Below are 55,404 nucleotides of genomic sequence, written 5' to 3'. Positions count from 1 at the left end.
CCACCACCGATTTCCCGGCGTCGGAGCTGGTGCCGGCGACCAGCAGCGCTCCGGTCATCCGGCAAACGTCATGGCAGGGTGAGGATTTCGGCGCCGGTGTCGGTGACCAGCAGGGTGTGCTCGAACTGCGCGGTCCACTTGCGGTCGCGGGTGACCACGGTCCAGCCGTCGTCCCAGATCTCGTAGTCCAGGCCGCCAAGGTTGATCATCGGTTCGATGGTGAACGTCATTCCCGGTTGCATGACCGTGGACACCGACGGCTGGTCGTAGTGCAGGACGACCAGGCCGTTGTGGAACGTGGTGCCGATGCCGTGACCGGTGAAGTCACGAACGACGTTGTAGCCGAACCGGTTTGCGTACGACTCGATGACGCGGCCGACGACCGAGAGGGCACGTCCGGGCTTGACGGCGTTGATGGCGCGCATCGTCGCTTCCCGGGTGCGCTCCACCAGCAGCCGGTGTTCCTCGGAGACGTCGCCGGCCAGGAAGGTTGCGTTGGTGTCGCCGTGCACACCGTCGATGTAGGCGGTGACGTCGATGTTGACGATATCACCGTCCTCGATCACCGTCGAGTCGGGGATCCCGTGGCAGATGACCTCGTTGAGCGACGTGCAGCATGACTTCGGATAGCCCTTGTAGCCCAGCGTGGAGGGGTATGCGCCGTGGTCGACCATGTACTCGTGGGCGATGCGGTCCAGTTCGTCGGTGGTCACCCCGGGCGCGACGGCCTTGCCCGCCTCCACCAGCGCGGCGGCCGCGATCTGGCCGGCGACGCGCATCTTCTCGATCACCTCGGGTGTCTGCACCCACGGTTCGCTGCCCTCTTGGGCCGTGGACTTGCCGACGTATTCGGGGCGCGGGATACGGCCGGGCACCGGCAGAGTCGGGGACAACTCTCCGGGGGAAAGCGCGGTGCGAGCAGGCATGCGACCAGCTTAACCGTGGTCCAGCCAAGCGATTAGGGTCGCTGGCGGCGCAGCAGCGAGCGGCGTTGCCCCCGGATGTTGACCGAGCCGCACACCACCCGACCGGTCAGCACCACGTGCGGCCTGCCCTCACCAGGCGGGTCTTTGCGCCGGTCGCTGGCGCTGCCCACATAGACCTCGACGTCGTCGAGCGACGCGCTGGCCCCGTCGGGCAATCGAATCTCCACCGAGCCGAATCTCATGTCGAGTTCGATGACCACCACCGGGCCCGCGAACCGGGCCTTGGTGAGGTCGAGTTCCACCGAGCCCAGGCGGCGGACCAGGGCCAGGCGGGTGGGCACCGTCCATTCGCCGTGGCGCTTCAGCGAACCCGCCCAGCCGCGCAATTCCACCCGGTCGGCCGCGGAGGTGACGATGGCGCCCGGTCCCGGCAGGTCGCCGACCAGCCCGTCCAACTCGCCGCGGGTGCGCGCGTAGGACACCTGCGACGAGCGCTGCTCGAACTCGTCGATGTCGATCAACCCGAGCGCCACGGCGTTGTGCAGTCGCCGCATCGTGCCGTTGCGGTCGGCGTCGGAGACCCGCAAGGCCACCATGTCGCCGCCGGTATCGGTCATGTTCGCAATTTACCGCTGATGCGCCCCGGGAGGACTCGGCGCTAGCCAAGATGGCGCCGCCCCGCCGCGCCCGGCGCTAGCCAAGATGGCGCCGTCCCGCTGCGCCCGGCGCACGCGCCGCGCTTGCGACCGGCGCTAGGCCAGGAAGCTGGGCGGCAGCGCTTCGAACATGAACTTGGTCATCCGGACCGCCCACTCGGAGCTGCCGCCTCCCACGATCAGCGAGGCGAAGGCCAGGTCGCCGCGGTATCCGGCGAACCAGGAATGCGACCCGCCCGGGAACTCGGCCTCACCGGTCTTTCCGTAGATCTCGCCGCAGCCGGCGATCTCCTTGGCGGTCCCGTTGGTCACCACCAGACGCATCATCGGCCGCAGCGCATCGATCATCTTCGGGCTGATCGGCGTGGTGTCCCCCTGGACCGCCGTCTGCCGGCCCACGATCAGCTGGGGCACGGGTGTCTTGCCGGCGGCGACCGTGGCCGCCACCAGGGCCATGCCGAACGGGCTGGCCAGCACCTTGCCCTGGCCGAAACCGTCCTCCGTGCGTTCGGCCAGGTCCACAGTCGGGGGCACCGACCCCGTCACGGTGGTGACACCGTCCACCGTGTAGTCGAGGCCGATCCCGTATTGGGCGGCCGTCTGGGTCAGGCCGCGAGGCGGCATCCGGCTGCTCAACTCCGCGAAGGTGGTGTTGCACGAGCTGGCGAACGCGCGCGACAGCGACACCACGCCGAGGTCGAAGCCGCCGTAGTTGGGCACCGTGCGGTGCCCGATGTCGAGGTGGCCCGGGCAACCGAGCATCGAGTTGGGCGTGACCATGTCGCGGTCGACGGCCGCGCCGGCGGTGATCATCTTGAACGTCGACCCCGGCGGGAACAGGCCGTTGGTGGCGGGCAAACCGTCCGCGTCGGCCCCGCCGTTCTGCGCGATCGCGAGGATCTCCCCGGTCGACGGCTTGATCACCACGATCATCGCCTTGCCGCCCTTGTTGTCGACCGCGCGCTGGGCGGCGTTCTGCACGACCCGGTCCAGGGTGATCGACACCGACGGCGCCGGCGACCCTGCGACCTCGTGCAGCACCTCGACCTCGACGCCGTTCTGGTTGACGCTCACCACCCGCCAGCCCGCCTGGCCGTCGAGTTGGTCGACCACGGCCTTCTTCACCGCGGAGATGACCGCCGGCGCGAAATGCGGGTCGGTGGGCAGCATTTCGGGCTGAGGGGTGACCACGACGCCCGGCAGATGCCCGACCAGCGGGGACACCTTGTCGTTGTCGTCGGGGTGCAGCGTCACGCCCAGGTCCACCGGGTGCGGCGTCGAGCTGGCCTGCTCGGCGAGCAGCTGCGGGTCGTTGAGGGCCCCGTTGAAGGGGTGCAGCACGTCGACGATCGCGTGGGCCGTGCTGAACAGGGCCGGTCCGGCCTGGGTCGCGTCCAGCGTGTAGTGGTACAGGTACCCGGGCACCAGCACGTCGCTGCCGCCGAGATCGTTCACCGAGGCGCGGTGCGGCCGGTCGGCCCGCAGCGCGAACGTCTGGTGCTCGCCCAGCTTGGCGTGCAGCGCGGTGGTGGTCCACCGCACCGCCCAGTGACCCTCGTCGCGCGCCATCCGCAGCTGGCCGTCGTAGGTCCAGGTCCGGTTCTTGGGCAGGTGCCAAGTGAACCGGTAGCCGACGGTGCCGCTGTCCTCGGCGTACTTGGCGTTGAGGATCTGCGCGTCGAGGTGGGATGCCTGCAGGCCGGACCAGGCCGCGTTGAGCGCCTCGCGCGCCTCGTTGGGGCTGTCGCTGAGCTGCGCGGCGGTCGCGGTGTCGCCAACGGCCAGGGCGCGGAAGAACTTCTCCGCCGCCGGCCCCGGGCCGTCGGGCCGGGGCGTGCATCCGGACAGGACGATGACCGCGACCAGCAGCAAGCCTGAGGCGGATGAGGCCATTGTTGTTCTAGTTGCCATCGGTGCAAATGTTAAGAACTGCGGCATGAACTGCGGCGCCGACACACCGAGACCCGACCGTTATGTCAGAACGAGCTTGCCCGATGCCGAGTGCCCGGCCAGCCGGGCGGGCACCGCAGAATGCGCCCGCGGGCGCTAGTCGAGCAGCACCGTCGCGAAGGTGCCGATCTCGGTGAAGCCCACTCGGGCGTAGGCGGCGCGGGCCACCGTGTTGAAGTCGTTGACGTAGAGGCTGGCGGTGCGCCCGGTGCCGACGATCACCGCGGCGACCGTCGCGGTGCCGGCGGTGCCCAGGCCCAGCCCGCGCCACTCCGGGTGCACCCAGACCCCCTGGATCTGGCCCACGCCCGGGGACTGCGAGCCCACCTCGGCCTTGAAGACGACCTGGCCGTGCTCGAACCGCGCCCAGGCCCGCCCGGCCGTGATCAGGCTGGCCACCCGCCGCCGGTAGCCGCGGCCGCCGTCGCCGAGCCGCGGGTCGACGCCCACTTCGCCGATGAACATGTCGACGGCGGCCACCAGGTACGCGTCCAGTTCCTCGGGCCGCACCTGCCGCACACCGGGATCCAGCTCGCAGCTGGGGTGGTTCGACAACGCCAGCAGCGGCTGATGGTCGCGCACGTCACGGGCCGGGCCCCAGGCCGCCTCGAGCCGGTCCCACATCGGCATCACCAAATCGGCCCTGCCGACCAGCGACGAGCAGCGCCGCGTTCCGCGCATGGCCTCGTCGGCGAACGCGCTCAGGTCGGCCGGCGCGCCGCGCAGCGGGATCAGGTTGGCGCCGGCGAAGCACAGCGATTCCTCGGCACCCCGCAGCGTCCACAGTTCGCCGCCGATCGAGTTGGGGTCGATGCCATGGTCGGCCACCCGGGCCGCGACCATGCACGACGCGACGGGATCGTCGTCGAGCACCCGCCAGACCGCGGCCGCGTCGCGCACCACCGACACCCGTCGCTCACCGACAAGGCGGAACAAGGGCGGAGCCGACATCTGGCGAACTCTCTGTGGTGCGAACTCTTGGACCGGCGCTGGCGTGTATCAGCTTACGGTGACAACAGGTGAACCGCTGGATGTTGTTTCCGGTCCGTCATCACTGTTCATCTCTAGGCCCATTTCAGCGGCGAGCCGCTGAGCCTCTTCGATTAGCGTCTCGACAATCTGCGCTTCGGGCACGGTTTTGATCACCTGGCCACGAACGAAGATCTGGCCCTTGCCATTTCCCGACGCGACGCCGAGGTCGGCCTCGCGGGCCTCCCCCGGGCCGTTGACGACGCAGCCCATCACGGCGACGCGCAACGGCACGTCCAGACCGTCCAGGCCGGCGCTCACCGCGTTAGCCAACGTGTACACGTCGACCTGGGCGCGACCGCACGACGGACACGACACGATCTCCAGTCCGCGCGGGCGCAGGTTCAGCGACTCGAGGATCTGGATGCCGACCTTGACCTCCTCGACCGGCGGCGCCGACAGCGACACCCGGATGGTGTCGCCGATGCCGCGCGACAGCAGCGCGCCGAAGGCGACCGCGGACTTGATGGTGCCCTGGAAAGCGGGACCGGCCTCGGTGACCCCGAGATGCAGCGGGTAATCGCACTGCTCGGCCAGCTGCTCGTAGGCGGCGACCATCACCACCGGGTCGTTGTGCTTGACGCTGATCTTGATGTTGCCGAAGCCGTGCTCCTCGAACAGCGAGGCCTCCCACAGCGCTGACTCGACTAGCGCCTCGGGTGTGGCCTTGCCGTACTTCTCCATGAACCGCTTGTCCAGCGAGCCCGCGTTGACGCCGATGCGAATCGGGATGCCGGCCGCGCCGGCGGCCTTGGCGACCTCGCCCACCCGGCCGTCGAATTCCTTGATGTTGCCAGGGTTTACCCGCACCGCGGCGCATCCCGCGTCGATGGCGGCGAAGATGTACTTGGGCTGGAAGTGGATGTCGGCGATCACCGGGATCTGGCTGTGCCGGGCGATCTCGGCCAGCGCGTCCGCGTCCTCCTGACGCGGGCAGGCCACCCGGACGATGTCGCAGCCGGCCGCGGTCAGCTCGGCGATCTGCTGCAGCGTCGTGTTGACATCATGCGTCTTGGTGGTGCACATCGATTGCACCGAAATCGGATAGTCGCTGCCGACCCCGACGTCGCGGACCATCAGTTGGCGCGTGGTACGCCGGGGAGCAAGCGTGGGCGCCGGAGTCGGCGGCATGCCCAGGCCAATAGTCATTTGCGCCGCTCCTCCTCATCGCTTCGCTCTGCATCGTCGCCAGCGCGGGTCACTGTGTTGATTCCTTCGGTTTCGTCATTGGAAGAGCCTGATCGGGTTGACCAGATCGGCGGTCACGGTCAGCAGCATGTAGCCGACCACGAACACCAGCACGACGTACGTCGCGGGCATGAGTTTGAGGTAGTTCACCGGCGCGGCCGCGACCATGCCGCGGGCCGACCGGACCAGGTTGCGGATCTTCTCGAACACCGCGATGGCGATGTGGCCGCCGTCGAAGGGCAGCAGCGGCACCAGGTTGATCGCACCCAGGATGAGGTTCAGCTGGGCCAGGAAGAACCAGAACGCCACCCACAGCCCGTGGTCGACGGTGTCGCCGCCGATGATGCTGGCGCCGACGACGCTCATCGGCGTCTGCGGGTCGCGCTGCCCGCCGCCGATGGCGTGCACCAGCGCGCCGACCTTCGTCGGGATCGCGACGAGCGCCTTGCCCACCTCGCCGGTGAGGTCGCCGGCGAAGGCGACGGTGGCCGGGATCGCCGTGAACACCCCGTAGTGCGTGGGCGCGACCTTGACGGCGCCGACGCCGATGGCGCCGACCGTCGAGGGCTGCTGCTGGCCGCCCTGCCCGTTGGCCCCGGTGGTCAGGTAGCGCTGGGTGGTGGTGACGTCGACGTAGGTGGTGATCGTGCTGCCGTTGCGCTCGGCGACGATCGGGACGTTGCCGTGCGCCTTGCGGATGGCGGCGGCCATGTCCTCGAAGGTCGACACCGGGGTGTCGCCCACCTTGACGATGACGTCGCCCGGCCGGATTCCGGCGAGCGCCGCCGGCCCGGGCCCGGTGCAGTCCGCGATCTTGCCGGGCGCCACTTCCGGTGCCACACAAGCGGTTTCGCCGACAACCGCCTGCGTCGGCGGATGCAGGTTCGGCAGCCCCCAGACCAGCGCGATGCCGTAGAGCAGCACCAGACAGATGATGAAGTTCGCGGCGGGACCGGCGAACAGCACCGCGACCCGCTTCCAGACCTTCTGCTTGAACATGGCGCGGTCGGTCTCGTCGGGCGCCAGCTCCTCCACCGAGGTCATGCCGGCGATGTCGCAGAAGCCGCCCAGCGGAACCGCCTTGAGGCCGTACTCGGTTTCACCGCGCCGGGTCGACCACAGGGTGGGCCCGAAGCCGACGAAGTAGCGCCGCACCTTCATGCCGGTCGCGCGCGCAACCCACATGTGGCCGCACTCGTGCAGGGCCACCGAGATCAGGATGGCCAGTGCGAACAGCACAATGCCGATGACGAACATCATTTGGCTGCGAGGACCTTTCTCACACCACTCCGGAGGCTTTTGCTGACACCTTGGCGGGCTGGGCTTGCGCGACGGCACGCTGCGCGCGGGCACGTGCCCAGCGCTGCGCATCGAGTACCTCATCCACGTTAGCGGGTGAAACGGCCCATTGGTCGGCGGCGTGCAGCACGTCGGCGATGGTTTTGACAATCGCGGGGAACCCGACCCGGCCCGCGAGGAAGGCCTCCGCCGCCTCCTCGTTGGCCGCGTTGTAGACGGCGGTCAAACAGCCACCGGTCCGCCCGGCGTGCCGGGCCAGCTCGACGGCGGGAAAAACGTCGTCGTCCAGCGGCTCGAAGTCCCAGCTAGACGCCGTGCTGAAGTCACAGCTGGCGGCCGCGCCGGGGACACGCTGCGGCCAGCCCAGGGCCAGCGAGATCGGCAGCTTCATGTCCGGCGGGCTGGCCTGCGCAAGCGTCGAGCCGTCCACGAACGTGACCATCGAATGAACAATCGACTGAGGGTGCACGACCACCTCGATGCGGTCGTACGGGATGCCGAACAGCAGGTGGGTCTCGATCAGCTCCAGCCCCTTGTTCACCAGCGAGGCCGAGTTCAGCGTGTTCATCGGGCCCATCGACCACGTCGGATGGGCGCCCGCCTGCTCCGGGGTGACGTCCTCGAGCTGCGCGGCCGTCCAGCCGCGGAACGGGCCGCCGGACGCGGTCAGCACCAGCTTGGCGACTTCGTCGGGGCTCCCGCCGCGCAGGCACTGCGCCAGCGCGGAATGTTCGGAGTCCACCGGCACGATCTGCCCGGGCTCGGCGGCCCGCAGCACCAGCGGACCGCCGGCGATCAGCGATTCCTTGTTGGCCAGCGCCAGCCGGGCGCCCGATTCCAGCGCGGCCAGCGTGGGCCGCAGCCCCAATGCCCCCACCAGCGCGTTGAGCACGACGTCGGCCTCGGTCTCCTGCACCAGCCGGGTCGCCGCCTCGGGCCCGGAGAACGGGATGTCGCCGGCCCGCTGCGCCGCGGCCTCGTCGGCGACCGCGATGTTGGTCACACCGGTCTCGGCGCGCTGCCGCAACAGCGTGTCCAGGTTGGCGCCGCCCGCGGCCAGACCGACCACCTCGAAGCGGTCCGGATTGGCGGCGATGACGTCCAGCGCCTGGGTGCCGATGGACCCGGTGCTGCCCAGCACCAGCACGCGCAGGCGGTCCCGCGGTTGCCCATCGGTCGTCGGGTCGGTCACCCATTCATTGTGCCGCCCGGCGCCGACGCGGGCCATGCCCCGCAAGCCCGCTGGCGGGTATGCCAGAATTTGGGTTCGAAAAGCCAATCCGATCCGAAGGGGATTCGCCGTGGCCAGTACCGAGGTGGAGCGCTTCAACGGCGTCGACGACGTCGAGGTGCCGTCGGCAGCGTGGGGTTGGAGCAGGATCAACCACCGGACCTGGCACATCGCCGGCCTGATCGGCTTCGGATTCCTGCTGGCGATGCTGCGCGGCAACCACGTCGGCCACATCGAGAACTGGTTCCTGATCGGCTTCGCGGCGCTGATCCTCGTCGCCCTGATCCGCGACCTGTGGGGCCGCCGCCGCGGCTGGATCAGGTAGCGGCCACTACCTCGTTCGCCCCTAACGGTGGGCCCGGCGATGCCAGGCGCCGCCGATCACCACGACCGCCAGCGCGACCACGGCGATCACCCACGGCCACCCCCCGTGCTGATGCACCCAGCCGGCCACCGTGCCCTGCAGCCGGCCGGCCGCGCTGATCACCGCGTCCTGCGGGTTGCCGTTCGCGCCGAACAGGCGCACCTCGTAGCTGCCGTAATAGGCCACGTACAACCCGACCAGCACCAGCAACGCGCCGCCGATCCGGTTGACGAACGGCAGCGCGCGGCGCAACCGGTCCACCATCGCCGAGCTCGCCGTCGCCGCCGCGACCGCGAGCACCCCGACCACCAGGGTCAGTCCCGCGCTGTAGGCGAGGTAGATCGCCACCGCGGCGGCGATCGATCCCCCGCGCAGGCCGGCGGCGGTGACGGCCAGAAACGGCCCGACGGTGCACGACAGCGAGGCGATCGCGTAGCTGATGCCGTAGCCGTACATGGAGCCCAGCCGGGCGGTGGGAGCCCACCGCGGCCCCAGCGGCCGCGGGGTCAGGGCCGACAGCGCCCGGCCCGACAGGAGCCACACCCCGAGCCCGATCAGGACCACGCCGACGACCACGGTGGCGTACGGCAGGTACCGCTGCACGGTGGTGGCCGCCGAGACGGTCAGCGCGCCGAACACGCCGAACACCGTCAGGAAGCCCAGCGCCATCCCGCCGGTGGCCGCCAGCGCCCGCCCGGCGGCCGTCACACCCGACGAGGCCCCGGCACGCTGGCCGCGCACCACCAGCAGGAGGTAGGCGGGCAGCATGGCGAACCCGCACGGGTTCAGCGCGGCCACCAGCCCGGCGGCGAAGGCCAGCCCGACCAGACCCTGGTCCGCCAAGTCAGGACCTCAGGGCGGAGACCCGGTCCGAGAGCTCCTGCTGTGACATCGCCGAGGTCGGGTTGTTGACGAACGTCGAGCTGCCGTCCGCGCGGTAGAACACGTAGGCGGGCTGCCAGGGCACGTTGTAGCGGGCCCAGATGGACCCGTCGGCATCGTTGAGGTTGGTGAAGTTCAGGCCGTATTTCGAGACGAAGGTCTGTTCCGCGCCGACGTCGGAGTGCCCGGCGACCCCGACGAAGGTGACGCCGGGATTGGCCCGCGCCACCTGGCTGACGCCGGGGGCTTCGGCGTTGCAGAACGGGCAGAACGGCGCCCAGAACCACAGCACCGCGGGCTTGCCCTGCAAGCCGGCGCCGTTGAACGGCGCACCGCTCAGCGTCGTCCCGGTGAATTGCAGCCGGTCGTCGGCGGCCAGCGCGCGTGGCGCGCCGCCAAGCACGAATATCAGTGCAGCGGCCAAAACGGCCGCGGCAAACAACCTGAGCGGAGAGAACAGGCGAATCATGGCGCACCCCCGGTTTGCTGGCGTATGCCTGAAAGACGTACTGGCGGCCCGGCGGGTTCACTCCAGTTACGAGCTTCGGCGGCAGTTACCGAGCTTCGGCGGCCAGCTGTCCGCAGGCGGCGCTGATCTCGCGGCCGCGGGTGTCGCGCACCGTGCAGGACACCCCCTTGCCGCGGACCCGCCGGACGAACTCCCGCTCGACCGCCTTGGGGCTGGCGTCCCACTCACTTCCCGGGGTCGGGTTGAGCGGAATCAGGTTCACGTGCACCAGCGGCCCGAGCGCGCGATGCAGTCGCTGGCCCAAAAGGTCTGCGCGCCAAGGCTGGTCGTTGACGTCACGGATCAACGCGTACTCCACCGACACCCGCCGCCCGGTGACGTCGGCGTAATACCGTGCGGCGTCGAGGGCCTCGGTGATCTTCCACCGGTCGTTGACCGGCACCAGCGTGTCGCGCAGTTCGTCGTCGGGCGCGTGCAGCGACAGCGCCAGCGTGACGCCGAGCCGTTCGTCGGTGAGTTTGCGGATGGCCGGCGCCAGGCCCACCGTCGAAACCGTCACCGATCGGGCCGAGATGCCGAAACCGTGTGGCGGCGCGGCGATGATGCGCCGCACCGCGTCCACGACGCGCGCGTAATTGGCCAGCGGCTCCCCCATGCCCATGAACACCACGTTGGACAGCCGGTCCCCGAAGTCGTCGCGCAGGGCCGCGGCGCCGGCGCGCACCTGCTCGAGGATCTCGGCCGTCGACAGGTTGCGGGTCAGCCCGCCCTGGCCCGTCGCGCAGAACGGACAGGCCATGCCGCAGCCCGCCTGCGACGAGATGCACACGGTGTTGCGTTGCGGATAGCGCATCAGCACCGACTCGACGGTGACCCCATCGAGGGCCCGCCACAACGTCTTTCGGGTCTGGCCCGCATCGCAGGTCACCTCGGAGGCCGCCGCGAGCAGGATCGGGAACATCGTCTCGGCGATGGCGTCGCGCAAGCCCGCCGGAAGGTCGGTCATCTGCCGCGGATCGGCGATCAGCCGGCCGTAGTACTGATGCGCCAGCTGCTTGGCGCGAAAGGCCGGCAGGCCCAGCTCCGCGACGGCCGACGCGCGGCCGTCCTCATCGAGGTCGGCCAGGTGCCGCGGCGGCTTGCCGCGCCGCGGCTCGGAGAACACCAATTGTTGAACCATGACCTGTCCAGTATCGGTCACGTCCGGGCCTGCCTAGGGAACGAGTGTCAGCACCGTCCAGGCCGCGACCGCCGACGGCAGGACGCCATCGAGCCGATCCATCAGGCCGCCGTGGCCGGGCAGCAGCCGGCCCATGTCCTTGATGCCGAGGTCGCGCTTGACCTGCGACTCCACCAGATCGCCAAGCGTGGAGGTCAGCACCAAGACGACACCCAGCAACGCGCCGATCCACCATGGTTTGCCGGCCAGGAAGGTTGCCGTCAGCGTCGCCGCTGTGATTCCGAACACCAGGGAACCGGCGAATCCCTCCCAGGACTTCTTGGGGCTGATCGCCGGAACCATCGGGTGCTTGCCGATGAGCGCCCCCACGGCATATCCGCCGGTGTCGGAGGCGACGACGGTGATCATCAGGCAGAACACCCGCCCGGCGCCGTCGTGCGGGTAGACCAGCAGCACGCCGAAGGAGGCGAACAGCGGCACCCAGGCGGCCAGGAACACGGTGGCCGAGGCGTCCCGGAGATAGTTGGCCGACGGCGAGCCGGAGAACGGCTCGGGCCGTTTGCTGTTGTCCTGCATGAACAGCCGCCACACGTTGCAGACCACCACGGTGACGCCGAAGCCGGCCAGTGCGCCCGCGGCGTGGAACGGCCAGGTCAGCCAGACGGTGAGCTGGCCCCCGGCCAGCAGCGGGATGATGGGTATGACGTAGCCGGCTTCGCGCAACCGCCGAACCACTTCGTGGGTGGCCACCACGATGGCCAGGGCGACGATGGGAACCCAGAAGTGCGGCGCGAACACCAGCGTCACGACCAGGACGCCGCCGATACCGGCCCCCACCGCGATCGCGGCGCGCAGGTCGCGCCCGGCCCGCGATGTCTTCTTGGCCGTCGGGTGGATCGTCTCCTTGGCGGCGCGCGACGGATTGTCGGGCGGGTCGCCTGCGCCGGGTTCTGGGGTTGCCACTGGCCTGGTGGACTTAGCTGCTGAGGTCGCTAGACCTCCAGCAGTTCGCCTTCTTTGTGCTTGACCAGCTCTTCGATCTGTGTGGTGTATTGATGTGTGGTCTTGTCCAGGTCCTTTTCGGCCCGGCCGACGTCGTCCTCGCCTGCCTCGCCGTCCTTGCGGATGCGATGCAGCTCCTCCATCGCCTTGCGGCGGATGTTGCGCACCGAGACCTTGGCGTCCTCACCCTTGCTCTTGGCCTGCTTGACCAGCTCCCGGCGGCGTTCCTCGGTGAGCTGTGGCACGGCCACCCGGATCAGGGTGCCGTCGTTGGTGGGGTTGACGCCGAGGTCGGAGTTGCGGATCGCCGTCTCGATCGCGCCCACCTGGCTGGCCTCGTAGGGCTTGATGACGACGAGGCGCGCCTCGGGCACGTTGATGCTGGCCAGCTGCGTGATGGGCGTGGCCGTGCCGTAGTAGTCGATCACGATCCGCGAAAACATGCCCGGGTTGGCGCGCCCGGTCCGGATGGTCGACAAGTCGTCGCGGGCTACCGCCACGGCCTTCTCCATTTTCTCTTCCGCGTCGAAGAGAGCCTCGTCAATCATGTGCGCGTCTTCCCCTCAGGTGGTGACCAGAGTCCCGATCTTCTCACCAGCGACCGCCCGGGCGATATTGCCATTGGTCAGCAGGTTGAACACCAGGATCGGCATGCCATTGTCCATGCACAGGCTGAACGCGGTGGCATCGGCCACTCGTAGCCCGCGATCGATCACCTCACGGTGACTGATCGCGGCGATCAATTCGGCATCGGGATGCTGCCGCGGATCCGCGTCGAACACGCCGTCGACCGCCTTGGCCATCAAGACCACCTCGGCACCGATCTCCAGGGCGCGCTGCGCGGCGGTGGTGTCGGTGGAGAAGTAGGGCAGCCCCATGCCGGCCCCGAAGATCACCACGCGGCCCTTCTCCAGGTGACGTACGGCGCGCAACGGCAGATAGGGCTCGGCCACCTGGCCCATGGTGATCGCGGTCTGGACCCGGGTGACGATGCCTTCCTTCTCCAGAAAGTCTTGCAGCGCGAGGCTGTTCATGACGGTGCCCAGCATGCCCATGTAGTCCGAGCGGGTGCGTTCCATGCCGCGCTGCTGAAGCTGCGCGCCCCGGAAGAAGTTGCCCCCGCCGATCACCACGGCGACCTGCACACCGCCGCGGACCACCTCGGCGATCTGCCGAGCCACCCGCGCCACGACATCGGGATCCAGGCCGACCTGGCCGCCGCCGAACATCTCGCCGCCGAGCTTGAGCAACACTCGCGAATACCTGGCCCGGCTCGGTGGCTGGCCGGATACACCGTTGCCGGCGGTTGTCGGCTCCGGCCTCGGAGCCGCCGAGCCGGCGACTTGGGGCTCCCTGGACTCCGTCATCAGACTCCTCGCATGAGAGTGCCATCCCGGGCGATCTCCATCCCGGAACGGCATTTCACATCCTGCCTCATCGCAGCACAATGCGGCGTCGGCGGGGTGCATTATGCGCATTGTTGGCGCGCCGGACCAATTTTCGAGTCTCCCGGTACCGGAATAGGCCGGCTTTCTTCGGGCCCGCGTTTGAGCGACGGTTGCCATGGGAATCCGCATCAACGCGGCAGAAATATGCGGTCTTGAGCAATAAGGCCGCGCCGTATGACCGGATCGATCGCTCGCGATCGCCGTTGAGCGTGAATCGCTCGCAGTACGCCAACGAGGAGGAGTACTTCCATGGCTGAAGAAAACAAGTCAGGACCTGCCGAAGCTGTGAAGGGCGTCGTCGAGGACGTCAAAGGTAAGGCCAAGGAGGCCGTAGGCGCGGTGGCCGGTCGTGATGACCTCACCCGCGAGGGCCAGGCGCAACAGGACAAGGCCGACGCGCAGCGCGACGCGGCGAAGAAGGAAGCCGAAGCCGAGGCCGCGCGCGGCGGCGCCAAGGCGGCCGAGGAGCGCCAGAAAGGCAACCAGTAGCACGCTGTAGTCGTTGGGCCCGGTCCGTGGAAACGGGCCGGGCCCACCGCTTTTCTCAAGTTTCTCAGGGCCGAGTTGGCCGGCACGCGTAACGAGTCTGCTTAGTTTTGAGCAGGACGGGTATCCAGGCGTAGCACTGTAAGACATCTCCGCAGAGGTGCCTACGGACCGGGGGGGAAGCCGGGACGTCACGAGTTTGGAGATGTTGTTGCACGTGGTGGTGCTCACCGATGAGGACGATTTCGAATCGGCCCTACCGGATTTGGCGACGTTCGCGCAGCCGATGCGCCGCATCACCCTGGCGGCCGAGGCCGACGGGCATTTCGCCACAGCCGACATCGCGATCATCGACGCGCGTAGCAATATGGCGGTGGCCCAGGCCGTCAGCCATCGACTGACGACCGACAACCCCGGTACCGCGGTGGTGGCCCTGGTTGCCCCGGCCGATTGCGCCGCGGTCGATGTCGACTGCAATTTCGATGAGGTGATGCTGCCCGGCACCGGTGCCGAAGAATTGCAGGCACGGATGCGCCTTGCCATCGGACGCCGGCGCAGCGTGGTCGACGGCACGCTGAAATTCGGCGACCTCCTGCTGCATCCGGCCAGTTTCACCGCGACGCTGGACGGCAACGACCTGGGCCTGACCCTCACCGAGTTCAAATTGCTGAATTTCCTTGTGCAGCATCCCGGTCAGGCATTCACCCGGACCCGATTGATGCGGGAGGCGTGGGGCCACGACAGCACCGGCAAGGTCCGTACGGTCGACGTGCACATTCGGCGGCTGCGCGCCAAGCTGGGCACCCGCCACCAGTTCCTGGTGGACACCGTCCGGGGTGTCGGCTATCGGGCGGCGGTGCCGCCGCAACCGGAATGGGTCCTCGGCGCCTCGGCGCTGACCCCGCTCTGGAACTCGACCACCACGCCCGCACCGGATCGCCCGCACCCGGAGGTCTCAGACTCCTAACAGCTTTTGCCACAACGCTTTTGGCGAACCGCTAGCCGAAGAACGGGAATGCGCGCTTGCGTGCGAGCGCATCCATTCCTTCCTGGATGGCGCCTTGCACCTCGTGGTATTTGCGTTCGACGTATTGGTCGTCGTCGGCCCGCGCGGGATCGTTGTCGAGTTCCACGGCGGGCATGAACCGGGTTCTGATCTTGGCCGGCAGGGGCAGCTGCGGCAGCGCCGCCGGCGCGATCCCCCACGGTAACGAGACGGCGAGCGGAAACACCTTGAGCCGCAGGATGCGGTCCAGGCGTAGCGTTTTCGACAGCCGGTCGCCGCGGATCAACACCGGCATCGCGTCGGCGCCGCCGACTGTGGCGATCGGCACGATCGGCACGCCCGCACGAATCGCCATCTTGACGAAGCCGGTCCGCCCCGCCAGGTTGGCCTGATCGCGCTCCGTCCACGGGCGCAGTGAATCCACCTCCCCACCGGGCCACAGCGCCACGTCACGCCCCTCGGCCAGCGCGGTGGCAATCGCATCGGGGGCCGCCGGCAGCACCCCCATCGACCGGAAGTACCGCCCGAACAACGGAATTGCCATCAGCGCGTCGTGGGCGGTGCCGTGCAGGGCGCGCTCCTGGCCGAATCGCCGCCACCATTGCAGGCCGACGGTCCAGGCATCCCAGACGAACGGTGCCCCGGAGTGAATCCCCACCAGCAGCGCCGGTGGCGACTCCGGAATGTTCTCCCAGCCGTCGATCTCCATCCGAAACCAGTAGTCCACCAGCACATTCCACAGATACTTCTGTCGCTGCAGGGTGGTCTCGTCCTGGCCGGAGAGATCCCACCTCGCGGCCCGCTCGGCCACCCAGCCGCTCAGGCCGCCGCTGTGCTTGCTGCGTCGTTCTTCCATCGCCTCGCGGGCCTCTTCGGCGTGCCGCCGCGCTTGAGCGCGTACCGGCGCCGGTCTGTGATCCGGGGGGTTGCTCATGTCCTTTCGCATACCCGATTCGGGCGGCACGATTCGCCCAGACGCAAATTTCCCCGCGCCACCAGGTGGCGCGGGGAAATTTCACAACCGATTTAGGTGTGCGGCGCCGGTGCAGGCGGGGCACCCGGTGCCGGGCTGTTCGGCGCGGCGGGCGCCGAGCCGCCCTGGACGTTGGACGTCCACATCAGGACGTCCTGCGTCCCGTCGTTGTAGACGACACCGTTCGGTGGCGCACCGGTCACGTCGAAGTACAGCGTGCCGGTCGACTCATTGCCCTGTGCGATGGGTGCCGGGTTGAGCCCGTTCGGCGCACCGACCTTGTCGATCACCCGGTAGTTCTGGCCGTTGGGGCCGCGGGCGATGAAGTCGTTGACCATCGGGGTGACGAGCCCGCCGTCCGACCTGGCGGTGATGTCAGCCTGGTACAACGTCCCCTTCGGCGTGTAGCCCGGGATGGCGACGTTGCTGGGCTGCAGGTTGCTCACCGTGTAGTTGGTGATGAGCGGCCCGTCGATGAGTTGTTCGCTCGTGCCGAAGCCCTGAATGTTGGGCGCGGCAGACGCCGGCGTCGGCGCGAAAACGCTTGCCACCGCTATACCCCCGGCAGCCGCAGCTGTCGCAGCAATCTTGGTGACCTTCATGTTCGTTCCTTTCGTGTAGAACAATCGCCCCCCTGAAGGGCATGCGCATATTTTCAGCAAATATCCATCCGCCCATCGCTTTAAACGTTTGTGCCCGCGTTGGGCCTATACCGCCCGGTTAGCCACCGGAATGAGTTTGCATTCTTGGACAGCAACTTTCGCACCAGTGGATAACACCTGCACCAGTAATCACAGCAGGCCGTCGTGATTAGGCCGTCGTGATTAGGCGATGCGCTGGCGGGTAATCGGTGCGCTGAGGCCTTCGCCTGGCAATCCGTGTGTCAGTGTGGGCGAGCCGAGATAGCCGCAAAAGGGGGCAGTCACGTGCAACGCGGAAACTCCAAGCACGGTGCACGCGAGGACGACGCGCTCAAGGAAGAATTGGAAGGCACGGTTCGCGGTAACCGTTCCAGCCGCAGCGAGGAATGGCGTGACCCGGAGCCGCCGGCCGACGACGACCCAGATGTCCCGACGGCCGGCCCGGCACCGCGCAAATCGTAAAGCGGTGGCCGGTAAAAGCCGGCCATTTGCCCGGCTCGTCTGGATTATGAATCACCCGAACAATCTCTGAAGGAAATCGCATGGGCTTTGTGGCGCAACAACAATCCGTCCCCGGCGTGCAGGCGCAGATGGACCCGATTCCGGACTGTGGTGAAAACAGTTACCAGGGCTCGGGAAAACTGCTCGGCAAAAAGGCGATCATCACCGGCGGGGACAGCGGCATCGGGCGCGCGGTCGCGATCGCGTTCGCACGCGAGGGCGCCGACGTCCTGATCGCCTACCTCAACGAGGACGACGACGCGCGCGAGGTCGCCCGCTACATCACTAATGCCGGCCGCAAATGCGTACTCATGCCGGGCGATCTCTCCGACCCTGCGCACTGCCGCGCGGTCGTCGACCGGGCGGTGCAGGAATTGGGCGGAGTGGACATCCTGGTCAACAACTCCGCCTACCAGATGATGCACAAAAGCCTCGACGAGATCAGCGACGAGGAGTGGGAGTACACGTTCCGGCTGAACATCGGCGCGTATTTCTACCTGGCGAAGGCGGCCGTGCCGCACATGAGACCCGGCTCGTCGATCATCGGCAGCTCGTCGGTCAATTCCGATACACCCAATCCCACCCTGGCGCCTTATGCGGCGACGAAGGCGGCCATCGCCAATTTCTCGGCCAGCCTGGCTCAGCTGTTGGGCGACAAGGGAATTCGCGTCAACAGCGTGGCACCCGGGCCGATATGGACGCCGTTGATCCCGTCGACCATGCCGCCGGACAGCGTGGAATCCTTCGGCGACAACGTGCCGCTGGGACGCGCCGGGCAGCCCGCCGAACTCGCGCCGATCTACGTGCTGTTGGCCTCCGATGACGCGAGTTACATCTCCGGGGCGCGGGTGGCAGTGACCGGTGGACGACCGATCCTCTAGCGAAAGCCGTTATCCCGCAGCGGGTTCTGTCGCGCTGCTCACAAGCCCCTTCAGCGGCCGTCAGGTGCCCCGGACCCGGCGGTTGTGCTTCTTGATCGCGTCGACCAACTCCGGCTTGCTCATGGTGGACCGGCCGGCGATGTCGAGGCGGCGGGCCAGCTCGAGCAGGTGCTTTTTGCTGGCGTTGGCGTCGACGCACTCGGCCGACTCTCCGCTGGGCCGCAGGCCGCCGATTTCGGCCCGCTCGTCGGATGGGCCCTTCTCGTCCTTGGCCTCCCAGTGGTCGCCGACCTTTTCGAAACTGTGCTTGACGGCGGCGTACGCCACCCGGTGGGCGCGCTCCTCGCTGCCGTACTCGTCGGCGGCCGCATCATGGGTTTTCGCGAACGTGCGTTGGGCCTTGGCGCTGGAACGTTGCAGAGTGCTGGGCAATTCGCCCTTCTTGGCCGCGCCGCCTTTCGTCGTCTTCGGCATCGAACCTCCTCGTGTGCCGCAAGCGCTGTGGGTAACCGGTCGGTTACCCCGTTGCGGCGCGGACAATCACGGTCTGAACAATGTGCGCAATGCCCGGCGGAAATATGTCAATATCGTTGACATGATTCAGGCCGACGATGCTCCGCTGGGTTATTTGCTCTATCGGGTGGGGGCGGTGTTGCGACCGGAAGTTGCCACCGCGCTGGGTCCGCTGGGCCTGACCCTGCCCGAATTCGTTTGCCTGCGCATACTTTCGATGTTCCCGGGCATGTCGAGCGCCGAATTGTCCCGCCACACCAACGTCACCCCGCAGGCGATGAACACGGTGCTGCGCAAGCTCGAAGAGGTCGGGGCGGTGGCACGCCCGTCGTCGGTGTCCTCGGGGCGCGCGCTCCCGGCCAACCTGACCGGACAGGGCCGCGCCCTGCTCAAGCGCGCCGAAGGAGCGGTCCGCGGCGCCGACGCCCGCATCCTGGCCAAGCTCACCGAACCTCAGCAACGCGAATTCAAAAGAATGCTCGAGAAACTCGGTTCCGACTAGCCGCGGCAATCGCAAGCGCGGCGAAGCCGGGCGAAGCGGGTCGCCGCCACCAGCCCAGCCGGCGAGGTGGCCGCCATCAGTCTGATCACCCGGCGGCGTGGATGCGCGCCCACGGCCGGGCTTCTTCGAGCTCATAGGCCAATTCGAGCAGCAACGCCTCCTGCCCCACATCGGCCGACAGCATCATGCCCACCGGCATGCCATCGGCGGACTGGGCCAGCGGCAGCGAGATCGCGGGCTCTCCGGTCACGTTGTGCAGCGGGGTGAACGAGACCCAGTCGATCAGCCGGCTGATCACCTGCTGGTAATCGGTGGGCGCCAGGAATCCGATGGGGGGTGTCTCGTCGGCGACTGTCGGTGTGAGCACCGCATCGTAGGTGCGGGAGAACTGCGCGGTGCGTCTGCGCGCTCGGCGCAGCCGCACGATCGCCATCGGAAGGCGGTGCGGGTTGCGGCTGGTGTGCCGAAGAAGACCAAGCGTCAGGCTGTCCAGCTTGCTGCGATCGAACGTCTCGCCGAACATGTGCCGCCCGCCGCGCACCTGGGCTAGTGCCAAAAATCCCCAGTACATGACGAAGTCGTCGACGAAACTGGCCGCGACCGGGGGCTCGTCGAGACGTTCGACACGGTGGCCCAGCTCCTCGAGCAGGCCCGCGGACTTCAGCGTCAGCTCCCGCACCTGTGGACTGCACTCACGCCGTACCGAACGGGTGAACACCGCGATCCGCAACCGCTGCCGGCCGGACGCGGTGACGTCCCCGATCGGCGCCAGCTTGGGGTTACGCCAGATTCGCTCGGCCTCTCGGTAGAAGGCCGCGGTGTCGCGGACCGAACGGGTCACCACCCCGTTGGCGACGACGCCGACCGGCATCCGGCGCAGCGTCGGGTCCAGCGGCAGCCGCCCACGCGAGGGTTTCAGTCCGACCAACCCGTTGCAGGCGGCCGGAATCCGGATCGAACCTCCGCCGTCGTTGGCGTGCGCCATGGGCACCACACCGGCGGCGACGAACGCACCCGACCCCGACGACGACGCACCGGCGGTGTAGTCGGTGTCCCACGGATTGCGGACCGGGCCCAGCCGCGGGTGTTCGGCCGACGCGCTGAATCCGAACTCAGACAGCTGCGTCTTGCCCACCGAGGTCAGCCCGGTGGCCAAAAACAGCTCGGTGAAGACGCTGTCCGCGAGGGCATTCCAGCTCGTCCACGCGTCGGTGCCGTGCATCGTGGGCTGCCCGGCGACGTCGACGTTGTCCTTGATGAACGTCGGGACGCCACCGAAGTAACCGCTCGGCGATTCCGCCGCGGCCGCCCGCGCTTGCTCGAAAGCCGCGTACGCCAACCCGTTCAGCAGTGGGTCGACGGCCTCGGTGCGGGCGATCGCGGCCTCGACCACCTCGGCCCTGCCGACCTGGCCGGACTTCAGGGCGTCGGCCAGGCCGACCGCGTCCAGGTCGCCAAGGGCATCGTCGCCGAACGCGTGCACGTGTCGCATGGCAATGACGCTAACCCGCAGACCCGTGCCACCGGGAGGTTTCCCGCCTCGTACGCGGCCCGGACCGCCTCGTGCCGGGCGGTCAGGCCTGAATCAGGCCTGACCCACCTCGAAGCGGACGAACCGCGTCACCGTGACGCCGGCGTCGTCGAGCAGCGCCTTGACCGTCTTCTTGCTGTCGGACACCGACGGCTGTTCGAGCAGCACCGCGTCCTTGAAGAAGCCGTTCAGCCGGCCCTCGACGATCTTGGGCAGGGCCTGCTCCGGCTTGCCCTCCGCCTTGGCGGTCTCCTCGGCGATGCGGCGCTCGCTGGCCACCACGTCCTCGGGCACGTCGTCGCGGGACAGGTAGCGGGCCTTGAGCGCGGCGATCTGCAGCGCGACGGCGTGTGCGGCGTCTTTATCTGCGGCGGTTCCGCCGCCCGAGTACTCGACCAGCACACCGACCGCGGGGGGCAGGTCGGCCGCCCGCCGGTGCAGGTAGGTCTCGACGGTGCCGTCGAAGTTAGCGACGCGGCGCAACTCCAACTTCTCGCCGATCTTGGCCGAAAGCTCCGCGATCGCCTGCTCGACGGTCTTAGTACCCGATGTTTGGTCAATTGGAGAAGCCTTGAGCCCGTCGACGTCCCTGGCCTTCGACGAGACGGCCGCGGCCACGATCTGGTCGGCCAGCGCCTGGAACTCCGCGTTCTTGGCGACGAAGTCGGTCTCGCTGTTGAGCTCGATCAGCGCGCCGCCCTGGGCCGCCACCAGACCTTCGGCCGTCGCGCGCTCGGCGCGCTTGCCGACGTCCTTGGCGCCCTTGATGCGCAGGGCCTCGACGGCCTTGTCGAAGTCGCCGTCGTTCTCGGCCAGCGCGTTCTTGCAGTCGAGCATGCCGGCACCGGTGAGTTCCCGAAGCCGCTTGACGTCGGCAGCGGTGAAGTTCGCCAATGGTCAGCCTTCCTATGAGGATTCAGTGGTTGGTTCGGGGGCGCCCGCAGCGGCTTCGGTGGGGGCGGTGGCGGTAGCGGAGGCCAGCAGCTCCTGCTCCCATTCGGCGAGCGGCTCGGCGGCCTCGGCCTCGGGCTTGTCGCCGCGGCCGACTCCGGCGCGGGCCTGCAGGCCCTCGGCGACCGCCGAGGCGATCACCTTGGTGAGCAGCGCGGCCGAGCGGATCGCGTCGTCGTTGCCCGGGATCGGGTAGTCGACCTCGTCGGGGTCGCAGTTCGTGTCCAGGATCGCGATGATCGGGATGTTCAGCTTGCGAGCCTCCGCGACCGCGAGGTGCTCCTTGTTCGTGTCGACGACCCAGATGGCCGACGGCACCTTGGCCATGTCACGGATACCGCCGAGGCTGCGCTCGAGCTTGTTCTTCTCCCGGGTCAGCATCAAGATTTCCTTCTTGGTGCGGCCCTCGAAGCCTCCGGTCTGCTCCATCGCCTCGAGCTCCTTGAGGCGCTGCAGCCGCTTGTGCACGGTGGAGAAGTTGGTGAGCATGCCGCCCAGCCAGCGCTGGTTCACGTAGGGCATGCCGACGCGGGTGGCCTCGGCGGCCACGGACTCCTGCGCCTGCTTCTTGGTGCCGACGAACAGCACGCTGCCGCCGTGGGCGACGGTCTCCTTGACGAACTCGTACGCCTGATCGATGAAGGTCAGGGTCTGCTGCAGGTCGATGATGTAGATGCCGTTGCGGTCGGTGAAGATGAACCGCTTCATCTTGGGATTCCAGCGACGGGTCTGGTGCCCGAAGTGGGTGCCGCTGTCGAGCAGCTGCTTCATGGTTACGACGGCCATGGTTGTGCCTTACTTGTGTCGGTTGTCGCCTGGCATCGGGTTGAGGCCGGGCCCTGGCGGCTGCTGCGATGCCGGACCCGGCCCGGAGAAACCCCGGTCGGGACCGCCCGGCATGCGATGCGAACTCCTAGTGGAACCAGAGACGCGATGCAGACGCGCGAAGTCAGCCCGCGAACGAGCTGCGACCAGCAGTTTACACCGACTCAGCAGGTGGTTTTGCCACGCTTCCCCAACCGGGGCGCTCGTCCACAAAACCGGCGCGGCCGGATGGCCGGGCGACCGGCGGCACGCTGAACTGCCTGGATGCGATGGACAGCGCTGCTGTTGTGTGCGGGCCTGGTCAGCGCGGTGCCGGCGGGTGCCGCCGAGGATCGCCTGCAGTGGCCGCTGCGCCCGCCGCCGGCCGTCGCCCGGGGATTCGACGCCCCGTCGCCCAACTGGAATCCCGGACATCGGGGCGTGGACCTGGCCGGGGCAGCCGCTCAGCCGGTGTACGCGGCGGGTGCCGGCACCGTGGTGTTCGCCGGGCTGCTGGCCGGGCGGCCGGTGGTCTCGCTGGCCCACCCGGGCGGGTTGCACACCAGTTATGAGCCGGTCCGGGCGGCCGTGCGGGTCGGCCAGCACGTGACGACCGCAACCGTGATCGGCGCGCTGATGCCCGGGCATGCCGGGTGCCCGGCCGCGACGTGCCTGCACTGGGGCGCGATGTGGGGCCCGGCGTCGGGCGCCCGCTACGTCGATCCGCTGGGCCTGCTGGAGTCCACGCCGGTGCGGCTCAAGCCGCTGAACCGCTGAGCGCGTTTCAAGCCCGCGGGTGGGCCTGGTCGTGCACCGCGCGCAGCCGGGACACCGCGACGTGGGTGTAGAGCTGGGTGGTCGCCAAGCTCGAATGCCCGAGCAGCTCCTGGACAACGCGCAGGTCAGCGCCGCCTTCGAGCAAGTGAGTGGCCGCGCTGTGCCGCAGGCCGTGCGGCCCCATGTCCGGCGCGCCGTCCACCGCGGCGACGGTCTGATGCACCACCGTGCGCGCCTGCCGGACGTCGAGCCGGCGGCCCCGCGCGCCCAGCAACAGCGCCGGGCCCGACTCCGCGTTCGCCAGCGCCGGGCGCCCGTCGGCCAGCCACGCGTCGAGCGCCTCGCCGGCCGGCCGGCCGAACGGCGCGCTGCGCTGCTTGTTGCCCTTGCCGAGGACTTTGACGAGCCGGTGATGGGTGTCCACATCGTCGATGTCCAGGCCGCACAGCTCGCTGACCCGGATCCCGGTGGCGTACAACATCTCCACGATCAGCCGGTCCCGCAGCGCCATCGGATCACCTTGCTGCGCACCGGATTTGGCGGCGGCCATGGCGTCGAACGCCTGGTCCTGACGCAGCACCGCGGGCAGCGTGCGGTGCGCCTTGGGGACCTGCAGTCGCGCGGCCGGGTCAGCGGTCAGCAGGCCGCGCCGCACCGCCCAGGCGGTGAAGGCCTTGACCGCCGAGGTGCGCCGGGCCAGCGTCGTGCGGGCGACACCGGACCCGGCCGCGGCGGACAGCCAGGAGCGCAGCAGGGGCAGGCTCAGCCCGTCCAGGCCGGTGCTGCGGTCCCCGATGAACGCGAGCAGCGAGCGCAGGTCGCCGAGGTAGGCGCGCCGGGTGTGCGCGGAACGGCCGCACTGCAAGTCCAGGTACTCGTCGAACTCGTCGAGGATCGCCTGCACTCTCCCACGGTCGCAGGCGCGGCCCCGGGCGCTCTAGTCGACGCGCCGAAGCGTGTCCGGGGTGAGATCTTTGAGCGTCGGGTAGCCGTCGACGGCCATGATGAGGTCGGCTTCGGCCAGGATCGAGCGCAGCACGTGCACGATGCCGTCGGTGCCGCCGAGCGCCAGGCCGTAGGCGTACGGCCGGCCGATGCCCACGGCCGTGGCGCCCAGCGCGAGCGCCTTGACGACATCGGCGCCGCTGCGGATCCCCGAATCGAACAGGACCGGCAGCCCGTCGGCCGCCTCGACGACGCCGGGCAGGCACGCGAGGGCGGGCAGGCCGCCGTTGGCCTGCCGGCCGCCGTGGGTGGAGCAGTAGATGCCGTCGACGCCGCCGTCCCTGGCGCGCCGCGCGTCGTCGGGGTGACAGATGCCCTTGATGATCAGCGGCAGGTCGGTCAGCGACCGCAGCCAGGGCAGGTCGTCCCAGGTCAGAGGATTTCCGAAGGTCGTTACCCACTGCAGGACGGTGCCCTGGGGGTCCTCTTCCGGCGGGCGTTGCAGTTTGGCGCGGAAGACCGGATCGCTGGTGTAGTTGCTCAGACAGAGCCCCCGCAGCTGGGGGAAGTTGGCCGTGGTGAGGTCGCGCGGGCGCCACCCCGGAATCCAGGTGTCGAGGGTGACCACGATGCCCTGGTAGCCGGCGGCTTCGGCCCGCTGCACGAGGCTGGCGGCCAGGTCGCGATCCTTCGGCGTGTACAGCTGGAAGAAGCCGGGGGTGTCACCGAACTGCGCGGCGACGTCTTCCATCGGGTCGGCGGTCAGGGTGGACACGACCATCGGGACGCCGGTGGACGCGGCCGCCCGGGCGGTGGCCAGGTCGCCGTGGCCGTCTTGGGCGCAGATGCCGATGACGCCGATCGGGGCCATGAACACCGGCGACGGCAGGGTCAGGCCGAACATCTCCACCGACAGTTCGCGGTCGGCGGCGCCGACGAACATGCGCGGGATCAGGCCCCAGCGATCGAACGCCTCCCGGTTGGCCCGCTGCGTGCGTTCGTCACCGGCGCCACCGGTGACGTAGGACCACACTGACGGCGACATGGCCCGCTCGGCGCGTGCCTCCAGCTCCGTGAAGGCCATCGGCAGCGCGGGCGCCACCCCGCCGAGGCCCTTGAAGTAGATCTCGTTCTGGTAGTCGCCGAATGCCATGCGATAGACAATGCCAGGCTGCCGTCAGGCTGACGAGTTCGCCGACTCCGCCTGTGCCAGTTCCTTCTTCCACTGCCGGAAGGTCTCCTCAGTGCGTCCGCGGCGCCAATACCCCGAGATCGACGACGCCCATTTGGCGTCCACGCCCCGCTCCTTGCGAATGTAGGGGCGCAGATTGTGCATGACGGCCTGGGCCTCGCCGTGGATGAAGACGTGCACCTGTCCCGGCAGCCAGGGCGCGCTGGTGACGGCCTCGATCAGCGGCGCATGGTCGCCGGCGCGATCCTCGGGAACCAGGTCGGCGCGACCGCCCCGGTAGACCCAGTGCACCTCGACGCCTTCGGGTGCGGTCAGGGGGATCTCGTCCTCTGGGCCCGCGACCTCGATGAACGCCTTGCCGACCGCGCTGGCGGGCAGCGCTTCGAGCGCCGCGGCGATGGCCGGCAGCGCCGATTCGTCGCCGGCCAGAAGGTGCCAGTCGGCGGCCGGGTCGGGCGTGTACGCGCCGCCTGGCCCCATCAGGTAGACCGGCTGGCCGGGCTGGGCGTTCGACGCCCACTGACCCGCCATGCCGTGCTCGCCGTGCACGACGATGTCCAGCGTGATGCGGCGTTTCTCGATATCGACGTGGCGGACGGTGAGGGTCCGCACCGAAGGCTTTTTCTCCGGGGGCAGGTCGGCGAAGCTGTCGAGTGTCAGCGGCTCGGGTAAGCCGGCCACGTCCACGTCGTCGGCGACGAAAACCAGCTTGACGTAGGAGTCGGTGAACTTGCTGGGCACGAAAGCGTCAAAATCCTTGCTCCCGAGCACTATCCGCACCATGTGCGGTGTGAGTTGTTCGGTACCGACAACTTCGAAGCGTTGCAGTGGTCGACCTGCCACGTGTCCTCCTGTCCAAACCCCGACCCCCGGTCGACTATACGAGTCGCGTCGTTGACGCAGCTTGGCCTGCGGCGACCCGGACAATCCGCCACCGCCCGTCCTGGCGCTGCACCAATCCGGCCAGCTCGAGCATCGCCAGCGGCCCCAGCACCAGCTCCGGCACCATTCCCGATGCGACCGCGATCTCGTCGACCGTGGCGGCGCCGCGGCCCGGCAAGGCCTCGTAGATCCGGCGTTCGGCGTCGCTGAGGCCGTCGAGCGGCGTCGCCGGGTGCGGCTCATCACGGGACAGTTCGCCGACGTGGCCGACGAGCTCGACGACGTGGTCGGCGCGGGTGACCAGTTCGGCGCCGTTGCGCAGCAGCGCGTGGCAGCCCGCCGACGCCGACGACGTGACGGGCCCGGGCACCGCGGCCACCACCCGCCCCAACGCCCGCGCCCAGGCCGCGGTGTTGGCCGCGCCGCTGCGGAGACCGGCTTCCACCACGACGGCGGCCCCAACGACCGCGGCCACCAGCCGATTGCGGGTCAGGAACCGGTGGCGGGCCGGGCGAATGCCGGGCGCGTATTCGGTGAACAGCAGCCCGTGCTGACCGATCCGGTGCAGCAGCGCGGTGTGACCGCTCGGGTAGGGAACGTCGAGCCCGCCGGCCAGGACGGCCACCGTGACGCCGTCGCAGTCCAGCACGGCGCGGTGCGCCGCGCCGTCGATGCCGTAGGCGCCGCCGGAAACCACCGCGACGTCGCGCTGGGCCAGCCCGGCCGCCAGTTCGCCGGCGACATGTTCGCCGTACGCGGTCGACGCGCGCGTCCCGACCACGGCGGCCGCCCGGTGTGCGACCTCATCGAGCCGCACGGGCCCGTGCGCCCACAACGCCATCGGCGCAATCATCGGCGCACCACCGCCGGGTCGCGGTGCGGCACCGTGGAAGGCGGCGAACGCCAGCAGCGGCCACTCGTCGTCGTCCGGGGTGATCAACCTCCCGCCACGCCGCGCGAGCATCTCGAGATCGGCCGCACCGCGGTCGATCTCGCGCCGGGCCTCGGTGCGTCGGGCCACGTCGTCGTCGACCAGCCCTCGCCGGACCCGCTCGGCGGCCTCCACCGGGCCGACGTGCCGCACCAGGGCGCCCAGCTCGGCGCAGGGCGGCTCGGCCACCCGGGACAGATAGGCCCACGCGCGCAGCGCGGGATCGTCGAGCGCCATCGTCATCGCAGTGCCCCCGGCTTCAAGGATCCGCCAAGGATCCTTGCAGCCCCGCGCGCGAACGTGGTGTTGTCAGCCGCCCGCCGCACGCCGGCCCGCAACGAACGGAACGACCCATGATCCTCGACCTGCCGATGGTGTACAGCGTGTCCGAGCGTCCCAAGAACCCATGGGCCGTCGCGGCGTTCGCGCTCAGCCTGGTCAGCTGGATCGGTTTTCCCATCCCCGTCATCAGCATCGGCCTGGCCTGCCTCGGGTTGCGCGAGATGAAACAGCGGGGTGAAAGCGGCCGCGCCCTGGCCCAATTCGCCCGCGCGTTCGCGCTTCTGGTGACCGTCGCGATAGCGGTGCGGGGTGGGCACACCGATTGGCTGACCATGGCGCGCTGGTAGCGCGCCCGGCAGCTGGGCCGCGGCGCTCATCGCTGCGCCCCGGGCTGACGGAAGCTGAGTGCGGCGGCGACTTCGTCGGTCCCGGGCGAGGTGCGACCGGCCAGGTCGGCCAGGCTCCACGCGACCCGCAACGTGCGGTCGAGGCCACGGATGCTGAGCAGCCCGCCGTCCAGCGCCCGTTGCAGCGGCTCCATTGCCGCGTTGCTGGGACGGAAATTTCGGCGCAGCAGTGTTCCGCTGACCTCGCCGTTGGTGCGAAATCCGTGCGATGACCAGCGCTCGGCGGCGGCCGCGCGGGCCTGCGCCACCCGGTGGCGGACCTGCGCCGTCGATTCAGCGTCTCGGCCCGCGAACGCCCCGGCCTTGACCTGATGCATCTGCACGCGGAGGTCCACACGATCCAGCAGCGGCCCGGACAGCTTGCCCAGGTAGCGGCGTTTGGCCGCCGCCGCGCAGATGCAGTCCTGCGGGTCGGCCGGCGCGCACGGGCACAGGTTGGCGGCCAGCACCAGCTGGAACCGGGCGGGATAGCACGCCACCCCGTCGCGGCGGGCAAGCCGAATCTCGCCGTCCTCCAACGGTGTTCGCAAGGCTTCCAGCGCACTGACCCGGATCTCGGCGCACTCGTCGAGGAAGAGCACCCCGCGATGCGCCCGGCTGACGGCCCCGGGGCGCGCCATCCCCGACCCCCCACCGACCAGCGCGGCGACGCTGGAGCTGTGATGGGGCGCCACGAACGGCGGTCTGGTGATCAGGGGTGTGTCGCCCGACAGCAACCCGGCCACCGAGTGGATCGCGGTGACTTCCAGGGACTCGGCATCCGTCAACGGCGGCAGCAAGCCCGGAAGGCGTTGCGCGAGCATCGTTTTGCCCACTCCCGGCGGGCCGGTGAGCATGAGGTGGTGCGCCCCGGCGGCGGCCACTTCCACCGCAAACCGCGCCTGCGCCTGCCCCACCACGTCGACCAGATCCGCCTCGGGCTCCCCGTCCGTGGGCTCCGCGTCGATCCTGCCGTCCAGGGCGCCGGAGCCGCTGAGCCACTTCTGCAGCTGCCCCAGGGTGCGCACGCCCCACACGTCGATGCCGTCGACCAGGCTGGCCTCGGCGAGGTTGTCTACGGGCACCACCACGGCCGGCCAGCCGTCGCGCTTGGCGGCCAGCACGGCCGGCAGCACCCCACGCACCGGCCGGACCCGCCCATCCAGGGACAGCTCGCCCAGCAGCACCGTTTTGTCCAGCCGGTCCCAGGGGTTCTTGCGCTGCGCCGACAACACCGCGGCGGCCAGGGCGATGTCGTAGACCGACCCCATCTTGGGCAACGTCGCCGGCGACAGCGCCAGGGTGAGCCGCGCCATGGGCCAGGTGTTGCCGCAGTTGGTGACGGCCGCCCGGACCCGGTCGCGCGACTCCTGCAGGGCCGCGTCGGGCAGGCCGACCAGGTGCACGCCCGGCAGCCCGGAGGTGATGTCGGCTTCGATCTCCACGATCTGTCCGTCCACGCCGCGCACCGCGACGGAGAACGCGCGTCCCAGCGCCATCAGCCGATTCCTTGCAGGTGGGTGATTTCGGGGGTGCGCCGGCGCCCGACCCGCACGCCGATCACGTCGATGCGGATCGCCGCACAGCGCTGGTCCTGGCCGGCCAGCCACAGGCCGGCCAGCCTGCGCAGCCGCAGCACCTTGCGCGGGGTGACGGCATGGGCCAGTCCCCCGTATCCGTCCCCGGTGCGGGTCTTCACCTCGACGAACACCACCGTCGAGGTGGCGTCGTCGCGGGCGATGATGTCGAGTTCGCCGTAGCGGCAGCGCCAGTTGCGCTGCAGGATCCGCAGTCCCATCCGCATCAGGTGATCCACGGCGAGCGCCTCGCCCATCGCCCCCAGCTGGATCCGGGTCATCGTCGTTTCGGTCGTCATGGGGGCCACCGTGCCCGGCGCCCCGGACGGGACGGGCCACCATCGCGACCCGCGGCCCCGCGCGACGGCCGGTTATCCCCAGTGCGACGCCCATCCACAGCCGGCGGGGCGAGACCCGGGTGGCGGCTAGGTGATCCGGTCGGCCCGGGTGTAGATGTTCATCGAGTCCTCCCGCAGGAACGCCACCAGCGTGATGCCGGACTCCTCGGCCAGCGACACCGCCAGCGACGAGGGCGCGGACACCGCCGCCAGCACCGGAATGCCGGCCATCACGGCCTTCTGCGTCAGCTCGAACGATGCCCGCCCGCTGACCAGCAACACCGAGGCCTGCAGCGGTATCCGCCGGTGTTCCAGGGCCCAGCCGATCACCTTGTCGACCGCGTTGTGTCGCCCGACGTCTTCGCGCACCACCAGCATCGCGCCGTCCACCCCGAACAGCGCGGCGGCGTGCAGGCCGCCGGTGCTGTCGAAAACCTTTTGCGCCGAACGCAATTGGCCGGGCATCGCCTTGAGGGTGGCCGCCGCGACGGTCGCGTTATCGGTGCCCGGCGAGAAGCGGCTGATCAGCCGCACCGCGTCCAGCGACGCCTTGCCGCAGATCCCGCACGACGAGGTGGTGTAGAAGTTGCGGGTGACGTCGAGGCCGGGTTTTTCCACCCCCGGGGCCAGCGTCACGTCCAGCACGTTGTAGGTGTTCGCGCCCTCGTCGTCACGCCCGGCGCAGTACCGGATGCTGTGCACGTCGTCGCGGCCCGCGATGACGCCTTCGGTGAGCAGAAAGCCTTGGGCGAGTTCGATATCCGATCCCGGCGTGCGCATCGTCACGGTGACCGCCGTGCCGTCGACCCGGATCTCCAGCGGCTCCTCGACGACCAGGGTCTCCGGCCGGGTGATCGCCTTCTCGGCGGTCAGATGCGTGACCCGCCGGCGCGACGTTACGTGCCCCACTAGGCGATTTCACCGCCGGCGGAGACGTCGCGAGGAGCGGCTGAACGCTGGAAACCCATCGGATCAAACTACCCCGGCCGGCGTCCGGCCGCCGAGCAGAACAACGCTCTCACGGCCCCTCGGCCAGCGCTTCCAGCGTCTCGGCCGACGAGTGCAGCGGCCGCCAGCCCAGCTGGGTCTTGGCCTTGGTGGTGTCCATCACCATCGACGTCCGCGCGGTGTGCAGCCACTCCAGCATGGACGGCACCAGCGGCACCCGCGAGATCGCCGCGGAGGCCGCCGTGGCGGCGACGGCCGGAACGCGCACCGGGCGCCCGCCCAGCGCCCTGGCCACGTCGGCAACCGTCACGACCCCGTCGCCGGCGATGTTGTACGCCCCCGGCGGGGCCGGTGCGGTGGCCGCCAGCGCGATCGCCGCCGCGACGTCGTCGTGGTGAACCAATTGCAGCGGGAAGCCCGGATCCGGCACCACCGGCTTCAGCGCCGGGACGGCTTTGACCACTGCACGCATCGGGCCGGGCAGCTGATTCCACGGCATCGCGTCGGCGAGCGCGGTGGCTTTGGGCCCGGCCACGATGCAGGGCCGCAACACGAACACCTCCAGCGGCGAGTCTTTGGTGATCTCGGCGAGCAGCGCCTCGGACGCCGCGTTCTGCGCCGAGTAGTAATGCTCCGCGGACCCCCGGGCCGGCACGTCCTCGGTCAGCGGGGCGGGGTTGTCGGAGTGGTAGCCGTATGCCGCCACCGACGAGGTGTAGACCAGGCGCCGGGGCCGCTCGGCGGCCACCGTCGCCTCGAACACGTTGCGGGAGCCTTCGAGATTCACCCGGGCGCTCTCGTCGCGCGAACCCATGATCATGAAGGCCAGGTGGACCACCACGTCGGCCTGCGCGACCAGAGCGTCGACGGCCTCGCGGTCCAGGATGTCGCCCTGCTGATAGCTGGTCTTCAGCCAGCCGCGTGACGGCGGGTCAAACGGCCGGCGAGCCATCCCGATGATCGCGTCGACGGCGGGTTCGCGTTCCAGCGCCGTCACCGCGGAGATGCCGATCTCCCCGGTCGGTCCGGTCACCGCGACGGTCACTCCCATCAGAACGTCCTTCCCTCCCGCGGCCTGCCGAAACCCCGGCGCGCGGGACCTCACCGAGCCCCCCGGCGCGCGCGATCGGCGCGTGATAGAACCATCTTTCCAGCGTCTCGCGGTTCATGAGCGGCTGGACGGGCGGGCATTCCGCTTCGTCAGCGGTAGCTTGGCGGTCGACGGTGACCAACAAGATGCCCGCTTATTAGCCGCAACCAGACGAAACCGGGTGTAAGGCTGGTCTCGGCGACCGATAATTTACGGCGATCGAAAGCGGTCACACCGCCGACACCGCAGAAAACGAGGCGCAGCATGGGCGACGAATCGAGGACCGGCGCGGCCGCGTCCGCGAACGGCGGGGAGAAGGCCGACCCCGCGACGGTTTTCGCCGCCCTCGCCGAGATCATCTATCAGGGGTCGGACGCCAACCAGATGTATGCCGCCATCTGCGTGGCCGCCACCTTGACCGTCCGCGGCTGCGATCACGCCAGCCTGCTGGTCCGCGAGAACGACAAATACATCACCGTGGGCGCCAGTGACCGGCTGGCCCAGTCCATCGACGACCTCGAACGGCGTGCCGGCGACGGCCCCTGCATCGACGCCATCGAGGAAGAAACGCCCCAGATCGACACCGACCTGACCACGCCGTCGCTATGGCCCAAGCTGGCGGCCGTCCTGGTCGCCGAGACACCGGTACGCGGCGCGATGGGGTTTCGGTTGTTGGTCGACAAACGCAAAGGGGCCGCGCTGAACCTGTTCAGCGACATCCCGAACATGTTCGACGCCGAGTCCGCCGGGCGGGCGGCCGTGCTGGCCGCGTTCGCCAGCGTCGCGATCAACGCGGTCCACAAAGGCGAGGATGCGGCCAGCCTGCGCCGCGGGCTGCTGAGCAACCGCGAGATCGGCAAGGCCGTGGGAATGCTGATGATGCTGCACGAAATGAGCGAGGACGACGCCTTCGACCTGCTGCGGCGCCACTCCCAGGCGCTGAACATCAAGCTGGCCGACGTCGCCCGGGAGGTCATCGAGCAGCGCGGCCAGCTGCCCGTCCCCGGCGACAACCAGCTTCCGCCGAACACGTAGCGACGGCTACTCGGGAAGCCGCAGCTCGGGCTTCTCGACCTCTTCGATGTTGACGTCCTTGAAGGTGACCACCCGCACCTGCTTGACGAACCGCGCCGGCCGGTACATGTCCCACACCCAGGCGTCGGACAGCCGCAGCTCGAAGTAGACCTCGCCGTCGGCGTTGCGCGGGGTCATCTCCACGCTGTTGGCCAGGTAGAAGCGCCGTTCGGTCTCCACGACGTAGCTGAACTGGCCGACGATGTCCTTGTATTCGCGGTACAGCGAGAGCTCCATCTCGGTTTCATACTTTTCGAGATCTTCTGCACTCATCTGCTCAGACGTCCTTCTCCCAGACAGCTTTCCCCGGGCATCCCGGCGCTAGCTGCCGTCCGCCGGGGCGGGAATCCTGATCCCATCTTTCCTCACCAATATCCATCGCGCTGCAGCGGTGTGTCCGGTTGGCAGTCGGCCACCACCCGGCCACCCGAACCGTCGGCCACCCGCCGCACGTTGATGAACGAATAACGGTGCTCGGGGCACGGACCCAGCCGCGTCAGCGCCGTGCTGTGCGCCGGCGTGCTGTAGCCCTTGTGCAGGGCGAAGCCGTAGCCGGGATGGTCGGCCTCCATGGCGACCATCAACCGGTCCCGGCTGACCTTCGCCAGCACGCTGGCCGCCGCGATGCACGCCGCGACCGCGTCGCCCCCGATGACCGGGAGCGACGGGACGGCCAGCCCGGGCACCCGGAAGCCGTCGCTCAGCACGTAGCCGGGACGCACGGACAGCCCGGCGACGGCACGGCGCATCCCCTCGATGTTGGCGACGTGCACGCCGCGCCGGTCCACCTCGGCGGGCGGGATGAACACCACGTGGTAGGCCAGCGCGTAGCGGCGAATCAGCGGGAACAGCTTCTCCCGGGCGGCCTCGGTGAGCTTCTTGGAATCATCAAGCGCGGCAAGGCTTTCCATCCGCCCCGGACCGAGCACGCAGGCCGCCACCACCAGCGGCCCGGCGCAGGCGCCGCGGCCCACCTCGTCGACGCCGGCCACCGGCCCCAACCCGCTGCGATACAGCGCCGATTCCAGGGTGCGCAACCCTGACGATTTACGGATCACCGTCCGCGGCGGCCACGTCGTGGCCACGGCTACCGATTCTGCTGCGGGTTCACCGATCCCACGCCGCCCCATCGGGACGGTGGCCACACGATGAACCTGGCTTTGCCGATCACGTTGGACACCGGCACGGTTCCCGACGTCGGGTCGCCGGTGCACAGCACACCCTTGAGGGCCTCGGCCGGCACGCTGGTGCAGTGGGCCCGCGAATCCGCGGAGTGCGTCCGGTTGTCGCCCATCACCCACAGGCGTCCGGCCGGGACGTGTACCGGCCCGAACTCGCTGCCCAGGCAGGGGTACACCGACGGGTCGGCGGCCATGGTGTTGCGATCCAGGTACGGCTCCTTCAGCGGCTTGCCGTCGACCGTCAATCCGGTGTCGGCCCGGCATTGCACCGTCTGCCCGCCGACCGCGATGACCCGTTTGACCAGGTCATTCTCGTCGGGCGGCACGAAGCCGACGAAGGACAGCGCGTTCTGCACCCAGCGCAGCACGGTGTTGTTGGACCGGATCGACTTGTAGCCGAGGTTCCACGGCGGCGGACCCTTGAAGACGATGACGTCACCGGGGCGCGGCGCGCTGAAGCGGTAGCTGACCTTGTCGACCATGATCCGGTCGCCGACGCAGCCCGTGCACCCGTGCAGCGTGGGCTCCATGGATTCCGACGGGATCAGGTAAGGCCGCGCCACGAACGTCAACATGACGTAGTAGAGGACGACGGCGATCACCGCCAGGAGCGCGAATTCGCGCAGCGTCGAACGCTTGGGGTCCTCCGGTTCGCCCTCGTCGGGCGTTTCGGCCACCAGCCCCGGTTCGGGGATCGATCCGTCCGTCGTCGCGGCCTCGTCGGGGCGCGTCTCCGGGTTGCGGGTAGAGACCTTCGGATCTGCCTCGCCGGCGTGAGGCTCGGGCTTCGATGAATCCGCGGTATCGGTCACGAGATCAGCGTAGCCAGCGCACGTTGGGGCCGCCCAAAGCGGCGCACCGGAGAAACTGTGGGACGAATCAGCAGCGCCACCAAGGCGTCCCGGCTCAGCGCTTCTCCTTGATCTTGGCCTTCTTGCCGCGCAGTTCACGCAGGTAGTACAGCTTCGCGCGGCGGACGTCACCGCGGGTCACCACCTGGATGTGGTCGATGTTGGGCGAGTGCACCGGGAAGGTCCGCTCGACGCCGACGCCGTAGCTTTCCTTGCGCACGGTGAAGGTCTCGCGGATGCCACCGCCCTGGCGACGGATCACCACGCCCTTGAACACCTGGATGCGCTCCTTGGCGCCCTCGATGACCTTGACGTGCACGTTGATGGTGTCGCCCGGGCCGAACACCGGGATATCGTCGCGCAGCGACGCCTGATCGACGAAGTCCAGCCGGTTCATGCGAGACACTTCCTTGAGGTCGCGGCCGACGGCAGCTACCCACACGCAGGTGTGAGGCGGCCGCCAAGCCGATGGTTTCGGGCTTTCTGGCGTATCTCGCAGCAGGCGGGAAACGGCCCAACCGGCCTGCAACCGCTGGAGACAACTGGTTAATTGTGCCAGACGGGGCGCGTGCTGCGAAAATCACAGCGAGTCGGCGGTTCGCAACGCGCCAAACGCGCTGGTAAATGGTACATATGACTGGGGTCAGAACGCGCTACCCGCGCAGGGGCGATGGCCGGTGCAGGTGGCGCGAGGGTCCCGCTGTTGCACTGTGTCGAAGTCACGCCGGAGGAGTCGAATGCGGGTACGTCCGCTGACGCTGTTCACCGCCACCGCGGCGGTGACGTTGGTGGTTGCCGCCGGTTCCGAGGCGCTGGTCCAGGCGAAGGTGTACAGCCTGCCGGTCACCGCGCCCGTCCGGGTCCTCTCCGCGCCACCCACCTCGACTCCCCCGCAGTCGACCACGCTGATGCTCGAGGCGGCCACACCCCCGCAGCCGGCCCAGGCGCTACCGGCCCCGGGGTTCGGCCAGTTGCAGGCCCGCGTTCAGCAGGCCGCCGATGAGGCCGCCGGCAGCGGCGCCGCCCTGTCGGTGGCCATCCTCGACCGCAGTACCCGTCAGCTGATCTCCAACGGCAACAGCCAGGTCATCGGCACCGCTTCGGTGGCCAAGCTGTTCATCGCCGACGATCTGCTGCTGCACGAGTCCGAGGGCAAGGCGCCGCTGAGCACCGATGACCGCCAGGCCCTGGACATCATGCTGCAGTCATCCGACGACGGCGCGGCCGAGAAGTTCTGGGGGCAGGGCGGCGGAGCCGCGATCATCACGGAGATCGCGTCCCGCTACGGCCTGTCCTCCACCACCCCGCCCAGCGACGGGCGGTGGTGGAACACGATGAGCTCGGTGACCGACCTGATCCGCTACTACGAGATGCTGCTGGACGGATCGGGCGGCCTGCCGGCCGATGACGCCAAGATCATCGTGGACGACCTGGCGCAGTCCACCCCCAACGGGCTCGACGGCTACCCGCAGCGGTTCGGCATCCCGGACGGTCTGTATGCCGAGCCGGTCGCCGTCAAGCAGGGCTGGATGTGCTGCATCGGCAGCGACTGGATGCATTTGTCCACCGGCGTGATCGGGGCCGACCACCGCTACATCATGGTGGTCCAATCCCTGCAGCCCGCCGATGACGCCACCGCCCGCGACACCATCACCCGGGCGGTCAAGACGATATTTCCCGAGGGCCGCATCGAGGTGCCCCGGCACGGGCTCTAACGGGCTCTAACGGGCTCAATCCTCTTCGGGCTCAATCCTCTCGGGCTCAAGCAGTTCGGGCCGGCGTTCGCGGGTGCGCTGCAGCGAGATCTCCCGGCGCCACGCGGCGATTCGCGCGTGGTCACCCGACAGCAGCACCTCGGGGACGTCGAGCCCGCGCCAGCTCGGCGGCCGGGTGTAGCTGGGCCCCTCCAGGCGCCGGTCCAGCGCCGGCGAGTGCGAATCCTCGCGGTGCGACGCGGGATTGCCAAGCACCCCGTCGAGCAGGCGCAGCACGGCCTCGATCATCACCACGGCCGCCGACTCGCCGCCCGGCAGCACGTAATCGCCGATCGAGACCTCCTCGACCCGCATCCGCCCCGCGGCATCCTCGATGACCCGCTGGTCGATGCCCTCGTAGCGGCCGCACGCGAACACCAGGTGGTTCTCGGCGCTCCAGCGCGCGGCCGTCGCCTGCGTGAACAACCGGCCGGCCGGGGTGGGGACAACCAAAACTGTTTCCTCGGAGGCGATCTCATCCAGCGCCTCACCCCACACCGGCGCCTTCATCACCATCCCGGGGCCGCCGCCGTAGGGAGAATCGTCGACCGAGCGGTGCACGTCGTACGTCCAGCGCCGCAGGTCGTGTACCCGCAGATCCACCAGGCCGGACTGGATCGCCTTGCCCGGCAACGATTGCCGCAGCGGGTCCAGATAGGCCGGAAAGATCGTGACGACGTCGATTCTCATATCGAAGACCTACAGGTCCAGCAGGCCTTCGGGCGGGTCGATCTCGACGGTGCCGTCGTCCAGCGACACCGACGTGACGATCGCAGACACGAACGGCACCAACACTTCCCGCTTCTCGTCGCCCGAATCGCGCCGCACCGCCAACAGTTCACCGGCCGCGGTGTGCAACACCTCCGCCACGACACCGATCTGCCCGCCCGCGGCGGTGCGCACGCGCAGGCCTTCGAGCTGATGGTCGTAGTAGGTGTCCGCCTCGTCGATGTCGGGCAAGTCCGCGGAATCTACGACGAACAGGGCGCCGCGCAGCGCGTCGGCCGCGTCACGGTCGGTGACGCCGGCCAGCCGCACCAGCAGCCGCCCGCCGTGTTCGCGCGCACTCTCGACGGTGAGCTCACGCTCCCAGCCGGCACGGGAATGCTTGGCGCGCAGCGCGTTACCCGGCGCGAACCGGGCGTCGGGGTCGTCGGTGCGAACCTCGACGATCACCTCGCCGGTGATGCCGTGGGCTTTCACCACGCGCCCGACGGTCAACTCCAAGGGAGTTCCATGAGCAGCGCCGGCCTACTGGTCGGTGTCCACCACGTCGACGCGGATGCCGCGACCGCCGATGCCGGCGACCAGGGTGCGCAGCGCGGTTGCGGTGCGACCGCCGCGGCCGATCACCTTGCCCAGGTCATCGGGATGGACGTGAACCTCGACCGTCCGCCCGCGGCGGCTGGTCACCATGTCGACCCGGACGTCGTCGGGATTGTCGACAATCCCGCGAACCAGGTGCTCAACAGCGTCAACGACAACCGTACTCATCGCCGCGGTCAGCTTTCGGTGGTCGGCTCGGCCTGCTCGCCGCCCTCGGCGGGCGCCTGGGACTCAGCGGCGGTGTCCGCCGGGGTCTCGGCGGCGGCCTCCGGCTCGGCAGCCTCGTCCGCGCTCTTGGCGGCCTTCTTGGCCGGGGCCTTCTTCTTCGGCTTCGCGGCCTCGGTGGTGGGTCCGCCCTCGGCGTCGGCCAGCGCGGCGTTGAACAGCTCCAGCTTGGTGGGCTTGGCGGGGGCGGCCTTCAGGCGGCCCTCGGCGCCGGGGAGCCCCTTGAACTTCTGCCAGTCGCCGGTGATCTGCAGCAGCTTGCGCACGGGCTCGGTGGGCTGAGCACCCACGGAAAGCCAGTACTGGGCGCGCTCGGAGTTGATCTCGATGAGGCTCGGGTCTTCCTTGGGGTGGTAGCGGCCGATGACCTCGATAGAGCGGCCGTCGCGGCGGGTGCGGGCGTCGGCGACGGAGATGCGGTACTGGGGATTGCGGATCTTGCCAAGCCGGGTGAGCTTGATCTTGACAGCCATGGTTAAGCGAACTCTCCTGTAGGTGTCACGCTGCAATTCAGCGATCGGGGCGGGGATGCCCCGATCCGGTTTTGCCTCGCGTGTATGACCGGTCGGCGATGCGTGATCGCTCGGCGGACAGCCGCCTATTGTGCCAGAACAGGCGCGACGATCAGAAATCGCGCGATGCGGCGATCGCAAGCGCGGCGCAGCCGGGCGCGGCGGGTCGCCGCCATCAGACATGCGGGGATCACATCACTTTCTGGAAGACCTTGGTCTCCGCCCGCCGGGTCATCCGCCAGCCGTCCGGTGTGCGGACGAACTCGTCGTCGTACCAGAGTCCGCAGAACAGCACCTGGTCCTTGTCGCCGCCGAGCACCATCGGGTTGAAGCAGATCACCCGTGACGCGGCCTTGTCCCCGTCGATCCGGACCGAGAAGTTGCCCAGCATGTGTGCGTACACCGGGAAGTTGGGCAGCACCTCGGCCAGCCACTTCTTGACCTCGGGGTACTGGCCCTCGATGCCGCCCAAAGCCGTGTAGTCGATGTAGGCGTCCGGCGTGAACACCTTGTCCAGATCGTCGAATCGCCGGTTGTCGATGGCGGTGGAGTAATCCACCAGAAGCTGCTGGATCTCGAGCCGATCCGAGATCTCTTCCAGGCTCAACATGCATCGGACAGTACTGAAGGTCTGCCCCGAACAGGGTCGGAAGTTAGACTTTGCGGCCATGCGGAAGCTCACGGCCGCAGCCGCTACCCTGCTCGCGCTCGGTACCTGCACCGCCACCGTCACCATGTCCACCGCCTGGGCGGACAACTCGCAGCCGGTCGGCTCGATCCCCATTCCCGACGGGCCGGCGCGAACCTGGATCATCGCCGATCTCGACAGCGGTCAGGTGCTGGCCGGCCGCGACCAGGATGTCGCCCACCCGCCGGCGAGCACCATCAAGACCCTGCTGGCCCAGGTGGTGCTGGACTCGGTGAGCCTGGACTCCACGGTGGTCGCCGACGTCGCCGACACCCAGGTGGAGTGCAACTGCGTCGGGATCAAACCGGGCCGTACCTACACCGCGCGCCAACTGCTGGACGGCCTGCTGCTGGTCTCGGGTAATGATGCCGCCAACACGCTTGCGCACATGCTGGGCGGCCCGGACGTCACCGTGGCCAAGATGAACGCCAAGGCGGCCTCGCTGGGCGCCACCAACACGCACGCCGCGACACCGTCCGGTCTGGACGGGCCCGGAGGTTCGGGCGCGTCCACGGCGCACGACCTGGCGGTCATCTTCCGCGCGGCGATGGCCAACCCGGTGTTCGCGCAGATCACCGCCGAGCCGTCGGCGATGTTCCCCGGCGATAACGGCGATCACCCGATCACCAACCAGGACGAGCTGTTGCAGCGCTATCCCGGCGCGATCGGCGGCAAGACCGGCTTCACCGACGCCGCCCGCAAGACCTTCGTCGGGGCCGCCGCCCGCGGGGGCCGCCGGCTGGTGATCGCCATGATGTACGGGCTGATCAAAGAGGGCGGACCGACGTACTGGGATCAGGCGGCGACGCTGTTCGACTGGGGATTCGCGCAGAGCCCGCAGTCCAGCATCGGCTCGCTGTAACTTCTCGTCAGGAGTCCGGCAGCGCCTCGGTCAGCAGCGCCATCAGCACCGGGATCCGCTGAGCCGCGATTTCCGGTTGCGGCAGAACGCCTTCCACCACCGCGGCCCCGTCGAACACGTTGGTCATCAGCGCCACGAACACCGGGAAGGTGTCCGCGGGGAAGCGTTCGGCGCCCGGTAGCGCGCGGGCCGCGTCGTGGATCTTCGCGGCGTACTGGCCCAGCTCGTGTTGCAAAGTCTCCCTGAGCTTTTCGTCGGTGCGGGCGGCCACCAGCAGTTCATAGATGACGGCGTTGGCCGGGCCGCTGGTGATGTCGCGCAGGATTCCCAGCGCCGCTTCCAGCGCCGGCCGGTCGGCGGGTATTTCCGTGACTCCCTTGGTGAACGACTCCAGCTGGCGGCGCAACACCTCGGACGCCGTGGCCGCCATGAAATCGCCCATGGTGTCGAAGTGCCGGAACAGCGCGCCCACCGACACCCCGGCCCGCTTGGTGATCGCCGCGGCGGACGCGCGGGCGTAGCCGACCTCGATGATGGTGGCGATGCAGGCGTCGATGAGCCGTCCGACGGTTTCCTCGCGGCGCTGCTGCTGGGTCCTGGACATGTCAGGCGGTGACGCCCAGCGAGCCGCGCTCGCGACGGGTGCGCTCCCCCGCCCGCAGGTAGCGGCCCGACCGCACGGATTGCCCGTAGCCGTCCCGGAATTCGCCTTTGGAATGGCTTCCGCCGAAGACGACCACGCCGCCCACGCCGGTGGCGACCACGGCGTCGTCGTTGCGGTTGACCATGCGCCGCAGGCCACCGTAGAACGGCACCGCCTCCTCGTGGTAGCCGTCGACGGAGTCGTCGAGCCCGGCCGGGTCGATCACCACGAAGTCCGCGCGGTCGCCCTGCCGCAGCGTGCCGGCGTCGAGGCCGAACCACTCGGCCAGTTCACCGGTGAGCCGGTGCACCGCGTGCTCGATCGACATGAAGGGCGCGCCCGCGCGGTAGGCGTCCCGGGTGCGCTTGAGCATCCGCAGTCCGAAGTTGTAGAAAGCCATATTGCGCAGGTGCGCACCGGCATCCGAGAAGCCCATGTGCACGCTGCCTTCGGTGGCGAGCGCATCGAGCAGCTTGGGGCGGTGGTTGGCGACAACGGTCGTCCACCGGACGTTGCGTTCGCCGTTCTCGACGAGCACGTCCAGGAACGCGTCGAGCGGGTGCAGCTTGCGCTCGTCGGCGATCGCGCCAAAGCTCTTGCCGATCAACGACTTGTCCGGGCATTCGACGATGACCGCGTCGTGGAAGTCACGGTGCCACAGCGACGGCCCGAGCTTGATGCGGTCGAACTCGTGCCGGAACTTCCGGCGATATTCCTTGTCCGCCAGTAACTCGTTGCGCTCCAATTGATCCCGCAGGTGCAGGGCCGCCGTTCCGGCGCCGAACTCCTCGAAGACCGGCAGGTCGATTCCATCGGAGTACAACTCGAACGGCACCGGCAGGTGCTGGAATTTCACGCTGGCACCCAGGAGCTTGTTCAGCAGACGAGTCCCCGGGCCGAACACGTATACCGACAGCGGCATCGACTTGGCGTCGGCGGATACCAGCATGCTCATCCGAACGCCCTTGCCCCAGTTGAGTAGCCGGCTGCTGGCCAGGAAGAAGAGCATTCCGGTCGACGGCTTCGCCACGTTGGGGGCGCTTTGCAGAATCCGGCCCCGCTTGCGCAGCACCTTGATCAGTCTGCGCCGTTCACGCCACGTCGCGAAGGTGGACGGCAGGGCGCGTGAGCGGAACCGTTCGCCGTCGAGTTTGTCGATGGGCGCGTCCATCCCGGACATGCCGAGCACACCGGCGTCCAGGGCCTCGTCCAGCAGGTCGGCCATCTTCTCCAGCTCGCCCTCGGTGGGCCGCACCGCGGCGTCGGTGGCCCGATCCAGTCCCAGCACCGCGGTCCGCAGGTCCGAATGACCAAGCAGTGAACCGATATTGGGCCCCAGCGGCAGGGCGTCGATAGCCTTGATGTACTCCGCGGCCGTCGACCAGGTCCGGTTGGAATCCAGCGCGCCGAAGACGAATTCGCGCGGCACCGCCTCCACCCGGCTGAACAGGTCGGCGGCGTCCCGGGAATCGGCGTAGACCGTCGACAACGAGCAGTTGCCAAGCAGCACCGTGGTGACACCATGGCGCACCGACTCGCGCAGTCCGGGATCCAGCAGCACCTCGGCGTCGTAGTGGGTGTGCACGTCGAGGAATCCGGGCACCACCCACTTGCCGGCCGCGTCGATCACCTCGGGGCACCCCGTCTCGTCCAGCGGCTCGGTGGAGACCGTGGCCACGACGCCGTCGCGGATGCCGAGCGTGCGCGTCAGCGGGGCGCCGCCGGTGCCGTCGAACCACAATCCGTCGCGAATGATCACGTCGTAGGCCATGGTTTCCTCCATGTCGTTGATGCCCGGAACGCTAACATAGATAGCGATCACTCGCAATCTTTTCCGGCGCGACACGCCGACCCGCTAAGGCCGCTGGTTCATTCGGGTCAGCGATCAGTTCTGAGGCCGAAACGGCGCCGCCGTCGGCGCGGCGCTGGGCGCGTGCAGCTCCGGGCTCTGCGGACCCGAGCCGGGTTCCGGCACGGCCACGGCCGGCGGCACCTCGCCCGTCCGGCTCGCCACCGTGGGCACCCTGATGACGGCCGACCGCTGGCCGCACTCATCCGTTCGCACGGTGACAACCTCCTCGCCGACGAACTCGCCGTTGGGCTGCGGCCGCAGCGCGAGCACCATGGTCGTGCCCTGCGTGGACTGCGATCCGTCCGGCCCCACGCACGGGAAGGCGAGATCCACCGGCGCGGACTGCCACTCGCCGTCCGTGAATTTCATGAAGATGGATCCCCCGCCGGGTGACATCCCCTGCATGTGGTCGTTGTCGTCGAGCTGCATCGCGGCGGCGGAGCAGCCCTCCGGCTTGCACGACGACCGGAACGCCCACCACGTTCTGACATCCGGCGGCTGCGGATCGGCGGCGTCGTTATAGGTCTGCCTGGTGCGCTCGGCCTCGATGCGGTAGCTGCCGTCGAGTGGGGCAGGCGGGGGTGCCGGGGTGGTCGGCGTCGGAGCGGCGACCTGCTTAGGTGTGGTGCCGGTGTGGCGCCCGATGGCGATGCCCGCAACCAGCGCCCCGGCGACGAGTGCCACCACCGCGGCCCCCAACAAGACCTTTCGCGGCCTGCGCTTCAGGGGCACGTCCGGCTGGTCCGGCGTCGTGGCCGCGACGTCCTCCGGCGCTGCCGCCGTATCCTTTTCATCGTCTTCGTCAGGCTCGGGATCGGGTTCGGGTTCGGGGCGTTCACCCGTCGACAGGCCCGCCAGTTCGCTTGCTGCCCGGGCAAAGTCGTGACAGGTTTCGAATCGGTCCTCGGGTCGTTCGGCGAGCGCCTTGGCGAAGACGCTGTCCAGGTGCGCCAGCTCAGGACGCTGGTCGCTGAGCGGCGGCAGCTTGCCGTCGCGGTGCCGGCGCAGCGCGGCCACGGGGTCGGCATCCGCAACCGGCGGCGCGCCGGTCAGCAGGTGAAATGCGGTGGCCGCCAACGCGTACTGGTCGGCGCGCCCGTCGACGTCGTCGCCACTCAACTGTTCCGGCGCCGCGTAAGCAACACTGACCTGCGTCGCGTCGTCAGCTGCCTGCGCGAGTTGCCGGGCTATGCCGAAGTCGGTCAACAGGATTCGTTGTTTTCCGCCGGCGCGATCGGTCAGCAGGATGTTGGCCGGTTTCACATCGCGATGCGTCAGCCCCCGCAGGTGGGCGTAGTCGAGGGCGCCGGCGATGGCGGTGACCATGGCCAGCACCTCGCCGGCCGGCGAAACGGCCGGGAACCGGTCGGTCATGAGCTGGGCGGCGCTGGTGCCTTCGACGTATTCCATCGCGATGTAGAGCCGGCCGTCGAACCGGCCGCGCTCGTGCACCTCGACGATGTGGGGGTAGTGCAGGTTGGCGACGACCGGGGTTTCCTCCCGGAACCGCGCCGTGAAGTCGGTGTCCGCCGACAGTTCGCGGGACAGCACCTTCAACGCCTGCCGGCGCATCGACTCGGGATCCTGGACCAGGTAGACCTCACCCGTCACTCCCGAACCCAGCCCTCGCGACACGATGTAGCCGGCAAAGCTCGCGCCGCTGGGCAACGACATTCGGCGATCCTATCCGCCCGCGCACCGCGACGCGCGGCTAAGCGGCCGGGCGAAACGTCTTGCCGCGCAGGATCACCAGATCGGGACTGTTCAGCATGGCGGCGCCCGCACGCGGGTCGCTCGAGTAGCACAGCAAGTCCGCCGAGGCGCCGTGATCGAGCCCGGGCCGGCCGAGCCAGCGACGCGCGTCCCAGCACGCCGCGCCCAGCGCCTCCGTCGGCGTCATCCCGATGCTCTTGAGCGCCTCGACCTCGTCGGCGATGCGCCCGGGCGCCACCATGGTGCCGGCGTCGCTGCCGGCGTAGATCGGCACGCCAGCGTCGCGGGCCGCGGCGATCCGGGACAGGCCGCGCGCGTGCAGGTCACGCATGTGCGCCGCGTACGCCGGGTACTTCGCGGCGCCGTCGGCGATCCCGGGGAAGTTCTCCACGATGTTGACCAGCGTCGGAACCAGAACGGTCCCGTGCTCGACCATCAGCTCGATGGTGTCGTCGGTCAGTCCGGTGCCGTGTTCGATGCAGTCGATGCCGGCGTTGATCAGGCCGGGCAGCGCGTCCTCGCTGAAGACGTGCGCGGTGACCCGGGCACCATGGGCGTGCGCGGTCTCGATGGCGGCCTTGAGCACGTCGTCGGACCACAACGGGGCCAGATCGCCGACGCCGCGGTCGATCCAGTCGCCGACCAGCTTGACCCAGCCGTCGCCGCGCTTGGCCTCCTGCGCCACCGCGTCAGGCAGTTGCCATTCGTCTTCCAGCTCCCGCGAGAAGCCCGCCGCATACCGCTTGGGCCTGGCCAGATGCTTTCCGGCGCGGATGATGCGGGGCAGATCGTCGCGGTCGTCGAGGCTGCGGGTGTCGGTGGGTGAGCCGCAGTCGCGCAACAACAGCGCGCCGACATCGCGTTCGATCTCGGCCTGGGCGATCGCGTCGTCCAGCGGGATCTCGCCGTGATCACCCAGGCCGATGTGGCAGTGGGCGTCGACCAGCCCGGGCACGATCCAGCCGCCGTCGAAGACGGTGTCGGCGCCGGAAACCGGTTCGGCGCCGATGCGGCCGTCGACGATCCACAGTTCGATCTCGGTTTCGTCGGGCAGCCCCACGCCCCGCACGTGCATGCGCACCGGGCGGCTACCGGCTTCCGGGGTTGCCCGGGAACTTCAGCTTGGACAGATCGAAGTCGGCCAGACCGGGCGGCAGCTCATCGAGGCCTTCGGGCATCTGCGACAGGTCGGGGAATCCGGCCGGCATGCCCTGCATCAGCGGGTTGCGCGCCTTCGGTGGCGTCGGGCCGCGTCCGCCCTTCTTGCCCTTCTTGCCCGCCTTGCCCTTCGCTCCCTTGGACTTTCGCGTCGCCGACTTGCGGCCCAGTCCGGGGATGCCCATGCCGCCGAGCATCGACGACATCATCTTGCGGGCCTCGAAGAAGCGGTCCACCAGCTGGTTGACCTCAGACACCGTGACGCCCGAGCCGTTGGCGATGCGCAGCCGCCGCGACGCGTTGATGATCTTCGGGTCGGCGCGCTCCGCCGGAGTCATGCCGCGGATGATGGCCTGCAGGCGGTCGAGCTGGCTGTCGTCGACCTGGGCCAGCGCGTCCTTCATCTGCCCGGCGCCGGGCAGCATGCCCAGCAGATTGCCGATCGGGCCCATCTTGCGGATGGCCAGCATCTGTTCCAGGAAGTCCTCGAGCGTGAGCTCGCCGCTGCCGATCTTGACGGCGGCGGCCTCGGCCTGTTCGGCGTCGAAGACCTGCTCGGCCTGCTCGATCAGGCTCAGCACGTCGCCCATGCCCAGGATGCGGCTGGACATCCGGTCGGGGTGGAAGACGTCGAAGTCCTCCAGCTTCTCGCCGGTGGAGGCGAAAAGGATTGGGACGCCGGTCACCTCGCGGACCGAGAGCGCCGCGCCACCGCGGGCGTCACCGTCCAGCTTGGTCAGCACCACGCCGGTGAAGCCGACACCTTCGCGGAACGCCTCCGCGGTGGTGACGGCGTCCTGACCGATCATCGCGTCCAGCACGAACAGGACTTCGTCGGGATTGATCGCCTCACGGATCGCCGCGGCCTGCGACATCAGCTCGTCGTCGATGCCCAGCCGGCCGGCGGTGTCGACGATGACGACGTCGAAGTGCTTGGCCTGGGCCTCGGCGAGGCCGGCAGCCGCGACCGCGACCGGGTCGCCGGGCCCGGATCCGGGCGACTCGCCGGGATGCGGTGCGAACACCGGCACGCCGGCGCGCTCACCGACGACCTGCAACTGGTTCACCGCGGCCGGGCGTTGCAGGTCACACGCCACCAGCAGCGGGGTGTGCCCCTGGCCGCGCAGCCAGGAGGCCAGCTTGCCGGCCAGCGACGTCTTACCGGAACCCTGCAGACCGGCGAGCATCACCACGGTCGGCGGCGTCTTGGCGAACGCCAGCTGGCGAGTCTGGCCGCCCAGGATGCCGATGAGTTCTTCGTTGACGATCTTGACGACCTGCTGCGCCGGGTTGAGGGCACCGGAGACCTCGGCGCCCTTGGCGCGGTCCTTGATCCGGGTGACGAAGGCGCGCACCACGGGCAGCGACACGTCGGCTTCCAGCAGCGCCAGCCGGATCTCGCGGGTGGTGGCCTCGATATCGGCTTCGGTCAATCGACCCTTGCCGCGCAGCCCGGCAAGGGCACCGGTCAAACGGTCGGACAGCGATTCAAACACCCCGCCAGCCTAGTGGTAGTGCCAGCGGGCGAATTCACCGTCCAAACCCCCGCGAGCGTGAAGTTAGCTTCACACCCGTCGGCGAGCGTCAAGCTAACTTCACGCTCGCTGGCTGGAAAGCCCAGAAAGGCTGCGGAGGCCTTGACGGCCCGGGTGCCGCCAGCAAAGGTCAGGCTCATGCTCGAGGTGATCGACAAGGGGTCCTGCAGCGACGCGCATCCGGTGCCGCTGCTCTTCGTGCACGGCGGCTGGCATGGCGCTTGGTGCTGGGAGCACTTTCTGGACTTCTTCGCCGACGCCGGCTACCGAGCGGTCGCGATGAGCCTGCGCGGGCATGGCGCCAGCCCCACCGTCAAGCCGCTGCCGAAGGTGTCCATCGCCGACTACATCGACGACGTCCGTTCGGTGGCCGACGACCTGGGCGGTGCGCCGGTCCTGGTCGGCCATTCCCTGGGCGGCTTCGTGATCCAGCGCTATCTCGAAGATCGCCGCGCCCCGGCCGCGGTGCTGGTGGGCTCGGTGCCGCCGCAGGGCGTGCTCACCCTGGCGTTGCGGGTGTGGCGCCGCCGGCCGTCGATGACGATCGAATCGTGGAGCGATCCCACGCTGCTGAGATTCCTCGCCACCCCGGCGCTGGCCCGCGAGTACCTGTTCTGCCCCGACACGCCCGAGGCCGTCGTCGAATCCTGCCGGCAGCGCGCCGGAGCCGAGAGCGTTCGCGCCGCCATGACCGACCCGATCGTCCGCCGCGTCCGGACCAAGCGGGTGAGCACGCCGATGCTGGTGCTGGGCGCCGAGTACGACGGCTTCGTCAGCGTCCGCGAGGTGCGCAACACGGCGCGCGCCTACCGGACCGAGCCGGAATTCTTTCCCATGGGCCACAACATGATGCTCGAACCGGGCTGGGCCGACGTTGCCGGACGCATCCATGAATGGCTGCAGACCCGCGAAACGGCGAGCCCGACACGATAGCCAGTCGAGTCGCTACTGCGCCGAAAAGCGTTGGCGTGCTAGATTTCACAGCCGCGACTCAATCGAGTCACCGCGTCGACGAGTAACGAACGGGGGTCCTGTGTCGGTGCCGCTCAGCAGCATCCAGGCGCAGGCCGACAGCGTTCCCGGCGACACCGGCGTGCTGCGTGGCTGGCAGCGCAGGGCGCTGGTCAAATACCTCGCCGCCCAGCCGCGCGATTTCCTGGCGGTGGCCACCCCGGGCTCGGGCAAGACGACCTTCGCCCTGCGGGTGGCGGCCGAACTGCTCGGCCAGCGGGCTATCGAGCAGGTCACCGTCGTGGTGCCGACCGAGCACCTGAAGGTGCAGTGGGCGCAGGCCGCGCAGCGCTACGGCCTCGCCCTGGACCCGAAGTTCTCCAACAGCAACGCGCGGATCGCTCCGGAGTATCACGGCGTGATGGTCACCTACGCCCAGGTTGCCGCGCATCCGACGTTGCACCGGGTGCGCACCGAGCAGCGCAAGACCCTGGTCATCTTCGACGAGATCCACCACGGCGGCGACGCCAAGACGTGGGGCGACGCGATCCGCGAGGCGTTCGGCGACGCCACCCGCCGGCTCGCCCTGACGGGGACGCCCTTTCGCAGCGACGACAGCCCCATCCCGTTCGTGACGTACGAGGCCGGTCCCGACGGGATACGGCGTTCGCAGGCCGACCACACCTACGGCTACACCGACGCCCTCGCCGACGGCGTGGTCCGGCCCGTGGTCTTCCTCGCGTACTCCGGGGAGGCCCGGTGGCGCGACAGCGCCGGCGAGGAGCACGCGGCCCGCCTCGGCGAGCCGCTGTCGGCCGAGCAGACCGCGCGCGCCTGGCGCACGGCGCTGGACCCCGCCGGCGAATGGATGCCCGCGGTGATCACCGCCGCGGATCTGCGGCTGCGCCAGCTGCGCACGCACATACCCGACGCCGGCGGCATGATCATCGCCTCGGATCAGACCGCGGCCCGCGCCTACGCCGCCCTGCTGACCAGGCTGACCGGCGAGGCGCCGACGCTGGTGCTGTCCGACGATCCGGGCTCGTCGGCGCGCATCAGCGAATTCGCCGCGAGCACCAGCCGCTGGCTGGTCGCGGTGCGCATGGTCTCCGAGGGCGTCGACGTGCCGCGGCTGTCGGTCGGGATCTACGCCACCAGCGCCTCGACGCCGCTGTTCTTCGCCCAGGCCATCGGCCGGTTCGTGCGGTCGCGCCGCCCCGGCGAGATCGCGAGCATCTTCGTGCCGTCGGTGCCCAACCTGCTGCAGCTGGCCAGCGAGCTGGAGGCCCAGCGCAACCACGTGCTCGGCGAGCCGCACCGCGTCTCCGAGGGCGACCCGCTCGAGAACGATCCCGCCACCAAGACGCAGGACGAGAAGAGCGACCTCGACAAGGGGTTCACCTCGTTGGGCGCCGACGCCGAACTCGATCAGCTCATCTTCGACGGATCATCGTTCGGCACCGCCGCTGCGGCCGGCAGCGACGAGGAGGCCGACTACCTCGGCATTCCGGGGCTGCTCGATGCCGAACAGATGCGCGCGCTGCTGCACCAGCGCCAGGACGAGCAGCTGCAAAAGCGGGCCCAACAGCACAAAGACGGCGGGTCACTGCCGGGCGTCGAGCCCCCGCCGGCCACCGTGCACGGCCAGCTTCGGGAGCTGCGCCGCGAGCTGAACACCCTCGTGTCGATCGCCCATCACCGGACCGGCAAGCCGCACGGCTGGATCCACAACGAACTGCGGCGCCGCTGCGGTGGCCCCCCGATCGCCGCGGCCAGCCGCGACCAGCTGCGGGCACGCATCGATGCCGTGCGCCAGCTCAACGCCGAGCATTCGTAAGCGGGCGGGCTTAGTCCCCGACGGGTTCCTCGAGCACCTCGACCGCGGGCCCGCCCAACACCGCCAGCAGGCTCTGCTCGACAACGTCGCGCGCGCCGTGCTCGGCGTCGCCGGCCGCGTCGGCCGCTGCGGCCGACACCTTCACGCAGAACACGTCGGCCGCCGTCGACCCGAAGGTGTTGACCTTCGCCCAGACGATGTCGGTGCCCGCCAGTTCCAGCGCGCGGGTCAGCAGCGCGAGCAGCCCGAGTCGGTCCATGGCCCGGACCTCGACGATCAACTGGTCGGGTGGGGCCGAGTCGACCCACAGGATGCGCGGCGGTGCGCTCGACCGGGTGACGGGCACCCCGACCTGGACCTCGCCGGCCCGGCTGGTTGCCGCGCTGACGGCGTCGCTGTCACGCTTCTCCAGCGTGCCCAGCACGTCGACGTCGCCGGCCAGCGCCCCGGTGAACTGCTGGCGCAGCAGGCCCGCTTCCGGCGGCGAACCGAACAGCGGCGACACCACGAATTCCACGATCGCGAAGCCTTCGTGGGTGCTGGCCGAGGCCGAATGGATGCGCAGCGAGTTCAGCGCCAGCACCGCGGCGGCCTTCGATACCAGCCCCCGCTGATCCGGTGCGGCCATCAACACGTCCAGGCGCTCACCACCGCCGGGCTTGATGTCCACGTGCACGCCGCGATCTGCGGTCAACGAAAGATATTGCGGCGCAGCTGGTTCCACTTCGGGCAGCGACTCCCCCGCCATCACCAGCCGGCAGCGCCGGACCAGGTCCTCGATCAGCGACGCCTTCCACTCGCTCCACACCCCGGGCCCGGTGGCCTTCGAATCCGCCTCGGTCAGCGCGTGCAGAACTTCGAGCAGCAGCGCGTCCCCGCTCAGCGTTTTCACCACGCGCTCAATGGTTTTGGGGTCATTGAGGTCGCTGCGGGTGGCCACCATCGGCAGCAGCAGATGGTGGCGGACCAGTTGTGCCAGCAGCTCCACCTCGACCGGCGGCATGCCCAGCCTGGGCCCGATCTCGAGCGCCAGGCCCGCGCCGAGCACGCTGTGATCGACGCCGCGACCCTTGCCGATGTCGTGCAGCAGCGCGCCGAGCGCGAGCAGGTCGGGTCGCGCCACCCGGGTCGACAGCGGCGCGGCGTTGACGGCCGTCTCGATGACGTGGCGGTCCACCGTCCATTTGTGCGCGACGTCGCGGGGCGGCAGGTCGCGGATCGCGTCCCATTCCGGCAGCAACCGGCCCCACAGCCCGGTGCGGTCCAGCGCCTCGATCGTCGCGACCGTGGTCGGGCCGGCGGACAGCACGACCAGCAAGTCGTCCAACGCCTCTCGCGGCCACGGCACCGGCATCTCCGGCGCGTTGGCTGCCAGTCGGCTCAGCGTGGCGGCGCCGATCGGCAACCCGGTGTCGGCCGATGCGGCGGCCACCCGCAACACCAGACCCACGTCGGTATCGGGGCGCGCGTCGCGGGCAAGCACGATCTCTCCGGCATATTCGACGACGCCCTCGTCCAGCGGGCGGCGCTTGGGGCGCCGCACCAGGGCCGTCACCCCGCGGCGCGGCAGCGCGTTCTCGGCGGTCCGAATGCCCGTCTCGGCGTGGTAGGCGATGGTGCGTCCGGCATCGGATAGCTTGCGCGCCAAGTCAAATCGGTCTCCGATGTGCAGTGCGGCGCTGATCTCGTCGGCGTATTGGGCCTGCAGCTGGTCACGCCCGCGCCCCGACACCCGGTGCAACTCGGTGCGCACGTCGAGCAGCGTCAGGTGGGCATCGTCGAGGGAACCCCCGGGCGATTCCGGACGCGCCATGCCGTGTCGGTCGATCAGCTGGGCCACACCCAGCGCGTCGAGCAGTTGGACATCGCGGAGGCCGCCGCGACCCGACTTCAGGTCCGGCTCGGCGCGTTGCGCGATGCGGCCACACCGATCCCAGCGGGCCTGCGTCATTTCGACGAGTTCGTTCATCCGGGAGCGAATTGCGCTGCGCCACTGGCGTCGCGCCCCGGCGCTCAACTCGTCGGACAGCCGCGCATCGCCGGCGATGTGGCGGGCGTCCAGCATGCCCAGGGCCGCGATCATGTCGGCATTGGCGACGCCGAGAGCCCCGGAAACGGTCCGCACGCTGTGGTCGAGCCGAACGTTGGCGTCCCACAACGGATACCACAACTTGTCGGCGACCTTCCCCAGCACGTCGTCGGACATGTTGTCGTGCAACAGCATTAGATCAAGGTCGGAATACGGCAACAGCTCATGGCGACCCAGGCCACCGATCCCGACGACCGCGAAGCCGCTGTCGTCGGTGATCCCGATCTCGGCGGACTTGGCCATCAACCATGATTCGTGCAGATCCAGCCAGGCGTGCCGCAGTTCGGCGGCGTGCAGCTTGCTGCCCTCAGACAGCAGTTGGCGCCGCGAGGCAGCCAGATCGACTGCCCCGCAGGCGCTTTCTGTCCCGCCCAGGTGCCCGGACGAGTCGGGGTCGTTCTGGGTCATGCCCTCCCGACCAGCCCGGGTCGAATCAGCAATTGACAGCGGATGTCATAGCGCATCGGTTCCACGCTCGCCGGTGCGCACCCGCACAATGGTTTCCACGGGGCTCACCCACACTTTGCCGTCACCGATCTTGCCGGTGCGCGCGGCCCGGACAATGCTGTCCACGACCTTGTCGACGATGGAGTCGTCGACGACAACCTCGATGCGCACCTTGGGCACGAAGTCGACCGAGTATTCGGCGCCCCGGTAGACCTCGGTGTGGCCCTTCTGCCGTCCGTAGCCCTGGATTTCGCTGACCGTCATCCCCAGGACGCCTGCGTCCTCGAGACTGGTCTTCACGTCATCGAGCGTGAACGGCTTTACGATCGCGGTGATCAGCTTCATGACTGCTCTGCCTCCACTTTGTCGCCCACTCGCTCCTCCTCCAGGCCGTTGCGGGTATCCGCCACAGCGACCCGGGGCGGGAGAACCGAACCGGTAGCCACGGCGAAATCGTATCCACTCTCGGCATGCTCGGCCTCGTCGATACCCGCGGCTTCCGCTTCTGGGTTGAGACGAAGCCCGATGGTGTATTTCAGGATCAACGCCAGGATCAGCGTAACCACCCCAGAGTAGATGAGGACACTGAACGCGCCGACTGCCTGCCGCTCGAGCTGGGCCCAGCCGCCGCCGTAGAACAATCCCTTGGACACCCCGGTCACACCGTTGATGGCCGGGCTCTCCGGCGCGGCCAGCAGCCCTACCAGCAGGGTGCCGGCCAGACCGCCGACCAGGTGCACCCCGACCACGTCGAGTGAGTCGTCGAAGCCCAACCTGAACTTCAGGCCGACCGCCAGCGCGCACACCACGCCGGCCACCAGACCCACCACCAGCGCGCCCAGCACGTTGACCGACGAGCACGAGGGGGTGATGGCGACCAGGCCCGCGACGATGCCGGACGCCGCGCCCAACGTCGTCGCCTTGCCGTCGCGGATGCGTTCGGTGAGCATCCAGCCCAGCATCGCGGTGGCCGTCGCGACCGTGGTGGTCATGAAGGTCGACCCGGCGACGCCGTTGGAGCTGGTGGCCGATCCGGCGTTGAACCCGTACCAACCGAACCACAGCAGCCCGGCACCGAGCATCACGAACGGCAGGTTGTGCGGCCGGAACAACGTGGTAGGCCAACCGCGCCGCTTGCCCAGCACGATCGCCAGCATCAGGCCTGCCACACCGGAATTGATGTGGACCGCGGTCCCGCCGGCGAAGTCGATGGCGTGCAGCTTGTTGGCGATCCAGCCGCCCTTCTCGGAGGCGAAGCCGTCGAACGCGAAAACCCAGTGGGCGACCGGGAAATAGACGAACGTCGCCCACAGGCCGGCGAACACCAGCCACGCACCGAACTTCAGCCGGTCGGACACCGCGCCCGAGATCAGGGCCACGGTGATGATCGCGAACATCAGCTGGAACGCCACGAACACGGTGGCGGGCAGCGTGCCCGCCAGCGGAATATCCGTTGCCGCAACGCCTTTGCTCGGATCGGCGGCCACCGCGTTGACCCCGATGAGGCCCTTGAGGCCCCAGAAAGAGGTCGGCTTTCCTACGACGCCGCCGGCGTCATCGCCGAAGGCGATCGAATAGCCGTAGAGCACCCACAGCACGGTGACCACGCCCATCGCGCTGATGCTCATCATGAGCATGTTCAAAACGCTTCGGGCGCGCACCATACCGCCGTAGAAAAACGCCAGACCCGGCGTCATCAACAGCACCAGCGCGGAACTGGCCAACATCCAGGCGGTATCGCCGGTATTGGGCTGGCCCAGTATCGGGTATGTCACTCGCAATCTCCTCCGGTCGGCCCACATGGCCGCCAGACATGCGTCTGATGACCTGTCCAGAAACATTGCGAGATTGTTGTTTCGGCGATGGGGCCACCGTGTTTCAGCGGTATTAACGTCCCGCTTGCCGTGTAAGGGGTTTCAGCCCAGCAGCGCGTCGACGAAAGCGGCCGGTTCGAACGGCGCGAGATCGTCTGGGCCTTCCCCGAGCCCGACGAGTTTGACCGGCACGCCGAGTTCCTGCTGAACCCGAAAGACGATGCCGCCCTTGGCCGTTCCATCCAACTTGGTCAGCACCGCACCGGTGATCTCGACCACCTCGGCGAATACCCGGGCCTGGGCCAGCCCGTTCTGCCCGATGGTGGCGTCGAGCACCAGCAAAACCTCGTCGACCGCGGCACGCCGTGTTACAACCCGCTTAACTTTGTCGAGCTCGTCCATCAGCCCAACCTTGGTGTGCAGCCGCCCCGCGGTGTCGATGAGCACCACGTCAGCGCCCGCGACGATGCCCTTGTCGACGGCGTCGAACGCCACCGAGGCCGGGTCGGCGCCTTCGGGCCCGCGCACCACCTCCGCGCCCACCCGTGACGCCCAGGTCTGCAGCTGATCGGCCGCCGCGGCGCGGAACGTGTCGGCGGCACCCAGGACGACGCGCCGCCCGTCGGCGACCAGGACCCGGGCCAGCTTGCCGACGGTGGTGGTCTTTCCGGTGCCGTTCACGCCCACGATCAGCAGCACCGAGGGATGGTCCTCGTGCGGCAGCGCCCGGATGGACCGGTCCATGCCGGGCTGCAACTCGTTGATCAGCACATCGCGCAGCACGGCCTTGGCGTCGGCCTCGGTGCGCACGTCGCTGCTGGCCAGCTGGCTGCGCAGCTGCGAGATCACCGATTCGGCGACCACCGGGCCCAGGTCGGCGACCAGAAGTGTGTCCTCGACGTCCTGCCAGGCGTCCTCGTCGAGGTCGCCGCCGCCGATCAGGCCCAGCATGCTGCGGCCGAGCGCGTTCTGCGACCTGGCCAACCGGCCCCGCAGCCGCTCCAGCCGGCCCTCGGTGGGCGCGATCTCCTCGATCTGCGGGGCGGCGGGGGCTTCGGGCGCCTCCGGCGCGGGGGTGGTGCGCGGCCCCGCAGCCGCTCCAGCCGGCCCTCGGTGGCGTTCGACGCCGTC

56 protein-coding genes and 3 pseudogenes (1 of these 59 only partly in view) are annotated in these 55,404 nt (G+C 69.1%); 13 read left to right on the top strand and 46 right to left on the bottom strand.

The window, feature by feature from the left end:
* From A5760_RS04055 to dxr, 8 genes are all read right to left on the bottom strand, one after another.
* Positions 1-58 carry the 5' portion of a cobyric acid synthase gene (locus A5760_RS04055; protein ID WP_064877923.1) on the bottom strand. Its footprint begins 1,448 nt before the window's first position, so the window shows 58 of its 1,506 coding nt (coding positions 1-58); its start codon is at positions 56-58; its stop codon lies off the left edge, out of view.
* A gap of 10 nt (positions 59-68) precedes the next feature.
* A complete protein-coding gene (map, locus tag A5760_RS04050) occupies positions 69-926 on the bottom strand; it encodes a type I methionyl aminopeptidase (protein ID WP_064877921.1) in 858 nt (285 codons plus the stop codon).
* Between the two features lie 32 nt (positions 927-958).
* Entirely contained in the window at positions 959-1,543 is a 585-nt protein-coding gene (locus A5760_RS04045) for a DUF1707 SHOCT-like domain-containing protein (protein ID WP_064877919.1), read from the bottom strand.
* Between the two features lie 135 nt (positions 1,544-1,678).
* On the bottom strand, positions 1,679-3,493 hold the full coding sequence (locus A5760_RS04040; protein WP_064877990.1) for a penicillin-binding transpeptidase domain-containing protein: 1,815 nt from the start codon (positions 3,491-3,493) through the stop codon (positions 1,679-1,681).
* Positions 3,494-3,628: 135 nt separating this feature from the next.
* The gene (locus A5760_RS04035) at positions 3,629-4,483 is read right to left on the bottom strand and encodes a GNAT family N-acetyltransferase (RefSeq protein WP_064877917.1); all 855 of its coding nucleotides are present in this window, start codon (positions 4,481-4,483) and stop codon (positions 3,629-3,631) included.
* Positions 4,484-4,531: 48 nt separating this feature from the next.
* Positions 4,532-5,710 (bottom strand): flavodoxin-dependent (E)-4-hydroxy-3-methylbut-2-enyl-diphosphate synthase, encoded by a 1,179-nt coding sequence (gene ispG, locus A5760_RS04030; protein ID WP_064877915.1) that lies wholly within the window; start codon positions 5,708-5,710, stop codon positions 4,532-4,534.
* Positions 5,711-5,785: 75 nt separating this feature from the next.
* Complete coding sequence (locus tag A5760_RS04025; protein ID WP_064877913.1) at positions 5,786-7,009, bottom strand: M50 family metallopeptidase; 1,224 nt, start codon at positions 7,007-7,009, stop codon at positions 5,786-5,788.
* 19 nt (positions 7,010-7,028) lie between these two features.
* Positions 7,029-8,276, bottom strand: coding sequence for a 1-deoxy-D-xylulose-5-phosphate reductoisomerase (dxr, locus tag A5760_RS04020; protein WP_064877988.1), 1,248 nt, complete (start codon positions 8,274-8,276; stop codon positions 7,029-7,031).
* A gap of 73 nt (positions 8,277-8,349) precedes the next feature.
* Between dxr and A5760_RS04015 the strand changes: the two genes are divergently transcribed.
* Positions 8,350-8,604, top strand: coding sequence for a DUF2631 domain-containing protein (locus A5760_RS04015; RefSeq protein WP_064877912.1), 255 nt, complete (start codon positions 8,350-8,352; stop codon positions 8,602-8,604).
* Positions 8,605-8,625: 21 nt separating this feature from the next.
* On the opposite strand, the gene A5760_RS04010 is transcribed toward A5760_RS04015, so the two are convergent.
* From A5760_RS04010 to pyrH, 6 genes are all read right to left on the bottom strand, one after another.
* Entirely contained in the window at positions 8,626-9,486 is an 861-nt protein-coding gene (locus A5760_RS04010) for a cytochrome c biogenesis CcdA family protein (RefSeq protein ID WP_064877909.1), read from the bottom strand.
* 1 nt (position 9,487) lies between these two features.
* Positions 9,488-9,994: a protein disulfide oxidoreductase gene (locus tag A5760_RS04005; protein WP_064877907.1), complete on the bottom strand. Its 507-nt coding sequence runs from the start codon at positions 9,992-9,994 to the stop codon at positions 9,488-9,490.
* 85 nt (positions 9,995-10,079) lie between these two features.
* Positions 10,080-11,174: a 23S rRNA (adenine(2503)-C(2))-methyltransferase RlmN gene (gene rlmN, locus A5760_RS04000; protein WP_064877905.1), complete on the bottom strand. Its 1,095-nt coding sequence runs from the start codon at positions 11,172-11,174 to the stop codon at positions 10,080-10,082.
* 33 nt (positions 11,175-11,207) lie between these two features.
* Positions 11,208-12,137: a phosphatidate cytidylyltransferase gene (locus tag A5760_RS03995; RefSeq protein ID WP_064877904.1), complete on the bottom strand. Its 930-nt coding sequence runs from the start codon at positions 12,135-12,137 to the stop codon at positions 11,208-11,210.
* 29 nt (positions 12,138-12,166) lie between these two features.
* Entirely contained in the window at positions 12,167-12,724 is a 558-nt protein-coding gene (frr, locus tag A5760_RS03990) for a ribosome recycling factor (protein ID WP_064877903.1), read from the bottom strand.
* A gap of 15 nt (positions 12,725-12,739) precedes the next feature.
* Complete coding sequence (gene pyrH / locus A5760_RS03985; RefSeq protein ID WP_064877902.1) at positions 12,740-13,543, bottom strand: UMP kinase; 804 nt, start codon at positions 13,541-13,543, stop codon at positions 12,740-12,742.
* A 330-nt stretch (positions 13,544-13,873) separates the two neighbouring features.
* Between pyrH and A5760_RS03980 the strand changes: the two genes are divergently transcribed.
* The gene (locus tag A5760_RS03980; protein WP_064877900.1) at positions 13,874-14,113 is read left to right on the top strand and encodes a CsbD family protein; all 240 of its coding nucleotides are present in this window, start codon (positions 13,874-13,876) and stop codon (positions 14,111-14,113) included.
* Between the two features lie 202 nt (positions 14,114-14,315).
* Positions 14,316-15,077 (top strand): winged helix-turn-helix domain-containing protein, encoded by a 762-nt coding sequence (locus A5760_RS03975; protein WP_064877898.1) that lies wholly within the window; start codon positions 14,316-14,318, stop codon positions 15,075-15,077.
* Positions 15,078-15,108: 31 nt separating this feature from the next.
* Here the strand turns inward: A5760_RS03975 and A5760_RS03970 are convergent, their stop codons facing one another.
* Together A5760_RS03970 and A5760_RS03965 are read right to left on the bottom strand one after the other, a co-directional pair.
* The gene (locus tag A5760_RS03970; RefSeq protein ID WP_064877986.1) at positions 15,109-16,050 is read right to left on the bottom strand and encodes a lysophospholipid acyltransferase family protein; all 942 of its coding nucleotides are present in this window, start codon (positions 16,048-16,050) and stop codon (positions 15,109-15,111) included.
* Positions 16,051-16,142: 92 nt separating this feature from the next.
* On the bottom strand, positions 16,143-16,691 hold the full coding sequence (locus tag A5760_RS03965; RefSeq protein ID WP_064877896.1) for an MPT63 family protein: 549 nt from the start codon (positions 16,689-16,691) through the stop codon (positions 16,143-16,145).
* A 324-nt stretch (positions 16,692-17,015) separates the two neighbouring features.
* Here A5760_RS03965 and A5760_RS26925 point away from each other — a divergent pair, with 324 nt between their 5' ends.
* Together A5760_RS26925 and A5760_RS03960 are read left to right on the top strand one after the other, a co-directional pair.
* Positions 17,016-17,192, top strand: coding sequence for a hypothetical protein (locus A5760_RS26925; RefSeq protein ID WP_196771979.1), 177 nt, complete (start codon positions 17,016-17,018; stop codon positions 17,190-17,192).
* A gap of 80 nt (positions 17,193-17,272) precedes the next feature.
* Positions 17,273-18,112: an SDR family oxidoreductase gene (locus tag A5760_RS03960; protein WP_064877894.1), complete on the top strand. Its 840-nt coding sequence runs from the start codon at positions 17,273-17,275 to the stop codon at positions 18,110-18,112.
* 60 nt (positions 18,113-18,172) lie between these two features.
* On the opposite strand, the gene A5760_RS03955 is transcribed toward A5760_RS03960, so the two are convergent.
* Positions 18,173-18,586: a ChaB family protein gene (locus tag A5760_RS03955; protein ID WP_064877892.1), complete on the bottom strand. Its 414-nt coding sequence runs from the start codon at positions 18,584-18,586 to the stop codon at positions 18,173-18,175.
* Between the two features lie 121 nt (positions 18,587-18,707).
* Here A5760_RS03955 and A5760_RS03950 point away from each other — a divergent pair, with 121 nt between their 5' ends.
* Positions 18,708-19,127 carry a MarR family winged helix-turn-helix transcriptional regulator gene (locus tag A5760_RS03950; protein WP_064877890.1) on the top strand — a complete coding sequence of 140 codons (420 nt, stop codon included), beginning with the start codon at positions 18,708-18,710 and terminating at the stop codon, positions 19,125-19,127.
* Positions 19,128-19,212: 85 nt separating this feature from the next.
* Here A5760_RS03950 and A5760_RS03945 read toward each other — a convergent pair whose 3' ends face one another.
* The 3 genes from A5760_RS03945 to rpsB form a co-directional block, all read right to left on the bottom strand.
* Positions 19,213-20,619 (bottom strand): amidase, encoded by a 1,407-nt coding sequence (locus A5760_RS03945; protein WP_064877886.1) that lies wholly within the window; start codon positions 20,617-20,619, stop codon positions 19,213-19,215.
* Between the two features lie 93 nt (positions 20,620-20,712).
* Positions 20,713-21,552, bottom strand: a complete 840-nt coding sequence (gene tsf / locus A5760_RS03940) for a translation elongation factor Ts (RefSeq protein WP_064877884.1) — start codon at positions 21,550-21,552, stop codon at positions 20,713-20,715.
* 12 nt (positions 21,553-21,564) lie between these two features.
* On the bottom strand, positions 21,565-22,395 hold the full coding sequence (gene rpsB, locus A5760_RS03935; protein ID WP_064877882.1) for a 30S ribosomal protein S2: 831 nt from the start codon (positions 22,393-22,395) through the stop codon (positions 21,565-21,567).
* Positions 22,396-22,698: 303 nt separating this feature from the next.
* Between rpsB and A5760_RS03930 the strand changes: the two are divergent.
* Positions 22,699-23,184, top strand: a pseudogene (locus tag A5760_RS03930) (M23 family metallopeptidase); the annotation flags it as partial.
* Between the two features lie 13 nt (positions 23,185-23,197).
* Here the strand turns inward: A5760_RS03930 and A5760_RS03925 are convergent.
* From A5760_RS03925 to dprA, 4 genes are read right to left on the bottom strand one after another with little or no spacing between them, the layout of a single operon-like run.
* On the bottom strand, positions 23,198-24,094 hold the full coding sequence (locus A5760_RS03925; RefSeq protein WP_064877878.1) for a tyrosine recombinase XerC: 897 nt from the start codon (positions 24,092-24,094) through the stop codon (positions 23,198-23,200).
* A 33-nt stretch (positions 24,095-24,127) separates the two neighbouring features.
* Entirely contained in the window at positions 24,128-25,288 is a 1,161-nt protein-coding gene (locus tag A5760_RS03920) for a lactate 2-monooxygenase (protein WP_064877876.1), read from the bottom strand.
* A 24-nt stretch (positions 25,289-25,312) separates the two neighbouring features.
* Positions 25,313-26,170, bottom strand: coding sequence for a siderophore-interacting protein (locus A5760_RS03915; RefSeq protein WP_064877873.1), 858 nt, complete (start codon positions 26,168-26,170; stop codon positions 25,313-25,315).
* A gap of 34 nt (positions 26,171-26,204) precedes the next feature.
* On the bottom strand, positions 26,205-27,377 hold the full coding sequence (gene dprA / locus A5760_RS03910; RefSeq protein WP_419538216.1) for a DNA-processing protein DprA: 1,173 nt from the start codon (positions 27,375-27,377) through the stop codon (positions 26,205-26,207).
* A 116-nt stretch (positions 27,378-27,493) separates the two neighbouring features.
* On the opposite strand from dprA, the gene A5760_RS03905 reads away from it, so the two are divergent.
* Entirely contained in the window at positions 27,494-27,769 is a 276-nt protein-coding gene (locus A5760_RS03905; protein WP_064877869.1) for a DUF4190 domain-containing protein, read from the top strand.
* Between the two features lie 26 nt (positions 27,770-27,795).
* Here A5760_RS03905 and A5760_RS03900 read toward each other — a convergent pair whose 3' ends face one another.
* From A5760_RS03900 to A5760_RS03885, 4 genes are all read right to left on the bottom strand, one after another.
* A complete protein-coding gene (locus A5760_RS03900; protein ID WP_064877867.1) occupies positions 27,796-29,307 on the bottom strand; it encodes a YifB family Mg chelatase-like AAA ATPase in 1,512 nt (503 codons plus the stop codon).
* A complete protein-coding gene (locus A5760_RS03895; RefSeq protein ID WP_064877865.1) occupies positions 29,307-29,684 on the bottom strand; it encodes a YraN family protein in 378 nt (125 codons plus the stop codon). The genes A5760_RS03900 and A5760_RS03895 overlap by 1 nt, the downstream gene beginning before the upstream one ends.
* A gap of 126 nt (positions 29,685-29,810) precedes the next feature.
* Positions 29,811-30,632: a formate dehydrogenase accessory sulfurtransferase FdhD gene (gene fdhD, locus A5760_RS03890; protein ID WP_064877863.1), complete on the bottom strand. Its 822-nt coding sequence runs from the start codon at positions 30,630-30,632 to the stop codon at positions 29,811-29,813.
* A gap of 109 nt (positions 30,633-30,741) precedes the next feature.
* Positions 30,742-31,722, bottom strand: coding sequence for an NAD-dependent epimerase/dehydratase family protein (locus A5760_RS03885; RefSeq protein WP_064877861.1), 981 nt, complete (start codon positions 31,720-31,722; stop codon positions 30,742-30,744).
* Positions 31,723-32,025: 303 nt separating this feature from the next.
* Between A5760_RS03885 and A5760_RS03880 the strand changes: the two genes are divergently transcribed.
* On the top strand, positions 32,026-32,796 hold the full coding sequence (locus tag A5760_RS03880) for a GAF and ANTAR domain-containing protein (RefSeq protein WP_064877859.1): 771 nt from the start codon (positions 32,026-32,028) through the stop codon (positions 32,794-32,796).
* Positions 32,797-32,802: 6 nt separating this feature from the next.
* On the opposite strand, the gene A5760_RS03875 is transcribed toward A5760_RS03880, so the two are convergent.
* The 4 genes and pseudogenes from A5760_RS03875 to rplS all read right to left on the bottom strand — a co-directional run bounded on the left by A5760_RS03875 (position 32,803) and on the right by rplS (position 35,264).
* On the bottom strand, positions 32,803-33,108 hold the full coding sequence (locus tag A5760_RS03875) for a DUF2469 domain-containing protein (protein WP_003875077.1): 306 nt from the start codon (positions 33,106-33,108) through the stop codon (positions 32,803-32,805).
* 4 nt (positions 33,109-33,112) lie between these two features.
* Positions 33,113-33,920 (bottom strand): annotated as a pseudogene (locus tag A5760_RS03870) (ribonuclease HII).
* Between the two features lie 2 nt (positions 33,921-33,922).
* Complete coding sequence (gene lepB, locus A5760_RS03865; protein WP_064877855.1) at positions 33,923-34,828, bottom strand: signal peptidase I; 906 nt, start codon at positions 34,826-34,828, stop codon at positions 33,923-33,925.
* A gap of 94 nt (positions 34,829-34,922) precedes the next feature.
* Positions 34,923-35,264: a 50S ribosomal protein L19 gene (rplS, locus tag A5760_RS03860; RefSeq protein WP_064877853.1), complete on the bottom strand. Its 342-nt coding sequence runs from the start codon at positions 35,262-35,264 to the stop codon at positions 34,923-34,925.
* 340 nt (positions 35,265-35,604) lie between these two features.
* On the opposite strand from rplS, the gene A5760_RS03855 reads away from it, so the two are divergent.
* Positions 35,605-36,582 (top strand): hypothetical protein, encoded by a 978-nt coding sequence (locus tag A5760_RS03855; protein ID WP_064877846.1) that lies wholly within the window; start codon positions 35,605-35,607, stop codon positions 36,580-36,582.
* Positions 36,583-36,597: 15 nt separating this feature from the next.
* Here A5760_RS03855 and trmD read toward each other — a convergent pair whose 3' ends face one another.
* The 5 genes from trmD to A5760_RS03830 all read right to left on the bottom strand — a co-directional run bounded on the left by trmD (position 36,598) and on the right by A5760_RS03830 (position 39,294).
* Positions 36,598-37,311 (bottom strand): tRNA (guanosine(37)-N1)-methyltransferase TrmD, encoded by a 714-nt coding sequence (gene trmD, locus A5760_RS03850; RefSeq protein WP_064877844.1) that lies wholly within the window; start codon positions 37,309-37,311, stop codon positions 36,598-36,600.
* A gap of 9 nt (positions 37,312-37,320) precedes the next feature.
* The gene (gene rimM, locus A5760_RS03845; protein WP_064877842.1) at positions 37,321-37,848 is read right to left on the bottom strand and encodes a ribosome maturation factor RimM; all 528 of its coding nucleotides are present in this window, start codon (positions 37,846-37,848) and stop codon (positions 37,321-37,323) included.
* 24 nt (positions 37,849-37,872) lie between these two features.
* Positions 37,873-38,115, bottom strand: coding sequence for an RNA-binding protein (locus tag A5760_RS03840; protein ID WP_003878715.1), 243 nt, complete (start codon positions 38,113-38,115; stop codon positions 37,873-37,875).
* A gap of 8 nt (positions 38,116-38,123) precedes the next feature.
* Positions 38,124-38,645, bottom strand: coding sequence for a 30S ribosomal protein S16 (gene rpsP / locus A5760_RS03835; protein ID WP_064877840.1), 522 nt, complete (start codon positions 38,643-38,645; stop codon positions 38,124-38,126).
* A 229-nt stretch (positions 38,646-38,874) separates the two neighbouring features.
* Positions 38,875-39,294: a nuclear transport factor 2 family protein gene (locus A5760_RS03830; RefSeq protein WP_064877838.1), complete on the bottom strand. Its 420-nt coding sequence runs from the start codon at positions 39,292-39,294 to the stop codon at positions 38,875-38,877.
* Between the two features lie 58 nt (positions 39,295-39,352).
* On the opposite strand from A5760_RS03830, the gene A5760_RS03825 reads away from it, so the two are divergent.
* A complete protein-coding gene (locus tag A5760_RS03825) occupies positions 39,353-40,234 on the top strand; it encodes a D-alanyl-D-alanine carboxypeptidase family protein (protein ID WP_064877836.1) in 882 nt (293 codons plus the stop codon).
* 7 nt (positions 40,235-40,241) lie between these two features.
* On the opposite strand, the gene A5760_RS03820 is transcribed toward A5760_RS03825, so the two are convergent.
* From A5760_RS03820 to ffh, 5 genes and pseudogenes are all read right to left on the bottom strand, one after another.
* A complete protein-coding gene (locus A5760_RS03820; protein ID WP_064877834.1) occupies positions 40,242-40,838 on the bottom strand; it encodes a TetR/AcrR family transcriptional regulator in 597 nt (198 codons plus the stop codon).
* A 1-nt stretch (position 40,839) separates the two neighbouring features.
* Positions 40,840-42,686, bottom strand: a pseudogene (locus A5760_RS03815) (N-acyl-D-amino-acid deacylase family protein).
* A gap of 76 nt (positions 42,687-42,762) precedes the next feature.
* Positions 42,763-44,403 (bottom strand): serine/threonine-protein kinase, encoded by a 1,641-nt coding sequence (locus A5760_RS03810; RefSeq protein WP_064877830.1) that lies wholly within the window; start codon positions 44,401-44,403, stop codon positions 42,763-42,765.
* 37 nt (positions 44,404-44,440) lie between these two features.
* Positions 44,441-45,517: a metal-dependent hydrolase family protein gene (locus tag A5760_RS03805; RefSeq protein WP_155764195.1), complete on the bottom strand. Its 1,077-nt coding sequence runs from the start codon at positions 45,515-45,517 to the stop codon at positions 44,441-44,443.
* A gap of 13 nt (positions 45,518-45,530) precedes the next feature.
* Entirely contained in the window at positions 45,531-47,096 is a 1,566-nt protein-coding gene (gene ffh, locus A5760_RS03800; protein WP_064877826.1) for a signal recognition particle protein, read from the bottom strand.
* A 177-nt stretch (positions 47,097-47,273) separates the two neighbouring features.
* On the opposite strand from ffh, the gene A5760_RS03795 reads away from it, so the two are divergent.
* On the top strand, positions 47,274-48,068 hold the full coding sequence (locus tag A5760_RS03795) for an alpha/beta hydrolase (protein WP_064877824.1): 795 nt from the start codon (positions 47,274-47,276) through the stop codon (positions 48,066-48,068).
* Positions 48,069-48,168: 100 nt separating this feature from the next.
* Entirely contained in the window at positions 48,169-49,923 is a 1,755-nt protein-coding gene (locus A5760_RS03790) for a DEAD/DEAH box helicase (protein WP_064877822.1), read from the top strand.
* A gap of 10 nt (positions 49,924-49,933) precedes the next feature.
* Here A5760_RS03790 and A5760_RS03785 read toward each other — a convergent pair whose 3' ends face one another.
* From A5760_RS03785 to ftsY, 4 genes are all read right to left on the bottom strand, one after another.
* On the bottom strand, positions 49,934-52,420 hold the full coding sequence (locus tag A5760_RS03785) for a [protein-PII] uridylyltransferase (RefSeq protein WP_082279324.1): 2,487 nt from the start codon (positions 52,418-52,420) through the stop codon (positions 49,934-49,936).
* 45 nt (positions 52,421-52,465) lie between these two features.
* Positions 52,466-52,804: a nitrogen regulatory protein P-II gene (gene glnB, locus A5760_RS03780; RefSeq protein ID WP_003878721.1), complete on the bottom strand. Its 339-nt coding sequence runs from the start codon at positions 52,802-52,804 to the stop codon at positions 52,466-52,468.
* Positions 52,801-54,261, bottom strand: coding sequence for an ammonium transporter (locus A5760_RS03775; protein ID WP_064877820.1), 1,461 nt, complete (start codon positions 54,259-54,261; stop codon positions 52,801-52,803). Before A5760_RS03775 ends, glnB begins: the two co-directional genes overlap by 4 nt.
* A 114-nt stretch (positions 54,262-54,375) precedes the next feature.
* On the bottom strand, positions 54,376-55,404 hold a 1,029-nt coding region (gene ftsY, locus A5760_RS03770; RefSeq protein ID WP_064877818.1), incomplete at its 5' end, for a signal recognition particle-docking protein FtsY.

It is taken from the genome of Mycobacterium colombiense (assembly GCF_001665835.1).
Classification (GTDB): Bacteria; Actinomycetota; Actinomycetes; order Mycobacteriales; family Mycobacteriaceae; genus Mycobacterium; species Mycobacterium colombiense_A.
This window is presented reverse-complemented; position numbering and strand designations above follow the sequence as displayed.

Excerpts from the sequence above, each read along its gene's own strand:
- A5760_RS03920 (WP_064877876.1), bottom strand. The coding sequence starts at position 25,288 with ATGGCATTCGGCGACTACCAGAACGAGATCTACTTCAAGGGCCTCGGC.
- A5760_RS03960 (WP_064877894.1), top strand. The coding sequence starts at position 17,273 with ATGGGCTTTGTGGCGCAACAACAATCCGTCCCCGGCGTGCAGGCGCAG.
- A5760_RS03855 (WP_064877846.1), top strand. The coding sequence starts at position 35,605 with ATGCGGGTACGTCCGCTGACGCTGTTCACCGCCACCGCGGCGGTGACG.
- A5760_RS03885 (WP_064877861.1), bottom strand. The coding sequence starts at position 31,722 with ATGGGAGTGACCGTCGCGGTGACCGGACCGACCGGGGAGATCGGCATC.
- map (WP_064877921.1), bottom strand. The coding sequence starts at position 926 with ATGCCTGCTCGCACCGCGCTTTCCCCCGGAGAGTTGTCCCCGACTCTG.
- dprA (WP_419538216.1), bottom strand. The coding sequence starts at position 27,377 with ATGGCGCTCGACGATCCCGCGCTGCGCGCGTGGGCCTATCTGTCCCGG.
- A5760_RS03945 (WP_064877886.1), bottom strand. The coding sequence starts at position 20,619 with ATGCGACACGTGCACGCGTTCGGCGACGATGCCCTTGGCGACCTGGAC.
- A5760_RS03775 (WP_064877820.1), bottom strand. The coding sequence starts at position 54,261 with ATGTGGGCCGACCGGAGGAGATTGCGAGTGACATACCCGATACTGGGC.
- A5760_RS03950 (WP_064877890.1), top strand. The coding sequence starts at position 18,708 with ATGATTCAGGCCGACGATGCTCCGCTGGGTTATTTGCTCTATCGGGTG.
- glnB (WP_003878721.1), bottom strand. The coding sequence starts at position 52,804 with ATGAAGCTGATCACCGCGATCGTAAAGCCGTTCACGCTCGATGACGTG.
- A5760_RS03810 (WP_064877830.1), bottom strand. The coding sequence starts at position 44,403 with ATGTCGTTGCCCAGCGGCGCGAGCTTTGCCGGCTACATCGTGTCGCGA.
- A5760_RS03805 (WP_155764195.1), bottom strand. The coding sequence starts at position 45,517 with ATGCACGTGCGGGGCGTGGGGCTGCCCGACGAAACCGAGATCGAACTG.
- A5760_RS03970 (WP_064877986.1), bottom strand. The coding sequence starts at position 16,050 with ATGAGCAACCCCCCGGATCACAGACCGGCGCCGGTACGCGCTCAAGCG.
- A5760_RS03825 (WP_064877836.1), top strand. The coding sequence starts at position 39,353 with ATGCGGAAGCTCACGGCCGCAGCCGCTACCCTGCTCGCGCTCGGTACC.
- A5760_RS03820 (WP_064877834.1), bottom strand. The coding sequence starts at position 40,838 with ATGTCCAGGACCCAGCAGCAGCGCCGCGAGGAAACCGTCGGACGGCTC.
- A5760_RS03955 (WP_064877892.1), bottom strand. The coding sequence starts at position 18,586 with ATGCCGAAGACGACGAAAGGCGGCGCGGCCAAGAAGGGCGAATTGCCC.
- A5760_RS03875 (WP_003875077.1), bottom strand. The coding sequence starts at position 33,108 with ATGAGTGCAGAAGATCTCGAAAAGTATGAAACCGAGATGGAGCTCTCG.
- A5760_RS03905 (WP_064877869.1), top strand. The coding sequence starts at position 27,494 with ATGATCCTCGACCTGCCGATGGTGTACAGCGTGTCCGAGCGTCCCAAG.
- A5760_RS03895 (WP_064877865.1), bottom strand. The coding sequence starts at position 29,684 with ATGACGACCGAAACGACGATGACCCGGATCCAGCTGGGGGCGATGGGC.
- A5760_RS03965 (WP_064877896.1), bottom strand. The coding sequence starts at position 16,691 with ATGAAGGTCACCAAGATTGCTGCGACAGCTGCGGCTGCCGGGGGTATA.
- A5760_RS03900 (WP_064877867.1), bottom strand. The coding sequence starts at position 29,307 with ATGGCGCTGGGACGCGCGTTCTCCGTCGCGGTGCGCGGCGTGGACGGA.
- rplS (WP_064877853.1), bottom strand. The coding sequence starts at position 35,264 with ATGAACCGGCTGGACTTCGTCGATCAGGCGTCGCTGCGCGACGATATC.
- dxr (WP_064877988.1), bottom strand. The coding sequence starts at position 8,276 with ATGGCCCGCGTCGGCGCCGGGCGGCACAATGAATGGGTGACCGACCCG.
- frr (WP_064877903.1), bottom strand. The coding sequence starts at position 12,724 with ATGATTGACGAGGCTCTCTTCGACGCGGAAGAGAAAATGGAGAAGGCC.
- trmD (WP_064877844.1), bottom strand. The coding sequence starts at position 37,311 with ATGAGAATCGACGTCGTCACGATCTTTCCGGCCTATCTGGACCCGCTG.
- rpsB (WP_064877882.1), bottom strand. The coding sequence starts at position 22,395 with ATGGCCGTCGTAACCATGAAGCAGCTGCTCGACAGCGGCACCCACTTC.
- A5760_RS04035 (WP_064877917.1), bottom strand. The coding sequence starts at position 4,483 with ATGTCGGCTCCGCCCTTGTTCCGCCTTGTCGGTGAGCGACGGGTGTCG.
- A5760_RS04040 (WP_064877990.1), bottom strand. The coding sequence starts at position 3,493 with ATGGCAACTAGAACAACAATGGCCTCATCCGCCTCAGGCTTGCTGCTG.
- A5760_RS04005 (WP_064877907.1), bottom strand. The coding sequence starts at position 9,994 with ATGATTCGCCTGTTCTCTCCGCTCAGGTTGTTTGCCGCGGCCGTTTTG.
- A5760_RS03880 (WP_064877859.1), top strand. The coding sequence starts at position 32,026 with ATGGGCGACGAATCGAGGACCGGCGCGGCCGCGTCCGCGAACGGCGGG.
- A5760_RS03830 (WP_064877838.1), bottom strand. The coding sequence starts at position 39,294 with ATGTTGAGCCTGGAAGAGATCTCGGATCGGCTCGAGATCCAGCAGCTT.
- ispG (WP_064877915.1), bottom strand. The coding sequence starts at position 5,710 with ATGACTATTGGCCTGGGCATGCCGCCGACTCCGGCGCCCACGCTTGCT.
- A5760_RS03980 (WP_064877900.1), top strand. The coding sequence starts at position 13,874 with ATGGCTGAAGAAAACAAGTCAGGACCTGCCGAAGCTGTGAAGGGCGTC.
- A5760_RS04025 (WP_064877913.1), bottom strand. The coding sequence starts at position 7,009 with ATGATGTTCGTCATCGGCATTGTGCTGTTCGCACTGGCCATCCTGATC.
- A5760_RS03795 (WP_064877824.1), top strand. The coding sequence starts at position 47,274 with ATGCTCGAGGTGATCGACAAGGGGTCCTGCAGCGACGCGCATCCGGTG.
- A5760_RS03840 (WP_003878715.1), bottom strand. The coding sequence starts at position 38,115 with ATGAGTACGGTTGTCGTTGACGCTGTTGAGCACCTGGTTCGCGGGATT.
- rpsP (WP_064877840.1), bottom strand. The coding sequence starts at position 38,645 with ATGGCTGTCAAGATCAAGCTCACCCGGCTTGGCAAGATCCGCAATCCC.
- A5760_RS04045 (WP_064877919.1), bottom strand. The coding sequence starts at position 1,543 with ATGACCGATACCGGCGGCGACATGGTGGCCTTGCGGGTCTCCGACGCC.
- pyrH (WP_064877902.1), bottom strand. The coding sequence starts at position 13,543 with ATGACGGAGTCCAGGGAGCCCCAAGTCGCCGGCTCGGCGGCTCCGAGG.
- rlmN (WP_064877905.1), bottom strand. The coding sequence starts at position 11,174 with ATGGTTCAACAATTGGTGTTCTCCGAGCCGCGGCGCGGCAAGCCGCCG.
- A5760_RS03975 (WP_064877898.1), top strand. The coding sequence starts at position 14,316 with ATGTTGTTGCACGTGGTGGTGCTCACCGATGAGGACGATTTCGAATCG.
- A5760_RS03785 (WP_082279324.1), bottom strand. The coding sequence starts at position 52,420 with ATGACCCAGAACGACCCCGACTCGTCCGGGCACCTGGGCGGGACAGAA.